The organism is Streptosporangium sp. NPDC023615 (assembly GCF_040640155.1).
In the GTDB taxonomy this organism is placed as follows: domain Bacteria; phylum Actinomycetota; class Actinomycetes; order Streptosporangiales; family Streptosporangiaceae; genus Streptosporangium.
In genome coordinates this window covers 55,515-98,092 of record NZ_JBFABE010000026.1, presented here as the reverse complement: position 1 = coordinate 98,092, position 42,578 = coordinate 55,515, and the positions used below count along the sequence as shown (strand labels likewise).

Genomic DNA, 42,578 nt, shown 5'->3' with positions numbered 1-42,578 from the left:
GCGCGATCTCCACGACCTGCTGCTGGCCCAGCCTCAGGTCCCCGACCGGCCGGTCAGCCCGACGCGGCGTCAGGCCGCGGTGAAGCAGCGCACGTCCTCCAGCATCTTCGCCGCCCGCACGGCGCTCAGCCGGGCCCGGGGGTCCTTGCGCAGCAGCCCGCGCAGCACCGGCTCCAGGGCCCCCGCCCGCTTGGGCGCGCGCGGGGGCTCCCGCAGCGCCGCCACCAGCGCCGCCATCGAGTTCACCGTACGGAACGGGGTCCTGCCCTCGACCGCCATGTACAGCGTCGCGCCGAACGACCACATGTCCGCCTCGCGGGTGCCGCCCCTGCCCTGGAGCGCCTCCGGGGCGATGAACGCCGGGGTGCCGCGCATCGAGCTCGTGGCGGCCCCCTCGGGCGCGGCGAAGCCGAAGTCGGCCAGCACCACCCGGTCGCCGGTCAGCATGATGTTGGCGGGCTTGATGTCACGGTGGATCACCCCGCCGTCGTGGGCGTGCCGCAGCGCCTCCAGCAGGCGGCACCCCATCGCCGCCACCAGGTCCACCGGGAGCGGCCCCGCCTGCACGAGCGTGTCGTGCAGCGTCAGCGCCTCCAGGAACTCCATGACGATCCAGAGGCGGTCGGCCTCCTCGGTGAGGTTGTGCACCGTCACGATGCCCCGGTGGCTCAGCCGGGCCGCCATCCGCGCCTCCCGGACCACGCGCCGCCGTTGCTCAGCCGCGGCGGCCCCGGGGGGCAGTGGTATCTCCTTGAGCGCCACCTCTCGCTCCAGCAGCAGGTCGTAGGCGCGCCAGACGACGCCGGTCGCCCCCTGGCCGACGCGGGAGACGAGCTTGTACCTGCGCGCGATGATGGTGCTCACCCCGCAATGATCGCAGTTTTCCACCCCGAAGGACTACTTGGAACGTTCCTTTGGCCCGCTTGAACCCCCGTCTCCTCCGGATCCGGCGGTGACGATGCTCACACCAGGCCGATGCCGAGCAGCAGCGCGCCCGCCGCCAGGGAGACCCCGCCCGCCGGGACCAGCCAGATCAACCGGTTCGGTTCGGTGTCGGAGGGGCGGGCCACCGACAGGAAGAAGCCGATCGGCATCAGGACCGGGGCCGCCACGATCAGGACCCGGGTGAGGTCCTTCATGCCGCCGGACAGGTCCGCCCGGTCGATGTAGAGGAGCGCGACGAGCGCGAAGAGCACCAGCACGCCCGCGTGGGCGTGCCCCGCCCGCCACAGGCCTCGACGGACGGGGTTGTCCATGTAGCCGGGGACGCCGCGCATGAGGTGCGCGAGCAGGGAGGAACCGCCGAAGGCGACGGCCGGGACGGTGATCAGGAGCACCCCGGCGGTGCTCAGCGAGGAGGGTGACATGGGGGGTCCTCTCATTGGATAGCAACGCTGGCCAATTATTGGATAGGGATACTATCCGGTCAAGGGGGAGCGGATTTGCCTTGGGGCCGGGTGAGGGGGTTCCCTGACGGGCAGGACCTCGGCACGGCTCGTGGGGGCACCCGCAAAGATCGCGGGATCATCCGCGCGCAATGTCGCCCGGTTCGGGGAAGATATGAATCAGATGCGTCCCCCAGGTGGAGGTGCCACAGATGGCGAGCAAGGACACCGGCGGCCAGAAGCAGACCGGCCGCACCGACAAGGAGGTCGAGGAGACCGCCGCGGCGGAAACCTCCGACGTCCAGGAACGTCACGAGAAGCTCACGGACGACGTCGACGCGATCCTCGACGAGATCGACGAGGTGCTCGAGGAGAACGCCGAGGAATTCGTCAGGTCCTACGTCCAGAAGGGTGGCCAGTAGGTCTTACGTCGGGTCTTATCTGATTTGTCCTACTGGAGCCTGATGAGGTCGGATCCCTCGGGATCCGAAGGGCTCGTCCCGGCCGGGGACGAGTCCGGCGGGCGCCGGGCTCGGCGGGTGGGCGGCTCACGGCCGTCCCCGCCGTGAGCGCCCTCCCCGCCCCGTCCCCGTTCGTTCCTCCCGGCCGGCCTTCCCGCTCCCCGCCCGTTCTTTCCGCCGTACCCTCCCGCCGCGTCCTCCCCTCCCCGCCCGTTCTCCTCGTCGCGCCCTCCCGCCCCTGCTGGGCGCCCCTGTCCGCCCTCGCCGCCGGGTCCGTCGCGCCCGCGCGGGACCGCGGCGGACCCGGTCGCCGAGGGCCGGTCACCCGTGAGGATTCAAAAGCCGGGCACCGGTAGGTGGTTCGCGCTGAGCTGATCCAGGGAAGTGCAAGCAGCACGGCAAGATGAGTAAGGTCGGGCCTTAAAGGACTGCACCTTTGGAGGGAGTCGCGTGGGATCGCACAGGGACCTGCCCGCCGGCATGGTGAATCATATCTTTACCGACACCGGGAGCTCCTCGTTCACCGAGTTCGTCAGGTCCCACTCGCCGGACTTGTTGCCTGGCCGTAACGAGGCCCTGGCGACCCCGGTGGGCGACCAGATTCCGCACGCCACCACGATCGTCGCGGCGAAGTGCGCCGGCGGCGTGGTGATCGCCGGAGACCGCCGGGCGACCTCCGGCAACATCATCTCCCAGCGGGACATCGAGAAAGTCTTCCGTACCGACGACTACTCGGCCATGGGCATCGCCGGAACGGCGAGCACCGGGATCGAGCTGGCCCGCCTCTACCGGGTGGAGCTGGAGCACTACGAGAAGCGCGAGGGCCGCACGCTCTCGGTGACGGGCAAGGCCAACCGGCTCGCCACGATGATCCGCGGCAACCTGCCGATGGCCATGCAGGGACTCGTCGTGGTGCCGATCTTCGCCGCCTACGACCCCGACATCGACGGTGGCCGGATCTTCGGCTACGACGTGGGCGGCGGGCCGTACGAGCAGCACAACCACCACACGATCGGATCCGGATCGATCTTCGCGCGGGGGGCGCTGAAGAAGCTCTACCGGGAGGGCGCCTCGCCCGAGGACACCGTCCTGACCCTGGTCCACGCCCTCTACGACGCGGCCGACGACGACTCGGCGACCGGTGGTCCCGACGTGATCCGCAAGATCTGGCCCGTCGTCGCGGTGATCACGGCCGACGGATTCCACCGGCTCTCCGACGACGAGGTCGCCGACCACGTCCGGATCGTGGTGGACTCCCGGACGAACTCCCCCGACGGCCCCACCGCCCCGCTGCGCTAACACGAGAGGATCACCCCAGGTGTCCATGCCTTTTGGATATGTCTCGCCCGAGCAGCAGATGCGGGACAAGGCGGACTACGCGCGTAAGGGGATCGCGCGGGGCCGCAGCGTCGTCGTCCTGCAGTACGAGGACGGCATCCTGTTCGTCGCGCCCAACCCCTCCCGTGCCCTGCACAAGATCAGTGAGATCTACGACAAGATCGGGTTCGCCGCGGTCGGGCGCTACAACGAGTTCGAGGCGCTGCGCCTCGGCGGCATCCGCTACGCCGACATCAACGGCTACACCTACGCCCGCGACGACGTCACCGCCCGCGGCCTGGCCAACCTCTACGCGCAGAACCTCGGCCAGATCTTCACCGAGTCGCCGAAGCCGTTCGAGGTGGAGATCGTGGTCGCCGAGGTCGGCGACTCCGCCGACGAGGACCACATCTACCGGCTGACCTTCGACGGCTCGGTCTTCGACGAGGCGGGCCTGGTCGCCATGGGAGGCCAGGCCGAGGCGGTGGCGGGCCGGCTCAAGGAGCAGTACCGCGACGGACTGACGCTGGGGGAGGCGCTGGAGGCCGCGCTGTTCGCGCTGACCGAGCCGGGGGGCGAGCGTTTCCCGGCCGCCCAGCTCGAGGTGGCGGTGCTCGACCGCAACCGGCCGCACCGCAAGTTCCTGCGGCTCAACGGCCCGAGGCTGGAGCGCCTGCTGGCCGCCGGCGCCCCCGCCGCCGAGTCGGCCGCCCAGGCGGTCCGGGACGAGCAGGCGCAGAACCCCCTCTCCGCCCCCGAGACGCCCGGCACCCCGCCGACCGCGCCCGACGGTGACATCGACACCGGATCGAGCGGCTGACCGGCACGGAGCAAGCCACGGAGCAAGCCGCGGAGCCGGGTGCGGAGTCCGGTGCGGGGCCGGGTGCGGACCTGGGCACGGGCACCGCACGGCACGGCACCGACACACGGCACGGTCACCGGCGGCCGGTCCCGGCACGGACCGGCCGCCGGCGGACCGGCGCCACGACGTGACACGACACGAGAGCGCCGCCCCGGCCGGGGCGGCGCTCTCGTGCGATTCGGGTCGTCCCGTTTACGGACGGCCGAATCCGGTCCCGACCGGCCCCCCGGAGGGTGAGAAAACCCGCCCCGCGAGTTCGTCCGGCACCCTCTCGAATCCCGCCCCCGAACCCTTTCCGATCCTCTCCCGATCCCCCCGGGCCGCTCGCGACCGCGACGATCCGCCCGAGAGCCGGGCACGAGCGGCGTTCGCGCTTAGCAGGTCACCGGCCTGGGCATAAGCCGTACGACCGAAAACCCCATGATCCCTCCCACGAGAGGGGTTCGGCGAATAGTGTGAGGCAATGGATCGTCGCATCTTCGGGCTTGAGAACGAGTACGGCGTCACCTGCACGTTCAGGGGGCAGCGGCGGCTGTCGCCCGACGAGGTAGCGCGTTATCTATTCCGCCGCGTCGTCTCCTGGGGCCGATCGAGCAACGTCTTCCTGCGCAACGGCGCCCGCCTCTACCTCGACGTGGGCAGCCACCCCGAGTACGCCACCCCCGAGTGCGACAACGTCGTGGAGCTCGTCACCCACGACAAGGCGGGCGAGCGCATCCTGGAGGGTCTGCTCGTCGACGCCGAGAAGCGCCTCCGCGAGGAGGGCATCGCCGGCGACATCTACCTGTTCAAGAACAACACCGACTCCGCGGGCAACTCCTACGGCTGCCACGAGAACTACCTCGTCGGCAGGCACGGCGAGTTCGGCCGCCTGGCCGACGTGCTGATCCCGTTCCTCGTCACCCGGCAGATCGTCTGCGGCGCCGGCAAGGTGCTGCAGACCCCCAGGGGAGCGGTCTACTGCGTCTCCCAGCGGGCCGAGCACATCTGGGAGGGCGTCTCCAGCGCCACCACCCGGTCGCGCCCGATCATCAACACCCGCGACGAGCCGCACGCCGACGCCGAGCGGTTCCGCCGCCTGCACGTCATCGTCGGCGACTCCAACATGAGCGAGACGACCACGCTGCTCAAGGTCGGCGCGACCGACCTGGTGCTGCGCATGATCGAGGCGGGCACCGTGATGCGCGACCTCTCCCTGGAGAACCCGATCCGGGCCATCCGCGAGGTCTCCCACGACATGACCGGGCGCCGGCGGGTGCGGCTGGCCAACGGCCGCGAGGCGTCCTCGCTGGAGATCCAGGAGGAGTACCTCTCCAAGGCCCGCGACTTCGTCGACCGCCGAGGCGGCGACGAGCTCAGCCACCGGGTGCTGGAGCTGTGGGAGCGCACGCTCAACGCGGTCGAGACCGGCGACCTGGACAAGGTCGCCCGCGAGATCGACTGGGTCACCAAGTACCAGCTCATCGAGCGCTACCGCAGGAAGTACGACCTGCCGCTCTCCAGCCCCAGGGTCGCCCAGCTCGACCTGGCCTACCACGACGTGCACCGCCGGCGCGGCCTGTTCTACCTGCTGCAGAAGCGCGGCGCGGTGGAGCGGGTGGCCTCCGACCTGAAGATCTTCGAGGCCAAGTCGGTGCCGCCGCAGACCACGCGCGCGCGGCTGCGCGGGGAGTTCATCCGCAAGGCCCAGGAGAAGCGCCGTGACTTCACCGTCGACTGGGTGCACCTGAAGCTCAACGACCAGGCGCAGCGGACCGTGCTCTGCAAGGACCCCTTCCGCAGCGTCGACGAGAGGGTGGACAAGCTCATCGCCGGCATGTGACGGACCGGCCCGCCGTCCGTGGACGGCGGGCCGTGATCGTCCGCGGGTGACGGGGCGCCTGGTTCGCCGGTCGTCCGTGGGTGGCGGGACGTCCGGGTCGTCGATCGTCCACGGGTGCCGGGCACCGTCCGCCGTGAATCTTTCACGGGTGGCGGAGGGGTTCACGTCGATCGTCGGCATGTCATGGTCACGCTTCGGCAAGCTCGTCCCGGTCTTACCTCCTCCGTACACCGGGGCGGGTAGTGTGGCGCAAACCTGACGTCTGCTTGAGGGATACCTATGCGCCGCCGCAGTATGGCCGTACTGGCCGCAGTGCCTCTGATGTTCGCCGCAGCATGTGGATCCGGAGGGGACGCCGCCACCAGCACCACCGGAGCCACCGGAGCCACCGGAGCCTCCGGCTCCGCGAGCAGTGGCGGGGTCTCCGAGCTGCAGGTCACCGGAGCGGCCGGGGCGAAGCCGACCGTGGCCTTCCCCTCCAAGGTCGTCGAGACCTCCTCCTTCAAGGTGCTCACCCCCGGCACGTCCGGTGAGACGCCCAAGACCGGCGCCAGCGTGGTGGCCAACTTCACCGTCTTCACCTGGGACGGCAAGGAGAACAAGCTCGCCGGCTCGACCTACGACGAGGGCGGGCCGCAGGTCATCACCCTCAACGAGCAGGTCCCGGAGATCCTCCGCAAGGGCTTCGCCGAGACCAAGGGCGGCGGCAGGTTCATGTCCGTCGTCGCCAAGGACGCCCTGCCCAAGGAGCAGCAGGCGCAGGCCCCCCCGGGACAGTCGCAGGTCTTCGTGGTCGACGTGGTGGGCGTTCCCGCCGAGAAGGTCGCCAAGGGCGACGCCACCGACCCCGGCCTCAAGGGCGTCAAGGTGGAGAACCCGGGCGGTGAGGCCGCGCCCAAGCTCACCACCAAGACCAAGGAGAAGGCTCCCAAGGAGCTCGTCGTCAAGACGGTGATCAAGGGCACCGGTCCCAAGGTCACCTCCGGCCAGTCGATCCTCGTCCAGTACGCGGGCAAGATCTGGGGTTCGGACGTCGAGTTCGACAGCAGCTGGTCGCGCGGCGCCCAGCCGATCATGTTCCAGATCGGCACCGGCAAGGTCATCAAGGGCTGGGACCAGGGCCTGGTCGGCGTTCCCGTCGGCAGCCGGGTGCTGCTGAGCATCCCGCCGGACCTCGGTTACGGCAAGGCGGGTTCCGGCGAGAAGATCAAGGGCACCGACACCCTGGTCTTCCTGGTCGACGTGGTGGCGGCCTACTAGGCCGTCCCCCGGCGTCCGGCGCACCCGCCGGATCCCTCCGCGGCACGTCCATCGTGACCGGGTCCCGTCAGGGCCCGGTCACGATGTCGTCGCCGCCCCCTGCCCTTCCGCCGCCCGCCTCCCTCCCGCGCCCGTGCCCGTGCCCGCATCCGCGCCGACGGCCCGTGGCGGTCATCATGGGTTCGAGACGTGCTGTCCCAGCGGGATCCGGCTGGCCAGGGCGAAGATCACCCCGAAGCAGGCCCAGGCCAGGACGTAGGCGAGGGAGGGGGCCCAGGAGGCGCCGATGATGTCCTCCAGTGTGACGCGGCCCTCGAAGTACACGACCAGACCCACGACCGCGCCGGGCAGCGCGCCCCACCAGCGGCGCCACCAGATCTCGTGAATCATCACCTCGAAGAAGACGAGGGCGACCGGCCCGAGCAACAGCAGCCTGACCGGGCCGGCCCCGTCCTGCGCCCCCAGCAGCCAGGCCAGCAGCATGATCGCGGTTGATGACGCGACCAGCAGTCCGACCGTCTCCAGAAGCGGAGCGTGGTCGTCGCGGGGGTCGGAGGACCCGGACTGTTCGATCATGACTTCATCGTGCCCGACAAGAGCGCCGGACGGCGCCGGAACCACATCGAAGGTCCCGGTTTCGGATGGAGCGATGGAGCGCATGCCGAGAAGGCGGCTCCGGAGAACGACCCGGGACGAGGCGACGCCGCAGGGCGACGCTCCCGCGCGGCGGCTCCTTCGCCGCGCCACGGGACGTCGCGGGGGCCACGGCCCCGGGGTGATCCTCGCCTACTGACAACTCTCCCAATAGCGCGTTAGGGTTGGCGCAGCCCTCGGCCAAGGGAGTCCGGATGCGCCCCACCGTCCGTGCCGTCGTCCGTGCCGCCGCGCGTCCCGTGCCCCGTGCCGGCGTGACGCTCGCCGCGCTGCTCACCGCGTTCTCGCTCGTGACCGTCGCCGCGTGCACCTCCGGCGAGGGGCCGGCGGGGCCGGACGTCGAGGTGGTCGGGAACTTCGGTGAGAGGCCGACCGTGCGCTTCCCCGAGGGCGTCCCCGCGCCGGGGCTGAGGTTCACCGAGCTGATGACCGGGACCGGCGCGCGCGTCGGGGCGGACGACCTGGTCGTGGCCCAGTACACCGCGCACGTCTGGGACGGCAAGGACAACCGCCTGCTGGCCTCCAGCTTCAACCAGGGCGCCCCGGCCTCCTTCCCGCTGAACGGGACGCTCACCGGTGTGGGCAAGGCCCTGCGCGGCCACGCGGTGGGCAGCAGGGTGATCGCCTCCATCCCCCCGGAGGAGGGGTACGGCCCCAACCCGCCCGGCGGGATGACCGCGCGGGACGAGCTGTTCTACGTCGTCGACGTGCTCGGGACCTTCCCGCCCGGTGCCGCCGCCGGGGGCGAGCCGGCCGCCGGCGCCAGGGGTCTGGGCGGGGTCAGGGTCACCGGCCCTCCCGGCGGGCGCCCGGCCCTGTCCGTGCCGAGGTCCGCTCCCCCCGCCACGCTGAGGAGCGGGATCCTGCTGCGGGGGACCGGCGCCGAGGTCCGCGCCGGGCAACTCGTCGTCACCCAGTACGAGGGCAGGGTCTGGCGCGGGGGCGCGGTGTTCGACTCCACCTGGGCGACCGGACGGCCCAGGGCGTTCCAGATCGGCAGGGGGCGCGTCATCGCCGGCTGGGACCGGGCCCTGGTCGGCGTCCCGGTGGGCAGCAGGGTCGCGCTCGTCGTCCCGCCGGCCCTGGGCTACGAGGACGGCCTGCCGCCGTCGATCAGGCCCGGTGACACCCTGGTCTTCGTCGTGGACGTCCTGGCGGCCTACTGAGCCTCCCGGCCTACAATCCGGGCTGTGAACGGCGACGACCTCGACACGATGGCGGTACTCCACGACCCGGTGCGCCGGGCCGTCTACGACTACGTGGTCTCCCTGGGCAGGGAGGTGGGACGGAACGAGGCGGCCGAGGCGGTGGGGGTGCAGCGCACCCTGGCCGCCTTCCACCTCGACAGGCTCGTCGAGGCGGGCCTGCTGGAGGCGGGGTTCCGGCGGCTGACCGAGCGGACCGGGCCGGGCAGCGGCCGGCCCGCGAAGGTCTACCGCAGGGCGCCGGGGGAGTGGCAGGTCAGCGTGCCCGCCCGGGACTACCGCACACTCGCCCTGGTGCTGGCCGAGGCGATCGAGGAGCTCGGCGGGGACGAGCGGGCCGGGCGGGCGGCCCGCCGCGCCGGGGCCGGGCTCGCGCGGGAGGGGGAGGACCTGCCCGGGGTGCTGCGCCGGCGCGGTTACCAGCCGTACGAGGAGGACGGGCGGGTCCGGCTGCGCAACTGCCCGTTCCACGTGCTCGCCGAGGAGCACCCGCCGCTGGTCTGCTCGGTCAACCTGGAACTCTGCCGCGGCCTGCTGGAGTCGCTCGGCCAGGACGCCTCGGAGGCCCGGATGGACCCGCGCCCGGGGGAGTGCTGCGTCGCCTTCTCTAAAAACAATGATGATTGACATAGAAGGAACGGGAATGGTGTGCTGTGCTCATGCACCTGGCACAGATGAACCTCGCCCACATGCGCGCGCCCAAGGACTCCCCGGAACTGGTCTCCTTCATGGCGGGCCTCGACCCCCTCAACAGGCTGGCCGAGGCCGCCCCCGGCTTCGTCTGGAGGCTCAAGGGCGGTGACGGCCCCGAGGACACGGTCGAGCACGTCTACGGCGACCACCTGCTGATCAACTTCTCGGTCTGGGAGTCGCGCGACGCGCTCTGGAACTACGTCTACCGCACCGTCCACCTGGAGTTCCTGCAGCGGCGCAGGGAGTGGTTCCTGCGCATCGCCGAGCCGTACTCGGTGATGTGGTGGATCCCGGCCGGGTACGAGCCGACCCTGGCCGAGGGCATGGAGCGCCTGACGCTCCTGAAGGCCGAGGGGCCCACGCCCTCGGCCTTCACGTTCAAGAACTTCTACGACCCCGAGGACAGCAGCGAGGCGGCCAGCCTGCCGGCCGCGGCCGAGGCCAGGAAGTAGGCCAGGTCCTCGTCCAGGCCCCGGCCCATCGTCGACAGCCGGACCGGGGAGCCCCGCAGCGCCTCGGTCAGCCCGTCCACCGGCACCTCCACCAGCTCGTGCCGGGCGCCGAGCGGGCGTGACTGCTCGGCCACCCGCCTGCCGAAGTCACCGGGCAGCACCGGGACGGCCACCCGGGCCGGGGCCAGCGCCACCCGGCCGTAGGCGGTCAGCGAGTGGTGCGAGACCCCGATGTGGCGCTCGCGCAGGTCGCCCTCGCTGACCCGCAACGCCGCCACCGGCCGGCCGCCCAGGACGGCGGCGGCGTTGACCGCCTCACCGGCCGAGACGCCCGAGAAACCCCACCGGGTGCCGCCGCCCAGGTTGCCCGGCCCCTGGGTGACGATCGCGACGTCGGCCCCCAGGACGTGCCGGGCCGCCAGCAGGCCGGTGTGCGGCGTCACCGCCTCCACGTCCCCGCCGAAGGACTGGCCCGCCGTCACCACCCCGCACAGCCAGCCCGCCTGCCGCAACCGCGCTGACGACATGGAGAACCAGGCCGGCAGCGCGCCGCCGTCCAGCATCACGTAGGCGACCCTGGGCGAGCCCGTGCCCGTGCCCTCGGCCCCTTCCCCGCCCGCGTTCCCCGCCGTGTTCCCGCCGTTCCCGCCGTTCCCGCCGGCGCTCCCGGTCGCGTTACCGGCCGAGCCTGGCGGGCGCGGGGGAGTGGTGCCGTACAGGCCGCACAGGATCGCGGGCAGGGCCGAGTGCAGGTCGGCGACGATCACCGGCATGCCGTCCACCGAGTCGGCCTCGCGCAACACGTCGTGGAAGGGCGAGTCCTGCTCGTCGGCGCCGAGCACGGTGGCCTGCAACGGGGTGTAGCGTGCCTTTACCAGGTGTCCGGGGCCAAGCGGATCTTGTGGCAAACGGTCGGGAATCGCCACCACCATGGCGTAGCCTCCCGTACCGAGCCCCATGGCGAGCGCGGTCGTGTTGAGCAGCACCGTGTCACCGGGCTCCGGGTGCCCCACCAGGGCCGGATAGGCGAGAGCGCGCGCCTGGCCGTCCTCGGTGGTCACGTCGAGCTCCACCGCCCCCGGCCACTCGCGCCGGACCCGCACGACCTCGCCCCTGCGCCATCTGATCACGGGGGAAGGGTAGCGTCACCCGAACAGGAAGGAGGCCGGATGTCGCGCCGGAAGACCGAGCGGCTGCTCAATCTCGTGATCTGCCTGCTGGCCACGCGACGGCCGCTCAGCGCCGAGCACATCCGCCAGGCGGTGCCGGGCTACGACGCCGACAACGACGAGGCCTTCCAGCGGATGTTCGAGCGGGACAAGAACGAGCTCCGCGAGATCGGCATCCCCATCGAGGTCCACAAGGACCCGTGGGAGGAGGATCCGGGCTACCGGATCGTCCGGCAGGCCTACGAGCTGCCCGAGATCACCCTGGAGCCGGACGAGGCGGCCGTGGTGGGCCTGGCCGCCCAGGTCTGGCAGCGCGCCAGCCTGGCCGAGGCCGCCGGCGGGGCGCTGCTGAAACTGCGCGCCGGGGGCGTGCAGACCGACGAGGCCCACGGGGTGCTCGGCGGGGCGCTGGAGCTGCGCGTCGACACCCAGGACGCCTCCTTCCCCGCCCTGTGGGAGGCCGTGCGCGACCGGCGCGTGGTCCGCTTCCCCTACCGGGCGGCCGCCAGCCAGAACGTGCTGACCCGCACGGTCGAGCCGTGGGGCGTGGTCAGCCGCCGGGGCCGCTGGTACATGGTCGGCCACGACCGCGACCGCGACGCGCCCCGGGTCTTCCGGCTCAGCCGGATCAGCGGCACGGTCACCCCCGTCGGCCGCCCCGGCGCCGTGACGGTGCCCGAGGGCGTCGACATCACGTCCATGGTCGGCTACCGCGACGCCGCCGTCCAGGAACGCGCCGCCCTCGTCCGGGTCAGGCACGACACCTGCCAGGGGCTGCGCCAGGTGGCGAAGACCGTACGGCCCGCCGACCCGCCCGCCGACGGCTGGGACGAGCTGGAGGTCGACTTCACCGACGCCGAACGGCTGGCCGGCTGGATCGTGGGCTTCGCCGACGACGCCGAGGTGCTCGGCCCGCCGGACGCCCGCGACGCGGTCATCTGCCGCCTGAAGGGAGCACTCGCGTGAGCACCGCCGACCGGCTGCCCAGGCTGCTCGCCCTCGTCCCCTACCTGATGTCGCACCCCGGCGCCCAGGTGCCCGAGGTGGCGAAGATCTTCGGGGTGAGCGAGAAGCAGCTCATCGACGACCTGCAACTGGTCTGGATGTGCGGGCTGCCCGGCCACACCCCCGGCGACCTCATCGACGTCTCCTGGGACGGCGGGGAGATCGTCATCGACAACGCCGAGACCATCGCCCGCCCGCTCCGCCTGGCCGTGGACGAGGCCAGCGCCCTGCTGGTGGCGCTGCGGCTGCTCGCCGAGATGCCGGAGTTCGGCCAGCGGGACGCGCTCACCCGGGTCATCGCCAAGTTCGAGCGGGCCGCGGGCGAGGGCGCGGCCGCGGTCAGCAGCCAGGTGGCGGTCGAGGTGGACGCCGCCCCCGACGCGCTGCCCGTCGTCAACGAGGCGCTGCGCCGGGGCAGGCGGCTCTCGCTGCGCTACTACGTGCCCGGACGCGACGAGATCACCCCGCGCGAGGTGGACCCGATGCGCCTGGTCGTGGTGGACGGGCGGACCTACCTGTCGGGCTGGTGCTACCGGGTCGAGGCGGTCCGGCTGTTCCGGGTGGACCGGATGCTGTCGGTCGACATGCTCGACGTGCCCGCCGACCCGCCCGAGGGAGCCGTGCCCGACGAGGTGACGCCGGGGGTGTTCCGGCCCTCGCCGACCGACGAGCTGGTGGAGCTGGAGCTGACCGCCGTGGGCCGCTGGGTCGCCGAGTACTACCCGTGCGAGAGCGTCGAGGAGCTCGGCGAGGGCCGCCTGCGGGTGGCCCTGCGCGCCAGGGACCACGGCTGGCTGGTACGCCTCGCGCTGCGCCTGGGCGACAGCGGGAGGGTGATCTCGCCCGCCTCGCTGGACGAGAGCGTGCGCGCCGCCGCGAGGGCCGCGCTGAATCGTTATGAGTCGGTCTCCTGACATGCCACGACAGGGGTCTCCCTCATGAGCTGGATCGTCGTCTCGCTCCTCGTGGGGCTCACCGGGCTGGTGGTGCTCGGCGTCCTCGCCCTGCGCGCGCTGCGTGCGGGCGCGGCGCTGCGCCGGGAGGTCGACCGCACCCAGGGCAGGCTGGAACCCGTCCGGATCCTGTTCGGTGACCGCACGGGGGAGATCCGCCCGCCCCGGAGATGAGCCGGCGGGGGTGAGAGAGCGCGCCGGGGAGCGTACGATCGGGGCAGAGACCGCACGTCGCTCGGCGTAAGGATGTGTAATGCCCAATCTCGGACCCACTGAGCTGATCATCATCGGCCTGATCCTGGTGCTGCTCTTCGGTGCCAAGAAGCTGCCGGAGGCCGCCCGCGGGCTCGGCCGGTCGCTGCGCATCTTCAAGTCGGAGACCGCCAAGCTCCGCGAGGAGGACGAGGCCGACACCACGACCACCACGGTCGTCCAGGCCCCACCCGCCGTCGCCCCGGCCCCCCAGCCGATCGCCCCGGCCACCCCGGTCCCCGCGCCCGAGCCGGTCTCCGTGCCGAGCGCCGAGGAGCAGGCCCGCCGGCTGGAGGAGCAGGCCGCCAGGCTGCGCGCCCAGTCCGCCGCGCCCAAGGCGCAGTGATCGGCGGTAGCCTGAGAACCTCCCCGATCAACCGACTCGTCACCCCGGGACTCGCGAATGGCGCTGCTGAAGTGGCCTAAATCAGGCCGGAACAGGTCAATTCCGCCCGTCGATGAGTCCGGCGACGGCCGGATGCCGCTCATGGCGCACCTGCGCGAGCTGCGCAACCGGCTGGTCATCGCGTTGCTCGCGCTGGTCGCGGGCATCGTGGTCGGTTTCATCTTCTTCGACCCGATCTGGACCTTCGTCACCGACCCCTACTGCGACCTGCCCGCCTCGCGGGTGCTGCGGGAGGAAGAGTGCACGTTCGCCATCCGCGGTGTCTTCGACGCGTTCCTGGTCAACCTGAAGGTCGCGGCGATGTTCGCGCTGGTGGTCTCCTCACCGGTGTGGCTGTACCAGATCTGGGCGTTCGTCACCCCGGGCCTGTACCGCAACGAGAAGCGCTACTCGATCTCGTTCCTCGCCCTGGCGATCCCGCTGTTCCTGGCGGGCGCGGCGCTGGCCTACTTCATCATGGACACCGGCCTGGCGATCCTGCTCGGCTTCGCGCCGGACAACGCGGTGCCCCTGCTGGAGATGGACGAGTACCTCAGCTACGCGCTGGTGATGATCATCATCTTCGGCGTCTCCTTCGAGCTGCCGCTGCTGATGGTCTTCCTCAACGTCATCGGCGTCCTGCCGCACGCCACCGTGGCCAAGCACCGCCGCATGGTCATCTTCATCATGTTCCTCTTCGCGGCCCTGGCCACCCCCAGCACCGACCCGTTCTCGATGATCGCCCTGGCGATCCCGATGGTGGTCCTGTTCGCGCTGGCGGAGGGGTTCATGTACCTGCGTGACAGGAGACGGCCCAAGGGCGACGACTTCTCCCACCTGTCCGACGACGAGGCCTCCTCCCTCGACGACGGCGCCTCGTCCCTGGGCGAGACGACCCCCGTCGGGGAACCGGCTCCTATCGATTCGAGAACGGCCGACACGGATCTCACCCGATAAGGGATAAGTTCCGTCTGTGCCCGCAGAGATCGCCGTCCTGGTCAACCCCGCCGCCCGCGGCGGCCGCTCACGCGGGCTGCTCTCCCCGGTGCTCGACCGGCTGCGGCGGGGCGGGCGCGAGGTATCGGTGATCCTGGGGGACTCCGCCCCCGACGCCCTGGAACGCGCCTGCACGGCCGTCGCCGAGCAGCCCGAGGCGCTGGTGGCCTTCGGCGGCGACGGCCTGGTCCACCTGGCCGTCCAGGCGGTAGCGGGCAGCGGCGTGCCGCTGGGCGTCATCCCGGTGGGCACGGGCAACGACATCGCCGGAGCGCTCGGCGTCCCGCTGAAGGCCCCGCTGGCCGCGGCCGACGTGGTGCTGCGCGGCCGGGTCCGCACGGTCGACGCCGCCAGGATCGGCGACGACGAGTGGTTCGCCGGGGTGATGGCCTGCGGCTTCGACTCCCGCGTCAACGAGCGGGCCAACACGATGACCTGGCCGCCGGGCATGGCCAGGTACCTGGTCGCGCTCGCCGAGGAGCTGCGCTCCTTCCGGCCGATCCCGTTCCGCGTCGACCTGGACGGCGAGATCGTCGAGCGGGAGGCCATGCTGGTCGCGGTCGGCAACACCCACTCCTACGGCGCCGGCATGCGGGTCTGCCCCGGCGCCCTGCCCGACGACGGCCTGCTGGACGTGACGGTCCTGGGCGCGATCCCCCGGGGGGAGTTCCTGCGCACCTTCCCCCGCGTCTACCGGGGTTCGCACGCGAGCCACCCGGCCGTCACCACGCACCGGGCCCGCCGGGTCACCGTGGAGGCCCCCGGGGTGATCGCCTACGCCGACGGGGAGCGGATCGGGCCGACCCCGCTCACCTGCGAGATCGTCCCGGGCGCGCTGGAGGTGCTGGTCTAGCGCGTCGCCGTCCCGGCCGTCGCGGACACGATCGCCCGCCGGGCCGGGGCCGGGGGAAACGGGGGACGGACCAGAATCCCGATATCGGTAGGCTGAGGGTATGACGACCCCAGCGGAACGCTACGCTGCCTTCCGTCAGAGCCAGGCCGAGAGCGGGCCCGCGCTGACCTCGTTCCGCGGACTGTACGACTTCGAGCTGGACGACTTCCAGCTCGACGCCTGCCGGGCGCTGGAGGCGGGCGACGGGGTCCTGGTGGCGGCGCCCACCGGCTCGGGCAAGACCGTCGTGGGCGAGTTCGCGGTGCACCTGGCCCTGGCCGAGGGCCGCAAGTGCTTCTACACCACCCCCATCAAGGCGCTCTCCAACCAGAAGTACAACGACCTGGTCAGGCGGTACGGCGCGGCCAAGGTCGGCCTGCTCACCGGTGACAACAGCGTCAACGGCGAGGCGCCGATCGTCATCATGACGACCGAGGTGCTGCGCAACATGCTCTACGCCGGGTCCGGCACGCTGGCCGGGCTCGGGTTCGTCGTGATGGACGAGGTGCACTACCTGGCCGACCGGTTCCGCGGCGCGGTCTGGGAGGAAGTGATCATCCATCTGCCCGAGTCGGTGCGGCTGGTCGCGCTCTCGGCCACGGTCAGCAACGCCGAGGAGTTCGGCGAGTGGATGGGCGAGGTCCGCGGCGACACCAGCGTCATCGTCGACGAGCACCGGCCGGTCCCGCTCTGGCAGCACATGCTCGTCGGCAACCGCATCTACGACCTGTTCGTCACCGTCGACGACGACCGCCGCCCCCAGATCAACCCCAACCTGCTGCGCATCGCCAGGGACGAGGAGCGCCAGGCGTTCGGCAGGGGCCGCCGCGGCTACTCGCGTCCCCGCAGGGGCGGCCCGCCCGACCGGGCGGCGGCCATCGAGCGCCTGGACGCCGACGCCCTGCTGCCCGCGATCACGTTCATCTTCTCCCGGGCCGGCTGCGACGCCGCCGTCATGCAGTGCCTGCACGACGGCATCCGGCTCACCACCGACGCCGAACGCCACGAGATCCGGCAGATCGTTGACGAGCGCACCGCCCACCTGCCCGACGAGGACCTGGGCGTGCTGGGCTACCTGGAGTGGCGCGACGCCCTGGAGCGGGGGCTGGCCGCCCACCACGCGGGCATGCTCCCCTCCTTCAAGGAGGTCGTCGAGGAGCTGTTCACCCGCGGCCTGGTCAAGGCCGTGTTCGCCACCGAGACCCTCGCGCTCGGCATCAACATGCCGGCCCGCTCCGTGGTGATCGAGAAGCTCGACAAGTGGAACGGCGAGACCCACGCCGACCTCACCCCCGGGGAGTACACCCAGCTCACCGGGCGGGCCGGGCGGCGCGGCATCGACGTGGAGGGCCACGCGGTGGTCCAGTGGCAGCCGGGCATCGACCCGGTCCAGGTCGCGGGCCTGGCCAGCACCCGGACCTACCCGCTGCGCTCCAGCTTCCGCCCCTCGTACAACATGGCGGTCAACCTGGTCGGGCAGGTGGGGAGGGAACGCGCCAGGACGCTGCTGGAGTCCTCCTTCGCCCAGTTCCAGGCCGACCGGGCCGTGGTGGGCCTGGCCAAGCAGGTGCGCCGCTCCGAGGAGGCGCTGGAGGGCTACCGCCAGGCGATGACCTGCCACCTGGGCGACTTCGAGGAGTACGCCGCCATGCGCAGGGCCCTGTCGGACCGCGAGGCCGAGCTGTCGCGCCGGCGCGGCGCGGCCCGGCGCCTGCAGGCGCTGCGCTCGCTGGAGGCCCTCAGGCCCGGCGACATCATCCGGGTCCCCGGCGGTCGCCGCGCCGGGCTGGCCGTCGTGCTCGACCCCGGCCTCAACTCCCGGGGCGAGGGGCCCTCCCCGCTGGTGCTGACCATCGGCAAGCAGGTCAAGAAGCTCTCGCCGGCCGACTTCCCCGTCCCGGTGGAGCCGGTCGAGCACCTGCGCATCCCCAAGAACTTCAACGCCCGTTCCCCCAAGGAGAGGGCCAACCTGGTCTCCTCGGTGCACGCCAAGATCGGCGACCTCGACCTCGGCAAGCCGGTGCGGGCGCGCGACCACGCCGCCGAGGACGACGAGATCATCCGGCTGCGCCAGGAGATCCGCCGCCACCCCTGCCACGGGTGCGACGAGCGCGAGGACCACGCCCGCTGGGCCGAGCGCTACCACAAGCTGCTCCGCGAGACCGAGGGCCTGCGGCGCAGGGTCGAGGGCCGCTCCCACGTCATCGCCCGCACCTTCGACAAGGTCTGCGGGGTGCTCGACCAGCTCGGCTACCTGGAGGGGGAGAGCGTCACCGCCGAGGGCCGCAGGCTGGCCCAGCTCTACACCGAGCTGGACCTGCTCACCGCCGAGTGCCTGCGCTCCGGGCTCTGGGACGACCTGGACCCGGCCGAGCTGGCCGCGTGCGTGTCGTCGCTGGTGTTCGAGTCGCGCCAGGCCGACGACGCCCGCCAGCCCAGGATCCCCGCGGGCGCCTGTCAGAAGACGCTGGCCGACATGGTCCGCCTCTGGGGCGAGCTGGAGGCCATCGAGAGCGACCACGGCCTGTCGTTCATCAGGGAGCCCGACTTCGGTTTCGCCTGGGCGGCCTTCCGCTGGGCCAAGGGCCACACCCTGGACGCGGTCCTGCGCGACGGCGTCGGCGGCACCGAGCTGGCCGCCGGCGACTTCGTGCGCTGGACCAAGCAACTGCTCGACCTGCTCGGCCAGATCTCCGACGCCGCCCCGGCCGGGAGCAGGGTCAAGCAGACCGCGGGCAAGGCGATGGACGCCCTGCGCCGCGGCGTGGTGGCCTACTCGTCCCTGACCTGAGATCGCGGGTCTGCGATCCCTGACCCGGGGGCGCGGGCGCGGGGGCGCGGGCCGGGAGCCTGGTTCGGGATCGCGGGCCGGCCGGGACTCCGGGCGGCCCGCGGTCGCGGCGTCAGGCCAGGGCGAAGCGGACCTCGCGGGTGGCCGGGTCGGCGCGGGTCAGCCGCACCCGGACGCTCTCGCCCAGGGGCAGGTCCTCGCCGTCGCAGCGCGCCACCACCGGCGGGTCGGTGACCTGCACCTGGCCCCACGGCCGGTCCTCGGCCACGTCGATCACCACGGCCTCGAACGTCTGCCCCACCCGGTCGCGCAGCACGAACGCCTCCACCAGGTCCACGCACGCCCGCTCGACGCTCCCGGCCCGGCGCCCGGTGGCGTGCATGATCTCCGGCAGCTCGCCCATGACCCGCTGGACCTCCTGCGGCACCGGCTCGCCGGCCGCGACGGCCAGGCAGATCTCGGTGGCGTAGCGGTCGACGAGACGCCGCAGCGGCGCCGTCACGTGCGCGTACGGCGCGGCCACCGCGGCGTGCCCGGCCTGCGCGGGCGGCTCCCCGTTGAAGACCACGTAGCCGGCGCCGCGCAGCAGCACGGTCGACTCCTGCAGGAACGCGGCCTGCTCGGGGACCTTCGGGTCCAGGGCGTGCACGACGTCGCCGTACCCGGCGCCCTCGGGCCAGGGCACGCCGAGCGCCGCCGCCATCCGCCGGACCTGGGCGACCCGCTCGGCCGGGGCGGGCGGCAGCACCCGCAGCAGGCCGATCTCGGCGTCCAGCATCATCGAGGCGGCGGCCATGCCCGTCAGGAGCGAGATCTGCGCGTTCCACGCCTCGGCGTCCAGCGGGGCGCGCAGCTCCACCCGGTAGCCGTCCCCGTCCGGGACGACCTCCTGGTCGGGGGTGGGCAGCGTGACGCCGCCCCTGGCCCGCTCCAGGGCGAGCCTGAGCCGGCCGATCTCGGCCAGCAGGCGCAGCGTGCCGTCGGCGGTGCCGGTGTCGATCGCGGCCTGCGCGTAGTCGTAGTCGAGCCGTTCGCGGCTGCGCACCAGCGCCCTGGTCACGTCCGCGCCCACGATGCTCCCCTCGGCGTCGAGGTCCACGCACCACAGCGCGGCGGGGCGGTCCACCCCGGGCAGCAGGCTGGCCGCGCCCTCCGACAGCACGGGCGGGTGCAGCGGCACCCGGCCGTCGGGCATGTAGACGGTCTCGCCGCGCAGGCGCGCCTCGGCGTCGATCGCGCCGCCGGGCCTGACGAACGCCCCGACGTCGGCGATGGCGTACCAGACGCGGTAGCCGCCGGGCCGCTCCTCCAGATGCAGGGCCTGGTCGAGGTCCATCGCCCCCGGGGGATCGATGGTGATCATCGGCAGGTCGGTACGGTCCAGCCGGGGCAGGGCGGGCGCCTCGGCGACCCACTCGGCCTCGTCGACCACCGCCCGGGGGAACTCCTCGGGCAGCTTCATCTCACGACGGATCCGTTCGAAACCGTCGTCGAGCCGCGGATGGGACTCTCCGGGCACCCGGATGCTCTTGTGAGGCACAGGGAGCAACCTACCGGCTTTCCGTGAGGCCCCTCCACGGCCGGGGCCCCCGGACGATCCAGGGGCCCGCGAAGGCGATCACAGGGCCGAGGTCAGCCTCTCCAGGGGGCTGCGCAGACCGTAGCGTTCGCCCAGCGCCGCCAGGGCCCGCGGGTCCCGGGGCTCGGACGGGAGCGCGAGGTCGATCCCGGGCACGGGGGCGTCGCGGGCGACCCGCACCACGCCGGGGGCGATCCGCAGGTACTCCCGCGCGGCCGACAGCTTCGCGCGCCGCCCCGCGGTCAGGACGGCCGCGCCCCCTTCCGGGGAGCCGGGAGGGGGGCCGTCCCCGTCGACGGCCCGCAGCAGCGCCTCCAGCGAGCCGTAGGCGGTGATCAGGGCCGCCGCGGTCTTGTCACCCACCCCGGGCACGCCCGGCAGGCCGTCGCTGGGGTCGCCGCGCAGGGTGGCGAAGTCGGCGTAGGCGCGGCCGGGGACGCCGTACTTCTCGGTCACCGTCGCCTCGTCGATCGCCTGGAGGTTCTTCACGCCCCTGGCGGTGTAGAGGACGCGGACCGGCCGGGTGTCGTCGACGAGCTGGAACAGGTCGCGGTCGCCGGTGACGACGTCGACCGGGCCGCTCGCCCGCGCGGTGAGCGTGCCCATCACGTCGTCGGCCTCGTAGCCGGGCACGCCGACGCGGGCGATGCCCACGGCGTCGAGCACCCGCTCCAGCACCGGCACCTGCGGTGCGAGCGTGTCGGGGGTCTCCTCGGCGCCGCCTTCGACGACCCGGTGGGCCTTGTACGTCGGGATCGCCGCCACCCGGAAGGCCGGGCGCCAGTCGGCGTCCATGCAGGCGGCCATCTCCCCGGGGGAGTACCTCCGGATCAGCATGGCGATCATGTCGATGACGCCGCGCACCGCGTTGACGGGCATGCCGTCGGGGGCGGTCATCGACTCGGGGATCCCGTAGAAGGCGCGGTAGTACAGCGAGGGGGTGTCGAGGAGCATCAGGCCGGGCATGGCGACCAACCTAACCAATCAGCCGGGGAGGCCGACCGCCAGCACGCAGGTGTCGTCCTCGGGATTGGGGCCGCCGACCGTCTCGACGAGCCGGTCGAGCCCGCCTTCCGGATCCGCTCCCAGCAGGGCCGCCGCCTCCAGCACCAGCGCCACGCCCTCGTCGATGTCACGGGTGCGCCGCTCCACCAGCCCGTCGGTGAACAGCAGCAGCAGGTCACCCGCGCGCAGCTCGAACGTGGCCAGGCCGTACGCCTCGTCGGCGGTGGCTCCCAGCAGCACCCCGGCGGGCGGGTCGAGCTGCGCGGCCTTCCCGTCGCGCACCAGGATCGGGGCCGGATGGCCGGCCTGCGCCCAGGTGAACGTCCCGCAGGCCGGGTCGAGACGGCCCACCGCGGCGGTCGCCGTGGTCTCCGGCATCCGCCGCAGCACGAGATCGTTGAGCCAGGTCAGGAGCCGGTCGGGGGAGTGGCCGGTCATCGCGAGGCCGACCAGGGCGTGCCGCAGCTGGGCCATCTGCGCGAGCGCCGGCATCCCGTGCCCGGCCACGTCGCCGATGGCGAGCTGGATGCCGCCGCCGGGCAGCCGGACGGCGTCGTACCAGTCGCCGCCGAGGCCGCTCTCGACGCCCGCCGCCACGTAGCGCACGGCGACGCGGGCGTGCGGCAGGCCGATCGTCTCGTCCAGGCCCGGCATGATCGCCTCGCGCAGCGCCACGCTCATGTGGTGCTCCTCGGCGGCCTGCTCGCGCACGCGCAGCAGCATGTCCCGCGAGTCCGACATGATGCGCTCGGCCCGGCGGCGGAGGGTGACGTCCTGGAGGACGCCGTGCACGGCGGCGTGCCCGCCGCTCACGACGGGGTCGAGCACGGCCCGCAGGTGACGGAGCTCGCCGTGGCGGCGGACGCGGAACTCCGCCTCCCCCGGCACGGCCCGGCGCACCACCGACCAGAGCAGGCGGTCCAGGCCGGGCCGGTCGACCGCCTCGGCGTGACCGATGAGGTCGTGCAGCGGGATCGGGCCGTCGGCGGGGTCGCGGCCGAACATGACGTACACCTGATCGGACCAGGTGGCCTCTCCGGTCCGGAGATCCCACTCGGCCCAGCCCATGTCGCCCAGCCGTTCCGCGTGCGCCAGGCGCGCGGCGAGGAGGTGTGGCTCCACGGCCATGTGCTCACCCGGCTCGTCGCACGGCCACCGCGTCTTTTCGGCGATGGTCGACGGAGCCGGGACGGTCACCTGGTCGTTTCGTGGGTGGAGGGGTGGCTGGTGGCCGCCCACTACGCCGACCATGTAGCTCGCTCTCGAGAAAACGTGGCTTTACGGATGTTTTGTCAACGAAATGTGATCGTACTTCAACGGATTGTAGTGGCCGGGTCGCTTCCGTGCCTTCCGTTCCGGGACTTTCGGTCCGGCCCCGCGGGTGCGGCGCCGCCCCGCCCGGATTAGATTGGTCGGCGTGACAACGGAGTCCTCTGATCTCTATCCCGTGACCCGCCTGGCCGCCGCCCGGGAGGCGACGGCCGCCGCCGGGCTCGACGCGCTGCTGCTCACCCCGGGTCCCGACCTGCGCTACGTGACCGGGTACGAGGCGCTGCCGCTGGAGCGGCTCACCTGCCTGGTGCTCCCGGCCGCCGGCGAGGCGTTCATGATGGTGCCCCGCCTGGAGCTGCCCGCGGCCGAGCACTCCCCGGCCTCGCGCCTGGGCCTGGAGTTCGTCCCCTGGGACGAGACCGACGACCCCTACGCGACCGTCGCCGCCCGGCTGGGCGCGCCCCGCAGGGTCGGCCTGGCCGACCGGATGTGGGCGATGCAGTCGCTGCGCCTGCGCGAGGCGATGCCCGGCGCCGAGCAGGTGCTCGCCGGGACGGTGCTGCGCGGGCTGCGCATGCGCAAGAGCGCCGCCGAGGTGGCCGCGCTGCGCGAGGCGGGCGCCGCGATCGACGCCGTCCACGCGCAGGTGCCCGGATTCCTCAAGGCGGGCAGGACCGAACGGGAGATCGGCAGGGACATCGCCGAGGCGATCGTCGCGGCCGGCCACTCGACCGTCGACTTCGTCATCGTCGGCTCCGGCCCCAACGGCGCCAGCCCCCACCACGAGCTCTCTGACCGGGTCGTGGCCGAGGGCGAGCCGATCGTCGTCGACATCGGCGGCCAGATGCCGAGCGGCTACTGCTCGGACTCCACCCGGGTCTACGCGATCGGCGAGCCTCCTGCGGGCTTCCTGGCGTACTACGAGGTGCTCCGGCGCGCCCAGCAGGCCGCCTGCGACGCGGTGCGCCCCGGCGTGCCGTGCGAGGCGGTCGACGCCGCCGCCCGCGAGGTGATCGCCGCCGAGGGCTACGGCGAGTACTTCATCCACCGCACCGGCCACGGCATCGGCCTGGAGACCCACGAGGAGCCCTACATCGTCGCGGGCAACACCGAGCCGCTGGCCCCGGGCTTCGCCTTCTCCGTCGAGCCCGGCATCTACCTGCCCGGCGCGCACGGCGCCCGTATCGAGGACATCCTCGTCTGCACCGGGGACGGCGGCGAGCGCGTCAACCACCGTCCCCGCGAGCTCGTGGTCGTCTGACGCGGCCCTCGGTGCCCCCGGTGCCCCCGGTGCCCCCGCCCGCCGGGGATGCCAGAATCGGGACGGCCGGCGACCCCGGCCGTCCCGCCGTCCGCGCCAGGAACTGGAGCACGCGGACACCACCCCCTTCCCCGACGGATCCGGGGCGGGGTCCTCACGCTGGAGGATTCAGATGACCGTTGAGCGCGTCCTGCCGACCGGCGACGCCCGTGACCTGCTGGACCTGGTCCGCGACCTGATCGCCAAGGAGATCGCGCCCCGGGCCTCGGCCGACGAGGCCGCGGGCACGTTCCCGCGCGAGGTGTTCGCCACGCTCGGCCGCGCGGGCCTGCTCGGCCTGCCCTACCCCGAGGAGCACGGCGGGGCGGCGCAGCCGTACGAGGTCTACCTGCAGGTGATCGAGGAGCTCGCGGCCGGCTGGCTGGCCGTGGGCCTCGGGGTCTCGGTGCACACCCTGTCGTGCTTCCCGGTGGCCGCCTACGGCACCGACGAGCAGCGCGCCGCGCTGCTCCCCGACATGCTGGGCGGGGAGTGGCTGGGCGCCTACTGCCTGTCGGAGCCGCAGTCGGGCTCCGACGCCGCCGCGCTGACCACCAGGGCGGTCCCCGGCACAGACGGCCACGACGGCCACGACGGCTACACCGTCGACGGCGTCAAGGCCTGGATCACCCACGGCGGCGTCGCCGACTTCTACACGCTGATGGCCCGTACCTCCGCCGACGGCGCCCGCGGCATCTCCTGCCTGCACGTGCCCGCCGGCGTCGAGGGGCTGTCGTTCGGCGCGCCCGAGCGGAAGATGGGCATGAGGTCCTCGCCGACCGCCCAGGTCCGCTTCGACGGGGTGCGCCTGCCGCCCGAGGCGCTGCTCGGCGCCGAGGGGGAGGGCTTCCGGATCGCCATGGCCGCCCTGGACGGCGGCAGGCTCGGCATCGCCGCCTGCGCCGTGGGCGTGGCCCAGGCCGCCTTCGACGTGGCGACCGCCTACGCCGCCGAGCGCCGCCAGTTCGGCTCGCGGATCATCGACTTCCAGGGCGTCGGCTTCATGCTCGCCGACATGGCCACCCAGATCGCCGCGGCCCGCGCCCTGTACCTGGACGCCGCCCGGCTGCGCGACGCCGGACGGCCGTACGGCACGCGGGCGGCGATGGCGAAGCTGTTCGCCACCGACATGTGCATGAGGGTCACCACCGACGCCGTCCAGGTCCTCGGCGGGTACGGCTACGTGGAGGACTTCCCGGCCGAGCGCCACATGCGGGAGGCCAAGGTCCTGCAGATCGTCGAGGGCACCAACCAGGTCCAGCGCCTGGTGATCGGCCGCGCCCTGGCCAAGCAGGCGGGGCGGGCGGACCAGACGGGCCAGGCGGGGTAGGCGGCGGCGGGGCGAGGCGCCCCCCGGGGCGGCGCCTCGCGTCGCGGCGGCGTCAGAGCCCGTAGCCCTCCAGCAGCCGCAGCCAGATCTCACTGACCGTGGGGAAGGACGGCACGGCGTGCCAGAGCCGCTCCAGCGGCACCTCGGCGGTGACCGCGATCGTCGCGGCGTGCAGCAGCTCGCCCACGGCCGGCCCGGCGAACGTCACCCCGAGCAGGACGCGGCGCCGCTCGTCCACGACGGCCTTGGCCCTGCCCCGGTAGTCCTCGGCCTGCAGGTAGGCGCCCGTCACCTTGCCCAGGTCGTACTCGACCACGCGCACCTCGAACCCGTCGGCGCGGGCCTCGGCCTCGGTCCGGCCCACCGCGCACACCTGCGGGTCGGTGAAGACCACCTGGGGGGCGCCGTACGCGCCGGCGGCGTCGCGCAGCGCCGGAAGGTCGTCCGCGCCGCCCGCGGCGCGCGCGGCGATCACGTCCCCGCACACCCGGGCCTGGTACTTGCCCATGTGGGTGAGCAGGGCCCGGCCGTTGACGTCGCCCACCGCGTACAGCCAGCCGTCGCCGACGCCGGTGGCGCGCATGCTGTCGTCGACCTCCACGTTCTTCCCGGCCTCCAGGCCGACCGTCTCCAGGCCGAGGTCGCCCGTGGCCGGACGCCTGCCGGTGGCCACCAGCAGCTCGTCGGCCTCCACCGGCGCCCCCTCGGACAGGTGGACCGTCACCGGGCCGCCGGGCCGGGGCCGCTCCACCCTCGTCACCTCGACACCGGTGCGGACCGTGATGCCCGCCTCGGCGAACGAGGCGGCCACCAGCTCCCCGGCGAACGGCTCCATCCTGCCCAGCAGCCCGCCGCGCGCCAGCACGGTCGTCTCGGCGGCGCCGAGGCCGTGCATGGCCTGGGCCATCTCGCAGGCCACCACGCCGCCGCCCAGCACGGCCAGCCGCCCCGGGACGCTCCTGGCCGCCGTGACCTCGTGGCTCGTCCAGGGGGAGGCCTCGGCGAGACCGGGGACCGGCGGGACGACCGCCGCGCTCCCGGTGGCCAGCACGACCGCGTGGCGGGCGGTCAGGGTGCGGACCGAGCCGTCCTTCGCGGTCACCGTGACCCGCTTGGGGCCGTCCAGCCGCCCGTGGCCGCGGACGAACTCCGCAGGCACCCCTCTGATCCACTCGACCTGGCCGCTGTCGTCCAGGTGGGCCACGGCCTCGTCACGCCGGGCGAGCACGGCGGCGGTGTCGATGGGGCCGATCGTCAGGCCCGGCATCCGGGAGACCTCGGCGACCAGGTCCACCGGGCGCAGCAGCGCCTTGCTGGGGATGCACGCCCAGTACGAGCACTCCCCGCCCGCCAGGTTGCCCTCGACGACCGCCGCGGTCAGTCCTCCCCTGACCGCGCGGTCGGCGACGTTCTCGCCCGCGGGGCCCGCGCCCACCACCACCACGTCGAACTCGTCCGACACGACGTACCTCCCATAGAGAACCCGGTCATCGCCCCCGCGGCGCGCCGGCGGCGCGGGGCCGTACCAGCTTCGCATCCCCGCCCCGGGCGGGGTCGCGGACAGGTGCCCGGCGCGCCGGGCGGCGGCGCGATCGACCGGTGACGACGGCGGTGGCGGACGGCGAGGGCGCGACCGGCGCGGGCGGTGGGGCGGTGAGGGGCGGGGGCGATCAGCGGCGGCGGCCGCGGGCCTTCAGCGGGGTCAGCGGCAGCTCGGGCGCGGGCAGCGGGGCCATGCCCGTGCCGGGCCCCGCCCCAGATCCCGTCTCAGATCCCGTCTCAGATCCCGCACCGGACCCCGTGCCGGGTCCCGCGGCGCGCGCCGCGCCGGATACCGTGCCGAACGCCTCGCCCTCGGCCCACTCGCGCCGGAAGCCGACGATCTCCTCGTGGCTGCGGCCGACGAAGTTCCACCACATGACGATGCGCTCCTCGAACGGCTCGCCGCCGAGCAGCAGCAGCCGCCCGCCCCCCTCGGACCGCAGTTCCAGCCCGGAGCGGCCGCTGCCCAGGTAGAGCAGCGGACCGGGGGAGAGGCGGGTGCCGAAGACCCGCACCGCGCCGGACAGCACCAGCACGGCGTACTCGAAACCGGGACGGAGCGGCAGGCGCGTCCCGGCGCCCGCCTCCAGCGTGATCTCGGCGCCGACCAGCGGGGTGTGGACCGTCGCCGGGGACGCGACGCCGTCCAGCTCGCCCATGATCACGGTCGTGACGACGCCCGGCGAGACCGGGCGGGGCAGGGTCGCGTGGTGCTCGAAGGCCGGGGCGATCCCGCGGACGTGCGAGGGCAGGGCCACCCAGAGCTGGACCCCGTGCAGCAGGGCGCCGGCGGCCGACTCCTCGGAGTGGGAGATGCCGCGCCCGGCGGTCATCAGGTTGAGCCCTCCGGGGGTGATCGTCTGCTCGCTGCCGAGGCTGTCGCGGTGCAGGATCTCCCCCTCCAGGAGCCAGCTCACGGTCTGCAGGCCCGTGTGCGGGTGCGGGGGGACGCGCATCGTCGCCCGCTCGGGGCCGTAGTGGTCGACGAAGCACCAGGCGCCGACCATCCGCACGTCCCGGTTCGGCAGGGTCCGGGTGACCCTCATCGCCCGCGGGCCGCCCAGCACCACGTCCCGGCCGGTCAGCAGCTCCTCGACCGGCTCGGCCGCCACGTCCGCCAGGCCGCCGCACGCCGACTCCCGCGGGTCCGTCTCCAGGTTGCTCATGCGGCGACCCTACGTCGCGTCACGCCGCGTCACGTCGCGTCCCGCGCCGGTCCGGTCCCGCGCCGGCCGGGGCGTGCGGTCCGGGCGGGGGGCCCGGGCGAGGCGCCGGGGCGTGGGGCGCCGTCCGAGGGGCGGACCGGCTACGGGTCCGCGGGCCGGTTCCGGTATCTTTCGTCCACCCCTCGGACGTCCGGGCGCCGACGGGACGGAGAACCCTGTGAAGTGAGAGGCCGATGACCACCGAGACAGCTGCTCCCTCCCGATCCCGGCAGAGCCGCTGGAGCGCGCAGACCTGGTTCAACGTCGTGCTGATCGCCATGGCCGTCCTGCTGGGGGTCTCCGCGGTCGTCGGCGCCGCGGTCCTGAAGAACGCGGCGTCGGCCTCCAACCGCCTGATCGACCACATCTCCGTGGGCCGGATCCAGGCCGAGCGCCTGCAGGCGACCCTGCTGGACCAGGAGACCGGCATGCGGGGCTTCGTCATCACCGGCAACGAGGAGTTCCTGCAGCCCTACCTCGACGGGCGCAGGGAACAGACCGCGGTGTCGGCGAGGATCAGGGAACTGGTCCCGGGGGCCGCGCCGTTGCGCGAGCTCGACACCGTGGAGCGGCTGGCCTCCGACTGGCGGGCCCGGTACGCCGAGCCGATGATCGACACCGCCAGGAAGACCGGCCCGAAGAGCGTGGGCGAGACGCTGATCGCGGAGAGCAAGAGCTCCTTCGACCTGGTCCGCAAGGCGCTCGACGTCCAGAACAACGCCTGGACCCAGGCGAGACTGGACGCCCGCGCCGAGCTGGGCACCGCCCGCACGATCAGGGACGCGACCTTCTTCGGCATCCTGGCCGCCTTCCTGATCACCATCGTCATCGTGGCGGTACTGCTGAGGATCGCCGTGTTCGCCCCCCTGACCCGGCTGCGGGAGGCCTCCCGCAGGGTCACCATGGGCGACTTCGACCACCACGTCGACACCGGGGGCCCGTCCGACCTCGCCGACCTGGCCGGGGACATGGAGGCGATGCGCAAACGCATCGTCACCGAGCTGGAGGAGGCCCGGGAGTCCCGGCTGCGGGTCGCGGCCCAGGCCGAGGAGCTCAAGCGCTCCAACGCGGAGCTGGAGCAGTTCGCCTACGTGGCCTCGCACGACCTGCAGGAACCCCTGAGGAAGATCGCCTCTTTCTGTCAGATGCTGCAGCAGCGGTACGCCTCCCAGCTCGACGAGCGGGCCAACACCTACATCGACTTCGCCGTCGACGGGGCCAAGCGCATGCAGGTGCTCATCAACGAGCTGCTGACCTTCTCCCGGGTGGGCCGCATCACCAGGGAACCCGTCGAGATGGACCTCAACGACGTGGTGGACAGGGCGCTGGCCAACCTCTCGGCCGTCGTGGAGGAGTCCGGCGCCGAGGTGGAGGTCGGCGACCTGCCGGTGTTCGTCGGCGACAAGCTGCAGTTCGTCATGCTCTGGCAGAACCTCATCGGCAACTCCCTGAAGTTCCGCGTCCCCGGCCGCGCGCCTCGGGTCAGGATCGAGGCCGAACGCCTGGAGCGGGAGCCCGGCGGGGAGGGGGAGTGGCGGATGACCGTGACCGACAACGGCATCGGCATCGCCGCCAACTTCGCCGACAAGATCTTCGTGATCTTCCAGCGGCTGCACCAGCGGGACGCCTACGAGGGCACCGGCATCGGCCTGGCGCTCTGCAGGAAGATCGTCGAACAGCACGGCGGCACGATCCGGCTCGACACCGAGTACACCGACGGGGCCCGCTTCGTCATCACGCTGCCGGCCCCGCCCCTGCCGCCCGCCCCGGAGGAGACCGGGACGGAGGAGACCGCCCCGGAGGAGACCGGGACGGAGGAGACCGGGACGGGCCGGGAGGACGCGGGGACGGACCGGCGGGCGGACGAGCCGGGGCAGGACACGTCGGGGACCGGCGCGGAGGGGCCCGGGAACGGCCGGGAGACCGCCGAGGGCCAGGAGGCCCACCGGGATGACCCGGCGACCTCCCGGGGCGGCCAGGAGGCTCTCCGGGGCGAGCGGGAGACCTCGGGGGCGCCGGGCGCGCCGGCCGTGGCCGGCACCGGGGCCACGAGGACCGCCGGTGTCGCCGGTGCCGCCGGTGCCGCCGGGGCCGTGACGGGTGCCGACGGAACCGGGACCGTGCCGGGACCGTGACGCCGGGAAGGCGCGCGCGGTCCCCGGTGCCGTTACCGTGTACCGGGTGGAGGAGATCGACCGCCGTATCATCACGCTGCTGGCCAGAGACGGCCGGATGAGCTTCACCGATCTCGCCAGGGAGACCGGGCTGTCGGTGTCGGCGGTGCACCAGCGGGTGCGCCGGCTGGAGAAGCGCGGCGTGCTCCGCGGCTACGCGGCGCTCGTCGACTACGACGCCATCGGCCTGTCGCTCACCGCGTTCGTCTCCATCAAGCCGACGGACCCCGCCGCCGCCGACGACGCCCCCGAGCGGCTGGCCCACCTGAGCGCCATCGAGGCGTGCCACAGCGTGGCCGGGGACGAGAGCTACATCCTCAAGGTCCGGGTGGCCTCGCCGATAGCGCTCGAGGAACTGCTGAACCAGATCCGCGCCGCGGCCAACGTGTCCACCCGCACGACGGTCGTGCTCAGCACGCCGTACGAGCACCGTGTCCCGGAACCGGCCGGGTCGGACGACGTCAGGCCCGACGAGCGCTCCTGATCCCCGCCGTCCCGCCCGGCCGGGGTCGCGCCGAAGGCATCCGGCACCGGAGAGGCCGATCGTCGCGTCGCCGGGCGGGTGGGGCGGTCAGCGGTAGAAGCCCTCGACCGGGACGCGTGCCTCCTCGAACAGCGCCGGCCCCTCCTGGGGCACCCGTGGCCAGCCGCCGCCCGGCTTGAGCGCGGCGAGCTGCTCGTCGGAGAGCGCGTACACCACGCGTCCGAGCCCGGACCGTTCGATGGCGCCCTCGCACATGGGGCAGGGCCGGCAGCTCGTGTAGAGGGTGGTGGCCGCGGCGGTGGCCGGGTCCAGCTCGCGGGCGGCCCACCGGGCCAGTTTCAGCTCGGGATGGGCGGAGATGTCGCGGTCGCTGGTGACCGTGTTGTGGTCCTCGGCCAGCACGGTGCCGTCCGGTCCCACCAGCAGGGATCCGAAGGGGGCGTCCCCGGTCGCGCGGGCGTGCGCGGCCAGGGCGATGGCCCGGCGCAGGAAGGTCTCGTCCTCAGGCGTCACGATCGCTCCGTTCATGGGTGACGTGGTGATGGGATGGCGCGGGTGGCAGGGATGACGTCGGTGACGGCGGTGACGTCGGTGACGTCGGTGACGTCGGTGACGTCGGTGACGTCGGTGACGTCGGTGGGGTGGCGGGGGGCCGGGGCCACAGGTCGGCCACGGTCGCGAGCGCGCGCCAGGCCGCCCGCGGGCGGAGCGTCTCGGCGGGGTCACCGTCGAACGGGTCGAGCACCACGGTCTCGGCGCCGAGCAGGCGCAGCTCCTCGAGGTCGTCGAGCACCTGCTCGACGGTGCCCTCGCCGGCGCGCCGCTCGGGGCAAGTGACCGGTGAGCCGGTCAGGCGCAGCACGACGCGGGGCGCCAGGGCGGGCACCGGCCGTCCCAGCTCGTCCGCGGCGGCCCTCAGCCGGCCCACCGCGCTCCGCAACCACGGCAGGGTGGTGCGCAGGGGGTGCCACGCCTCACCGAGGCGTACCGCCCGGCGCAGGCCGGCGTCGCCGTTCCCGCCGACCCAGATCGGTATCGTCCCGGCGCGGTAGTCGTCCTGGTCCGCCCAGGCGGCGCGCATCGCCAGCAGGTGGTCGTCGGTCAGCCGCCCGCGCCGTTCGAACGGCACCCCGAGGGCGGCGAACTCCCGGCGCGCCCAGCCGACGCCCACGCCGAGGACCAGGCGTCCGCCGCTGAGAGCGCTGAGGTTCGCCGCCATCCGGGCCGTCAGGAGGGGGTGGCGGTACGGCACGATGAGCACCGAGGTGCCGAGCACGATCCGTTCGGTGGCGCCGGCCAGCCAGGAGAGCGTGGTGAACGGCTCGTAGAACGGGGCCGGGTACTGCTCGGCGACGTCGGGCGTCACCACCACGTGGTCGGAGATCATCAGCAGGTCGTAGCCGAGAGCCTCCACGGTCCGCGCCCAGCGCCGCAGCACGTCCGGGTCGGTGCCCGGTCCGAAGTTGGGTACGTTCACCCCGAGTCGCATGCCAGGGACACTACCCAGGCGGTGCCCTCCTGCTGAAGAGGAGACATCTCCCGGTCCCGGCTCCGAGGCCCGTGGAGGAGTCCCCGCGCTTCCCGGCGGCCCCGCCCACCGGCCCCGGGAACCCGCTCAGGGGATGATCCGGCGCCGCCCGTCCGAGTCCGTCCCGAGCCCGTCCGCACGCGGTCGTCCGCACGCGGCGGTCCCGCCGATCGTGCCGACCGCTCCGCGATCGCGCCGGTGCTCAGGCCGGGACGTGGAAGCGGGCCCGCAGCCGGGCCCTGGCCCCCTCGCCGGCGCCCAGGGCGTCCAGGCCCAGCAGCGCGGCGCCCATGACGGGCGGGGCGTCGGCGACGATCAGCTCGGCGTGCGGGGCGTGCTCGGCGAAGCCCCGCTCCAGCAGCTCGGTCATGAGCGGGTCGCGGGCGGTGAGCACGCCGCCGCCCAGGACCACCTCCATCGGGACGCCGAGCAGGTCCAGGCGGCGCAGCGCGACCACCGCGAGCACCACGACCTCCTCGGCCATCCGTGACACCAGGGAGCGGGCCACCGCGTCGCCCGTGGCGGCGACCCCCATCAGCACCGGCGCCAGTTCGTTCAGCCTGGTGTACGCCAGCTCGCCGAAGTGGACGGCCAGCGACACCTCCTCGACCGTGCGGGTGCCGAAGTGCTCGCGGACGGCGGCGGCCAGCGCGGTGGCCGGGCCCCGGCCGTCCTCGGCGCGCACGGCGTGCCAGAGCGTCTCCTCGCCGAGCCCGATCCCGCCGCCCCAGTCGCCGGTGATCCGTCCCAGCGCCGGGTACCGAGCCACCCGCCCCGAGGGGGAGACCGCCACCGCGTTGACGCCCGCCCCGCACACCACGGCCACGCCCGCCGGCCCGGAGGCCCCGGCGCGCAGCAGCGCGAAGGTGTCGTTGCCGACCGTCACCTGCCGCCCGTACCCGCGCGAGAGGATCTCCGCGCGCAGCGCCTCCTCCTCGACCGGCAGGTCCGCGCCGGCCACGTAGGCGGCGACGTGGTCGGCGTAGGGCGGGACCGCCCCCGGGCCGAGCGCCGAGCGCACGGCCTCGCCGAGCACGTCGATCGCGCGCGCCACCCCGACGGTCTGCGGCCGGAACGCGGCGCCGCGCCCGGTGGCCAGCACCGAGCCGTCCTCGCCGACCAGAGCGACGTCGGTCTTGCTGTTGCCCCCGTCGACCGCCAGTGTCGTCCTCACGCGGTCGCCCAGGACAGGTGGGCGCGGTTGGCCTCGACCAGGCGCCGGGCCAGGTCGCCGGAGAGCGAGGCCTGCCCGACCAGCGGGTGCGCCAGCAGCGCGTCGGCGACGCGCCGCTCACCGCCGTGCAGCGCCGCCTCCAGCGCCAGCGTCTCGTACGCGGTGACGTGCGCGATCAGCCCGGCGAAGAGCGGCTCCACCGGCTCCACCGGCAGCGCCGTCGCGCCCGCCGCGGTGACCGTGGCCGGGACCTCGACGACCGCCTCGTCGGGCAGGAACGGCAGCGTGCCGTCGTTGCGCAGGTTGACGACCTGGGTGTCGCCGCGGTCGCCCACCAGTGAGGCGATCAGCGCCACCGCCGCCTCCGAGTAGAAGGCGCCGCCGCGCCTGCCCAGCAGCTCGGGCTTGGTGTCCACCGCGGGGTCGGCGTACAGCCGGAGCAGCTCGGTCTCCATCGCCGCGACCTCGGCGGCGCGCGAGGGCTTGACGCGCTGCTCGGCCACCACCCGGTCGTGCTCGTAGAAGTAGCGCAGGTAGTAGGAGGGGACCACACCCAGCCTGCGGAGCAGTTCGGCGGGCATGCCGACGTCCTCGGCGATCCTGTCGCCGTGGGTCTCCAGCAGCTCCGGCAGCACGTCCCGCCCGTCCAGGCGGACGGCCCGCTCCCAGGTGAGGTGGTTCAGGCCGACGTGGTCCAGGGAGATCCGCCCGGGGGCGACGCCCAGGTTCGCGGCGAAGCGGCGCTGGAAGCCGATGGCCACGTTGCACAGGCCGATGGCCCGGTGCCCGGCCTCCAGCAGCGCCCTGGTGACGATGCCGACCGGGTTGGTGAAGTCGACGATCCAGGCGCCGGGCGCGTGCCGTCTGACCTTCTCGGCGATGTCCAGCACCACCGGTACCGTGCGCAGCGCCTTGGCCAGCCCGCCCGCGCCGGTCGTCTCCTGCCCGACGCAGCCGCACTCCAGCGGCAGCGTCTCGTCCACGTCGCGCGCGGCCTGGCCGCCGACGCGAAGCTGCAGCAGGACGGCCCCGGCACCGGCGACGCCCTCCTCGACCGAGGTGGTCGCGACGACCGGGGCCGGATGCCCGGCCCGCGCCAGCATCCTGCGGGCCATCCCGGCCACGAGGTCCAGCCGGCGGACGTCCGGATCGACCAGCGCGATCTCGGTCAGCGGCAGCTCGTCGCGCAGCCGTGCGAACCCGTCGATCAGCTCCGGCGTGTACGTCGAGCCGCCCCCGACAACGGCGAGTTTCACCCTTTTACTCCTTAAGCGTGACGCCCCGGGGGAGACCCTCCGGGGCGAGGAGGAACACGACGGTCAACCGGGGCCATGACGGGCGGGATCGCCGCCATGGCGAGGCTCCACCGCACGTCGTGCGGTGCCGGGGGACGCCGGCCCGAGGGGGGCGTCCGATCGGCCTCGTCGGCAGGGGGACGGGGCGGGCCGTGGTCGTCGTCCCGGCGGCACAGGCGCCGGGACGGACCCGCCGCCCCGGCCCGGGGAGGAGGGGGCCGCGGGGTCAGGGCGGGAGGGTGGAGCCGAAGACCTCCTCGCGGGCGCCCGCCAGGGCGAGGTCGAGGGCGCCGGCGAGGACGGGGTTGCCCTCCACGGTCGAGAGCAGCAGGGGCGGCCGGGGAATGGTCAGGGCGTGCAGTTCGTGCTCGACGAGCTCGCGCAGGGTCTCGCCGCCGGCCAGCAGGGTCCCGCCGGTCAGCACGATGACCTCGGGGTCGACGACGGAGGTGATCGCCGCCAGCCCCAGGGCCAGCCGGGAGGCGATGTCGCGCAGTCCGGCGCGCGCGTCGTCGGAGCGGGCGCCGCGTCCGCCCGCGGACGCCCGCACGGCGTTCAGCACGGCCTGCGCCGGGTCGCCTCCGCGCACCCCGTACGACCTGAGGATCTTCAGGACGGCGGGGCCGCCGGTGAGGGCCTGGTAGCCGTGGTTGGCGTAGCGGCCGGTCTCCCTGGCGGTCGGCGCGCCGGGGGTGGGCATGTAGCCCACCTCGCCGGCGCCGCCGGTGGCGCCCCGGTGCAGCCGGCCGTCGAGCACCAGGGCCGAGCCGAGGCCCTCGTCGGCCCAGAGCAGCACGAAGTCCCGGTGGCCCCGGCCCGCGCCGTGCGCCTGCTCGGCCTGGGCGACGAGGTTGACGTTGTTCTCGACGGCGACGGGCATGCCGAGGCCGTCGCTCAGCGTGCGGACCAGGTCGGGGATCTGCCAGCCGGGCATGTCCTTGCTGGTGGCGTAGGCCAGCCTGCCGGTGCCGGGGTCGATCGCCCCCTCCACGCCGATGACCGCGCGCCTGATCGCGACCGCCCCCGCCGCCGTCCCCGCCCCCGCTCCCGCCCTCGCCGCTCCCGCCGGTGCGGTCGTCGTCGCCGCCACGGCTGTCGCCGTCCGGTCCGTCGTGGCGGCGCCCGCGCCCTCCAGCGCGGCGCGGACGCGCTCGACGGCGTCGCCGCCCCCGCGGCCGGGGGTGGGCAGGTGGTGCTCGCCGACGACGGCGCCGGTGATGTCGGCGATCCTCACGTCGATGCCCGCCCGCTTGACGTCCAGCGCGGCGACGTGGGCCGCGTCGGGGTTGAGCCGGTAGACCTCGGCGGTACGGCCCGGCAGTCCCTCGCGGATGCCGTCGAGCACGACCAGACCGGCCCCCTGCAGGCGGATCAGGAGCTGGGAGGCGGTGGGCTTGGACAGGCCGGTGAGGGCGCCGATCTCCGGACGGGTCAGCGGGCCGCGTTCCAGCAGCGCCTGCAGGGCGGCCCGGTCGTTGATGGCGCGCAGCAGGCTGGGGGTGCCGGGCGTCGGCAGGTTCACTGGTCCTCCGCGTTCCGGTGGCCGCGACGCGTCCGGTGCCCGCCGACCGGTCCGACCGGTCCAGCCGGTCCAGCCGGTCCAGCCGGTTCAGTCGGCCCGGCCGGCCCGGCCCGGTCCGGTCGGTCCGGTCGGTCCGGCCGTCGTCCGCACGGCCGTCCGTCGATCGCCGGGCCGTGCGGCGGTCGTGGTCGTCCGTCGATCGCCGGGCCGTCCGCGGGCGCGTCAGAGTTAGGAAACTTTCCTAACTTGGAGTGAATGTAAGGAGCCTCGCGGATCCCCGTCAAGCGGGAGGGCGGCGCCGCAATCAAGCTGTGACGGCGGAGGGGTGGGTAAACTTCTCGACGGACCTGCTAGGGTAGTTGTTTGTCATAACAACCAGCAGAATGGCCCGGAGTGTCCCATTACTAGCAACGATAACGGAGCGACGGCAACCCGTCAAATCGAGCTGGCCAGGGAGCAGGAATACGTTTCCGGGCTCTACCGGCGGCTCGACCTGCTGCGCGAGCGCACCCAGCGGCAGCTGGACGGCGTCCTGGCGCAGGGCGGCAGCGGCGGCACCCACCAGAACCGCTCCGAGCGCGACAGTTTCGCCGGGATGTACGCCGAACGCCTGGGCCGCCTGTGGGCGGTCGAGAACGGCCTGTGCTTCGGCAGACTCGACAACGCCGACGCCACCTCCCTCTACATCGGCCGGATCGGCCTGGCCGACGACGACCAGCGCCGCCTGCTGATCGACTGGCGGGCCCCGGTGGCGCAGCCCTTCTACGGCGCCACCCCCGCCGCCTCGATGGGCGTCACCCGCCGCCGTCACCTGCAGACCAGGGGGCGCACGGTGATCGGGATCGACGACGACCTGCTGGACATCGACGCCCTCACCGACGAGGCCGCGGCCACCCTCAACGGCGAGGCCGCGCTGCTGGCGTCGCTGGCCGCCCGGCGCACCGGCCGGATGCGCGACATCGTGGCCACCATCCAGTCCGAGCAGGACCGCATCATCCGCTCCGACCTGAGCGGCGTGCTGGTCGTGCAGGGCGGCCCCGGCACCGGCAAGACCGTGGTCGCGCTGCACCGGGCCGCCTACCTGCTCTACACCCACCGCGAGAAGCTGGCCCGCAGGGGCGTGCTCATCCTCGGGCCCAACCTGACCTTCCTGCGCTACATCGAGCAGGTGCTGCCCTCCCTGGGCGAGACCGACGTGCTGCTGTCGACCGTCTCCGAGCTGTACCCGGGCGTCGTCCCCGGCCGCAGGGAGCGTCCCGAGACCGCCGCGCTCAAGGGCGACATCCGGATGGCCCAGGTCGTCGCGCGGGCCGTGCGCGAGCGCCAGCGGGTGCCGCGCAAGCCGGTGGAGATCAAGCTGGACCGCTACACGCTCCGGCTGGAGGGCAGCGTCCTGGAGGCGGCCCGCAACCGGGCGTCCCGCTCCAAGAGGCCGCACAACGAGGCCCGCTCGGTCTTCGTCCGCCACCTGCTCAACGCGCTCGCCCGCCAGGCGGCCCGGCAGCTCGGCAAGGGCATGATCGACGACGACGAGCTGGCCGACATCCGCGAGGAGCTGCGCACCGAGCGGCCCGTCAAGGCCGCGCTGAACCGCCTGTGGCCCTACGCCACCCCGCAGCAGTTGCTGATCGGCCTGTTCACCTCCCGCGAGCGCCTGGAGTACGCCGCCGCCGACTTCGACCGGGCCGAACGGGAGCTGCTGCTGCGCGAACCGCCCCGCCAGGGGGAGAACTGGTGGGCCGAGTCCGACGTGCCGCTGCTGGACGAGGCGGCCGAGCTGCTCGGCGACATCGACCCGGCGGTGCTGCGGGCCGGTGCCTGGATGGCCGAGGAGGAGCAGGCCGCCCAGCGCGCCGCCGCGCTCGACGAGCGGCAGCACCAGCTCGCCTACGCCAAGGAGGTGCTGGAGATGACCGGGCTGTCCGACATCATGGACGCCGAGCGGTTCGCCTCCCGCCACCTCGGCGACGACGTCTTCCTGACCACGGCCGAGCGTGCCGCGGCCGACCGCACCTGGGCCTTCGGCCACGTCATCGTGGACGAGGCGCAGGAGCTGTCCGCGATGGACTGGCGGATGCTCATGCGGCGCTGCCCGACCCGGTCGATGACGATCGTCGGCGACCTGGCCCAGACCGGGGCGTCGGCCGGGGCGCGCTCCTGGGGAGCCGTCCTGGACCCGTACGTGGCCGGTCGCTGGCGCGAGGAGACCCTCACCGTCAACTACCGCACCCCCTCCGAGCTGATGGCCGTGGCCGCCGACGTGCTCACCCTGGTCGGCCCGGACCTGACCGCCCCGACCTCGGTCAGGGAGACCGGGACGCACCCCTGGGCCGCCTCCCCGACGGCCCGGCTCGGCGACCTGGTCAAGAACGAGATCGTCGAGGGAGGGCGGCTCGTCGTGATCGTCCCCGAGTCGCGGGCCGCCGAGCTCGGCGAGGTCGTCCTGGCCTCGGTCGAGGGCGCGGCCGCCGGGCCCGGGGCCGCCACCCTGGACGCGCAGGCGGCGGTGCTGACCGCCACCGAGGCCAAGGGGCTGGAGTTCGACGCGGTCATCGTGGTCGAACCGGAGCTCATCCTGGAGGAGTCGCCACGCGGGGCCAGCGATCTTTACGTGGCGCTGACCCGCGCCACCCGGCGCCTTGGCGTCGTGCACGACGGCCCGCTTCCCGCCGCCCTCGCTCGACTTGAGGGACATCGGATCACATGAGACCATTGACGGCTCTCGTCGATCATGTCCTAGCTGCGAAAACTTGGTGTTTCCGCTGTTAGTGACACGGTTGACATCTGCGCTGGGCTCGGTAGTTTGCTGCCCAGTCCAGCACGGGACTGGCCGGTCGGCCGCCTTTCGACATCGCCTTCTCCTGCGCCCGTGACGGGGTCACGCCCGTCCCTACAGCCAGGCGCAGGGCCGGCAGTCCGTCGAGGCGGGGCACTCCTTCCGGGCGGGGGGTTGGACCCAGGAGGAGTCCGGGCACCCAGTAGACAACGGCAATCCGCGCCCGCCGCCGACGGGACGGAACCGGTCCGAAGGGTGGCCCGGGCTCTCTTCCCGCTCCCGTGCGAGCGCCGCAAGCGTCGGGGCGGCCGGGGTGTCCGTCGACACCCCGGCCGCCCCGTTGCCGTTGCCGTTGCCGTGTCCGTTGCCGTGTCCGGGGCCGCCCCGTTGCCGTGTCGGGGCCGTGCCCGGGGCCGTGTCCGGTCCCGTGATCGGGCGCCGGACTTCAGGGGCACCTCCGCCGGGAGGTAACGTTCAGGCTGCAGGAGGCGGCACCGCCCGCCCGTGACATCGCAAGGAGCCCCGCCCGTGGTGCAGGACAGGACGGTCGGCCCGGCGCCGGGGAGGTCCGCGTGGCCCGATCCCCCGCACGGCCCCGCGGGCGGCCGGACCGGCGGGAACGACCGGACCGGCGGGAACGGCGGAGACCCGGGCGCGGGAAGCGGGGGAGGCCCCGGCGGGAGCGGAGGCCGGTCCGGTGCGGGCCCCGGAGCCTCGCCGGGCGGGGTGTCCGGCGGAGCGCCCGGGGGCGTGCGGTCCCGGGCCGCGCTGCCGGCCCGGGTCGCCGGCGCGGTGGCGGGCGGCCTGCTGGTGTTCTGCGCCTTCCCGCCGGCGGGCCTGTGGTTCCTGGCGCCGTTCGGCATGGCCGCGATCGTCCTGGCCGTGCACGGCGTCCGCCCGCGCCGTGGCGCCTGGCTGGGCCTGCTCGCGGGCCTCGCCCTGCTGCTGCCCGCCCTTCACTGGGTGAGCCCGATCGGTGTGGACGCCTGGCTGGGTCTGGTGGCCATCGAGAGCGCCTTCTACGCCTTCTGGGGAGCGGGGGCAGCCCTGGTGTCCCGGTTGCGTCTGTGGCCGTTGTGGGGCGCCGCGCTCTGGGTGGCGGCCGAATGGGCGCGGGGACGTGTCCCCTTCGGCGGCTTCCCGTGGGCACGGGTGGCCTTCGGCCAGGGTGAGTCGCCCTTCACCCCGTACGCGGCGCTCGGCGGGGCACCGCTGGTGAGCTTCGCGGTGGCGCTGTGCGGCGGCCTGCTCGCCCTCGGGGCGCGGCGGGCGCTCGCGGCCCGGCGCCCGGCCCCTGGACCGGCCCCTGGACCGGCCCCTGGACCGGCCCCTGGACCGGCCCCTGGACCGGACCCGGGACCGGCCCCCGCCCCGCCGCCGTCGTCCCCGCCTGCCTCCTCGGCGCCGGCCCCTGCGCCCGCCTCCCCGGCCCCGCCGTCCAGGGGGCGACCGGCGCTGTCGCTGGTGCTGCCGCTGGTGGGGGCGCTGGCCGTGCCGGCGGCGGCCCTGGCCGTGCCCCGGTACGGCGACGAGGGCCGCAGCGTGACCGTCGGCGTCATCCAGGGCAACGTCCCCGGGCGGGGCATGCACCCGCTGGGCGACGAGCCGGCCGTGGTGCTGCGCAACCACACCCGGCTGCTGCACCGGATGGCCGAAGACGTGCGGCGGGGCCGCGTCCCCCGCCCCGACCTGGTGGTGCTCCCGGAGAACTCCACCGACATCGACCCGCTGCGCAGCGCGTTCGCCCGCAGCGAGATCGACGCAGCGGTCCGGGACGTCGGGGTGCCCGTCCTGGTCGGCGCCGTGGTCGGCGTGGGGGAGAACCAGCGCGCCACCCGCAGCCTGGTCTGGGACCCGGTGACCGGGCCCGGCGCCCACTACGACAAGCAGCGCCTGGTGCCCTTCGGGGAGTTCACCCCGATGAAGGAGCTGGTGCTGGCCCTGTTCGAGCGGGCCTCCCTGGTCGGCAAGCAGTCGGTGGCGGGCACCCGGGACGGGGACCTGCGGATGGGCCCGGTGACGATCGGCGCGATCAACTGCTACGAGGTGGCCTACGACGAGGTCGTGAACGCCACCGCCCGGACGGGCGCCACACCGCTCGTGGTGCAGACCAACAACGCCACCTACGCGCTCACCAACCTGCCGCCGCAGCAACTCGCCATGTCCCAGTTGCGGGCCGTGGAGCACAATCGGGCGGTGATCACTTCCGCAATTACGGGTATATCGGCATATGTGACTCCCAATGGCTCGATAGCCTGGCGCACCGAGGAACTGGTGCCCGCGTCGAACGTCCTGACGGTCCCTGTCAGGACCGCGCAGACGATCGCCACCCGCGTGGGCGCGTTGCCCGAGTGGGCCCTGATACTTGTGGGGGCCTGCGCGGTGGCCGCCGCGGCGACCGCCGGGCGGCGCCGGACGGGGGCGGCGGGGCGGACAGCGGTACGGGCAGCGGACCGGCAGGACGATCGTCAGGTGGGAGACGCGTGATGGAGCGGATGCTTGGCCGGGTGCTCGTCGTCGTCCCGACGTACAACGAGCGGGAGAACCTGCCGCTGATCGTCCGGCGCCTGCGGGAGGCCGTGCCCGAGGCGCACCTGCTGATCGCCGACGACGACAGCCCCGACGGCACCGGGGCGATCGCCGACAAGCTCGCCTCCGACGACGAGCTGATCCACGTGCTGCACCGGCCCGGCGGCAAGCAGGGGCTGGGCTCGGCCTACATCGCGGGTTTCCGCTGGGGCCTGGCGGAGGGGTTCGACGTCCTGGTGGAGATGGACGCCGACGGCTCCCACCCGCCCGAGGCGCTGCCCGCCCTGCTGAAGGCGCTGGCGCGCGGGGCCGACCTGGCGATCGGGTCCCGGTGGGTGCCCGGCGGCAAGGTGGTCAACTGGCCCGCCTCGCGGCAGCTGCTCTCGCGCGGCGCCAACATGTACAGCCGCCTCGCCCTCGGCCTGCCGGTCCGCGACGCCACCGCGGGCTTCCGCGCCTACCGCGCCTCCACCCTGGAGAAGATCGGGCTGGACGACGTGGAGTCGCAGGGCTACTGCTTCCAGGTGGACCTGACCCTGCGCACCGCCCACAAGGGACTGCGGATCAAGGAGGTCCCCATCACGTTCGTGGAGCGCGCGGTCGGGGCCAGCAAGATGAGCCGCGCCATCATCCTGGAGGCGCTCTGGCGGGTCACCGTCTGGGGGGTCGCGGGCCTGCCCGCCCGCCTGCGCCGCCGCCGCGAGCGCCGCCGCCTCGGCCGCTGAGCGCCGTACCGGGCACGGCGGGGAGTCCACGCTGAGCGAACACGGAACGCGCCGGGGCCCCCGGGCGTTGTCATGTCGTACGGGTGTCACGTGAGGTGAGGCGAAGATGCGCTTTCTGCTGTTCCTGATCTTCCTCGTGGTGCCGGTCCTCGAGATCTGGGTCCTCATCCAGGTGGGGCAGGTCATCGGCGGCTGGCCGACGGTGGCCGTCCTGCTCGCCGACAGCCTGCTCGGCGCCTGGATCGTGCGCCGTGAGGGCCGCCGCGCCTGGCGCAACCTCCAGGTCGCGCTGCAGAGCGGGCGGATGCCCGACCGCGAGCTCGCCGACGGCGCGCTGATCCTGGTGGGCGGCACGCTGCTGCTCACCCCCGGCTTCCTCAGCGACGTCGTCGGGTTCCTGTGCCTGCTGCCGTTCACCCGTCCCATGGTCCGCGGGGTCGCGACCTGGTTCTTCGCCCGCCGGGTCCACACGATGGTCTCCCGGAGCATGGCCGGGGCCGGTCTGGGCGGGCCGCTGGGCGGTCCGTTCGGCGGGCCGGGCTCGCCCTTCGACGGCCTGCGGCCCGACGGGCGGGCCCCGGGAG

General features: G+C 73.6%; 37 protein-coding genes (1 of these 37 only partly in view). 23 read left to right on the top strand and 14 right to left on the bottom strand.

Annotated elements, in window-relative coordinates; translation table 11 throughout:
• Positions 1 to 69: 69 nt before the first annotated feature.
• Positions 70 to 864 (bottom strand): serine/threonine-protein kinase, encoded by a 795-nt coding sequence (locus tag AB0G16_RS20025; protein ID WP_362806665.1) that lies wholly within the window; start codon positions 862 to 864, stop codon positions 70 to 72.
• 98 nt (positions 865 to 962) lie between these two features.
• Entirely contained in the window at positions 963 to 1,367 is a 405-nt protein-coding gene (locus AB0G16_RS20020) for a hypothetical protein (RefSeq protein WP_362806663.1), read from the bottom strand.
• 230 nt (positions 1,368 to 1,597) lie between these two features.
• On the opposite strand from AB0G16_RS20020, the gene AB0G16_RS20015 reads away from it, so the two are divergent.
• The 5 genes from AB0G16_RS20015 to AB0G16_RS19995 all read left to right on the top strand — a co-directional run bounded on the left by AB0G16_RS20015 (position 1,598) and on the right by AB0G16_RS19995 (position 7,107).
• Entirely contained in the window at positions 1,598 to 1,807 is a 210-nt protein-coding gene (locus AB0G16_RS20015) for a ubiquitin-like protein Pup (RefSeq protein WP_362806661.1), read from the top strand.
• A gap of 519 nt (positions 1,808 to 2,326) precedes the next feature.
• Positions 2,327 to 3,145 carry a proteasome subunit beta gene (gene prcB / locus AB0G16_RS20010; RefSeq protein ID WP_362806669.1) on the top strand — a complete coding sequence of 273 codons (819 nt, stop codon included), beginning with the start codon at positions 2,327 to 2,329 and terminating at the stop codon, positions 3,143 to 3,145.
• Between the two features lie 25 nt (positions 3,146 to 3,170).
• The gene (gene prcA / locus AB0G16_RS20005; protein WP_362806659.1) at positions 3,171 to 3,983 is read left to right on the top strand and encodes a proteasome subunit alpha; all 813 of its coding nucleotides are present in this window, start codon (positions 3,171 to 3,173) and stop codon (positions 3,981 to 3,983) included.
• A 505-nt stretch (positions 3,984 to 4,488) separates the two neighbouring features.
• Positions 4,489 to 5,847: a Pup--protein ligase gene (pafA, locus tag AB0G16_RS20000; RefSeq protein WP_362806657.1), complete on the top strand. Its 1,359-nt coding sequence runs from the start codon at positions 4,489 to 4,491 to the stop codon at positions 5,845 to 5,847.
• Between the two features lie 279 nt (positions 5,848 to 6,126).
• The gene (locus tag AB0G16_RS19995) at positions 6,127 to 7,107 is read left to right on the top strand and encodes an FKBP-type peptidyl-prolyl cis-trans isomerase (protein WP_362806655.1); all 981 of its coding nucleotides are present in this window, start codon (positions 6,127 to 6,129) and stop codon (positions 7,105 to 7,107) included.
• Positions 7,108 to 7,281: 174 nt separating this feature from the next.
• Here the strand turns inward: AB0G16_RS19995 and AB0G16_RS19990 are convergent, their stop codons facing one another.
• Positions 7,282 to 7,683 (bottom strand): hypothetical protein, encoded by a 402-nt coding sequence (locus AB0G16_RS19990; protein ID WP_362806653.1) that lies wholly within the window; start codon positions 7,681 to 7,683, stop codon positions 7,282 to 7,284.
• Positions 7,684 to 7,955: 272 nt separating this feature from the next.
• Between AB0G16_RS19990 and AB0G16_RS19985 the strand changes: the two genes are divergently transcribed.
• From AB0G16_RS19985 to AB0G16_RS19975, 3 genes are read left to right on the top strand one after another with little or no spacing between them, the layout of a single operon-like run.
• On the top strand, positions 7,956 to 8,927 hold the full coding sequence (locus AB0G16_RS19985) for an FKBP-type peptidyl-prolyl cis-trans isomerase (RefSeq protein ID WP_362806651.1): 972 nt from the start codon (positions 7,956 to 7,958) through the stop codon (positions 8,925 to 8,927).
• 24 nt (positions 8,928 to 8,951) lie between these two features.
• Positions 8,952 to 9,593 carry a transcriptional regulator gene (locus AB0G16_RS19980; RefSeq protein WP_362806649.1) on the top strand — a complete coding sequence of 214 codons (642 nt, stop codon included), beginning with the start codon at positions 8,952 to 8,954 and terminating at the stop codon, positions 9,591 to 9,593.
• A gap of 32 nt (positions 9,594 to 9,625) precedes the next feature.
• Positions 9,626 to 10,111, top strand: coding sequence for a DUF3291 domain-containing protein (locus AB0G16_RS19975; RefSeq protein ID WP_362806647.1), 486 nt, complete (start codon positions 9,626 to 9,628; stop codon positions 10,109 to 10,111).
• Here AB0G16_RS19975 and AB0G16_RS19970 read toward each other — a convergent pair.
• The gene (locus tag AB0G16_RS19970) at positions 10,048 to 11,241 is read right to left on the bottom strand and encodes a DUF3866 family protein (RefSeq protein ID WP_362806644.1); all 1,194 of its coding nucleotides are present in this window, start codon (positions 11,239 to 11,241) and stop codon (positions 10,048 to 10,050) included. The genes AB0G16_RS19975 and AB0G16_RS19970 overlap by 64 nt on opposite strands.
• A 39-nt stretch (positions 11,242 to 11,280) precedes the next feature.
• Here AB0G16_RS19970 and AB0G16_RS19965 point away from each other — a divergent pair, with 39 nt between their 5' ends.
• From AB0G16_RS19965 to AB0G16_RS19935, 7 genes are all read left to right on the top strand, one after another.
• The gene (locus tag AB0G16_RS19965) at positions 11,281 to 12,246 is read left to right on the top strand and encodes a WYL domain-containing protein (protein ID WP_362806642.1); all 966 of its coding nucleotides are present in this window, start codon (positions 11,281 to 11,283) and stop codon (positions 12,244 to 12,246) included.
• The gene (locus tag AB0G16_RS19960; protein WP_362806639.1) at positions 12,243 to 13,199 is read left to right on the top strand and encodes a WYL domain-containing protein; all 957 of its coding nucleotides are present in this window, start codon (positions 12,243 to 12,245) and stop codon (positions 13,197 to 13,199) included. Before AB0G16_RS19965 ends, AB0G16_RS19960 begins: the two co-directional genes overlap by 4 nt.
• Before the next feature lie 24 nt (positions 13,200 to 13,223).
• A complete protein-coding gene (locus AB0G16_RS19955) occupies positions 13,224 to 13,412 on the top strand; it encodes a hypothetical protein (RefSeq protein ID WP_362806635.1) in 189 nt (62 codons plus the stop codon).
• 79 nt (positions 13,413 to 13,491) lie between these two features.
• A complete protein-coding gene (gene tatA, locus AB0G16_RS19950; protein ID WP_362806632.1) occupies positions 13,492 to 13,836 on the top strand; it encodes a Sec-independent protein translocase subunit TatA in 345 nt (114 codons plus the stop codon).
• A gap of 141 nt (positions 13,837 to 13,977) precedes the next feature.
• Positions 13,978 to 14,832: a twin-arginine translocase subunit TatC gene (gene tatC / locus AB0G16_RS19945; RefSeq protein WP_362806629.1), complete on the top strand. Its 855-nt coding sequence runs from the start codon at positions 13,978 to 13,980 to the stop codon at positions 14,830 to 14,832.
• A 16-nt stretch (positions 14,833 to 14,848) separates the two neighbouring features.
• Positions 14,849 to 15,724 (top strand): YegS/Rv2252/BmrU family lipid kinase, encoded by an 876-nt coding sequence (locus AB0G16_RS19940; protein ID WP_362806626.1) that lies wholly within the window; start codon positions 14,849 to 14,851, stop codon positions 15,722 to 15,724.
• A gap of 100 nt (positions 15,725 to 15,824) precedes the next feature.
• Positions 15,825 to 18,554: a DEAD/DEAH box helicase gene (locus tag AB0G16_RS19935; protein ID WP_362806623.1), complete on the top strand. Its 2,730-nt coding sequence runs from the start codon at positions 15,825 to 15,827 to the stop codon at positions 18,552 to 18,554.
• Positions 18,555 to 18,666: 112 nt separating this feature from the next.
• Here AB0G16_RS19935 and AB0G16_RS19930 read toward each other — a convergent pair whose 3' ends face one another.
• From AB0G16_RS19930 to AB0G16_RS19920, 3 genes are all read right to left on the bottom strand, one after another.
• Complete coding sequence (locus AB0G16_RS19930) at positions 18,667 to 20,094, bottom strand: RNB domain-containing ribonuclease (protein WP_362806620.1); 1,428 nt, start codon at positions 20,092 to 20,094, stop codon at positions 18,667 to 18,669.
• Between the two features lie 78 nt (positions 20,095 to 20,172).
• Positions 20,173 to 21,099: a 5'-3' exonuclease H3TH domain-containing protein gene (locus tag AB0G16_RS19925; protein ID WP_362806617.1), complete on the bottom strand. Its 927-nt coding sequence runs from the start codon at positions 21,097 to 21,099 to the stop codon at positions 20,173 to 20,175.
• 18 nt (positions 21,100 to 21,117) lie between these two features.
• Positions 21,118 to 22,266, bottom strand: a complete 1,149-nt coding sequence (locus AB0G16_RS19920; RefSeq protein WP_362806614.1) for a SpoIIE family protein phosphatase — start codon at positions 22,264 to 22,266, stop codon at positions 21,118 to 21,120.
• 289 nt (positions 22,267 to 22,555) lie between these two features.
• Between AB0G16_RS19920 and AB0G16_RS19915 the strand changes: the two genes are divergently transcribed.
• Positions 22,556 to 23,671: a Xaa-Pro peptidase family protein gene (locus AB0G16_RS19915; RefSeq protein ID WP_362806611.1), complete on the top strand. Its 1,116-nt coding sequence runs from the start codon at positions 22,556 to 22,558 to the stop codon at positions 23,669 to 23,671.
• Positions 23,672 to 23,843: 172 nt separating this feature from the next.
• On the top strand, positions 23,844 to 25,040 hold the full coding sequence (locus tag AB0G16_RS19910; protein WP_362806608.1) for an acyl-CoA dehydrogenase family protein: 1,197 nt from the start codon (positions 23,844 to 23,846) through the stop codon (positions 25,038 to 25,040).
• A 52-nt stretch (positions 25,041 to 25,092) separates the two neighbouring features.
• Here the strand turns inward: AB0G16_RS19910 and AB0G16_RS19905 are convergent, their stop codons facing one another.
• Entirely contained in the window at positions 25,093 to 26,502 is a 1,410-nt protein-coding gene (locus AB0G16_RS19905; RefSeq protein ID WP_362806605.1) for an NAD(P)/FAD-dependent oxidoreductase, read from the bottom strand.
• Between the two features lie 208 nt (positions 26,503 to 26,710).
• Positions 26,711 to 27,748, bottom strand: coding sequence for a pirin family protein (locus AB0G16_RS19900; protein WP_362806602.1), 1,038 nt, complete (start codon positions 27,746 to 27,748; stop codon positions 26,711 to 26,713).
• A gap of 233 nt (positions 27,749 to 27,981) precedes the next feature.
• Here AB0G16_RS19900 and AB0G16_RS19895 point away from each other — a divergent pair, with 233 nt between their 5' ends.
• Positions 27,982 to 29,922, top strand: a complete 1,941-nt coding sequence (locus AB0G16_RS19895; protein WP_362806599.1) for an ATP-binding protein — start codon at positions 27,982 to 27,984, stop codon at positions 29,920 to 29,922.
• Between the two features lie 46 nt (positions 29,923 to 29,968).
• Complete coding sequence (locus AB0G16_RS19890; RefSeq protein WP_362806595.1) at positions 29,969 to 30,445, top strand: Lrp/AsnC family transcriptional regulator; 477 nt, start codon at positions 29,969 to 29,971, stop codon at positions 30,443 to 30,445.
• Positions 30,446 to 30,532: 87 nt separating this feature from the next.
• Here the strand turns inward: AB0G16_RS19890 and AB0G16_RS19885 are convergent, their stop codons facing one another.
• The 5 genes from AB0G16_RS19885 to AB0G16_RS19865 form a co-directional block, all read right to left on the bottom strand.
• Positions 30,533 to 30,958: a nucleoside deaminase gene (locus AB0G16_RS19885; protein ID WP_362806592.1), complete on the bottom strand. Its 426-nt coding sequence runs from the start codon at positions 30,956 to 30,958 to the stop codon at positions 30,533 to 30,535.
• Positions 30,948 to 31,934: an LLM class flavin-dependent oxidoreductase gene (locus AB0G16_RS19880; RefSeq protein WP_362806589.1), complete on the bottom strand. Its 987-nt coding sequence runs from the start codon at positions 31,932 to 31,934 to the stop codon at positions 30,948 to 30,950. Before AB0G16_RS19880 ends, AB0G16_RS19885 begins: the two co-directional genes overlap by 11 nt.
• Before the next feature lie 241 nt (positions 31,935 to 32,175).
• Positions 32,176 to 33,147 carry a BadF/BadG/BcrA/BcrD ATPase family protein gene (locus AB0G16_RS19875; protein WP_362806586.1) on the bottom strand — a complete coding sequence of 324 codons (972 nt, stop codon included), beginning with the start codon at positions 33,145 to 33,147 and terminating at the stop codon, positions 32,176 to 32,178.
• Entirely contained in the window at positions 33,144 to 34,403 is a 1,260-nt protein-coding gene (locus tag AB0G16_RS19870; RefSeq protein WP_362806583.1) for a 6-phospho-beta-glucosidase, read from the bottom strand. The genes AB0G16_RS19875 and AB0G16_RS19870 overlap by 4 nt, the downstream gene beginning before the upstream one ends.
• Positions 34,404 to 34,668: 265 nt before the next feature.
• On the bottom strand, positions 34,669 to 35,964 hold the full coding sequence (locus AB0G16_RS19865; RefSeq protein WP_362806580.1) for an ROK family transcriptional regulator: 1,296 nt from the start codon (positions 35,962 to 35,964) through the stop codon (positions 34,669 to 34,671).
• A 325-nt stretch (positions 35,965 to 36,289) separates the two neighbouring features.
• On the opposite strand from AB0G16_RS19865, the gene AB0G16_RS19860 reads away from it, so the two are divergent.
• From AB0G16_RS19860 to AB0G16_RS19845, 4 genes are all read left to right on the top strand, one after another.
• Positions 36,290 to 38,671, top strand: coding sequence for an ATP-binding domain-containing protein (locus AB0G16_RS19860; RefSeq protein ID WP_362806577.1), 2,382 nt, complete (start codon positions 36,290 to 36,292; stop codon positions 38,669 to 38,671).
• Between the two features lie 819 nt (positions 38,672 to 39,490).
• Positions 39,491 to 41,227, top strand: a complete 1,737-nt coding sequence (gene lnt, locus AB0G16_RS19855) for an apolipoprotein N-acyltransferase (protein WP_362806574.1) — start codon at positions 39,491 to 39,493, stop codon at positions 41,225 to 41,227.
• Positions 41,227 to 41,994, top strand: a complete 768-nt coding sequence (locus AB0G16_RS19850) for a polyprenol monophosphomannose synthase (RefSeq protein WP_362806571.1) — start codon at positions 41,227 to 41,229, stop codon at positions 41,992 to 41,994. The genes lnt and AB0G16_RS19850 overlap by 1 nt, the downstream gene beginning before the upstream one ends.
• A gap of 106 nt (positions 41,995 to 42,100) precedes the next feature.
• Positions 42,101 to 42,578: the 5' portion of an FxsA family protein gene (locus AB0G16_RS19845; protein ID WP_362806569.1), read on the top strand. The gene runs 125 nt beyond the window's last position; 478 of the gene's 603 nt are visible here — the first part of the coding sequence; the start codon lies at positions 42,101 to 42,103; its stop codon lies off the right edge, out of view.

What these genes read in the sequence shown, in the direction of transcription:
- AB0G16_RS19985 (WP_362806651.1), top strand. Translation starts at nt 7,956, where the DNA reads ATGCGCCCCACCGTCCGTGCCGTCGTCCGTGCCGCCGCGCGTCCCGTG.
- AB0G16_RS20020 (WP_362806663.1), bottom strand. Translation starts at nt 1,367, where the DNA reads ATGTCACCCTCCTCGCTGAGCACCGCCGGGGTGCTCCTGATCACCGTC.
- AB0G16_RS19995 (WP_362806655.1), top strand. Translation starts at nt 6,127, where the DNA reads ATGCGCCGCCGCAGTATGGCCGTACTGGCCGCAGTGCCTCTGATGTTC.
- AB0G16_RS19900 (WP_362806602.1), bottom strand. Translation starts at nt 27,748, where the DNA reads ATGAGCAACCTGGAGACGGACCCGCGGGAGTCGGCGTGCGGCGGCCTG.
- prcA (WP_362806659.1), top strand. Translation starts at nt 3,171, where the DNA reads ATGCCTTTTGGATATGTCTCGCCCGAGCAGCAGATGCGGGACAAGGCG.
- AB0G16_RS19975 (WP_362806647.1), top strand. Translation starts at nt 9,626, where the DNA reads ATGCACCTGGCACAGATGAACCTCGCCCACATGCGCGCGCCCAAGGAC.
- AB0G16_RS19965 (WP_362806642.1), top strand. Translation starts at nt 11,281, where the DNA reads ATGTCGCGCCGGAAGACCGAGCGGCTGCTCAATCTCGTGATCTGCCTG.
- AB0G16_RS20015 (WP_362806661.1), top strand. Translation starts at nt 1,598, where the DNA reads ATGGCGAGCAAGGACACCGGCGGCCAGAAGCAGACCGGCCGCACCGAC.
- AB0G16_RS19850 (WP_362806571.1), top strand. Translation starts at nt 41,227, where the DNA reads ATGGAGCGGATGCTTGGCCGGGTGCTCGTCGTCGTCCCGACGTACAAC.
- AB0G16_RS19990 (WP_362806653.1), bottom strand. Translation starts at nt 7,683, where the DNA reads ATGATCGAACAGTCCGGGTCCTCCGACCCCCGCGACGACCACGCTCCG.
- AB0G16_RS19880 (WP_362806589.1), bottom strand. Translation starts at nt 31,934, where the DNA reads ATGCGACTCGGGGTGAACGTACCCAACTTCGGACCGGGCACCGACCCG.
- prcB (WP_362806669.1), top strand. Translation starts at nt 2,327, where the DNA reads ATGGTGAATCATATCTTTACCGACACCGGGAGCTCCTCGTTCACCGAG.
- tatC (WP_362806629.1), top strand. Translation starts at nt 13,978, where the DNA reads ATGGCGCACCTGCGCGAGCTGCGCAACCGGCTGGTCATCGCGTTGCTC.
- pafA (WP_362806657.1), top strand. Translation starts at nt 4,489, where the DNA reads ATGGATCGTCGCATCTTCGGGCTTGAGAACGAGTACGGCGTCACCTGC.
- AB0G16_RS19925 (WP_362806617.1), bottom strand. Translation starts at nt 21,099, where the DNA reads ATGCCCGGCCTGATGCTCCTCGACACCCCCTCGCTGTACTACCGCGCC.
- AB0G16_RS19910 (WP_362806608.1), top strand. Translation starts at nt 23,844, where the DNA reads ATGACCGTTGAGCGCGTCCTGCCGACCGGCGACGCCCGTGACCTGCTG.
- AB0G16_RS19955 (WP_362806635.1), top strand. Translation starts at nt 13,224, where the DNA reads ATGAGCTGGATCGTCGTCTCGCTCCTCGTGGGGCTCACCGGGCTGGTG.
- AB0G16_RS19935 (WP_362806623.1), top strand. Translation starts at nt 15,825, where the DNA reads ATGACGACCCCAGCGGAACGCTACGCTGCCTTCCGTCAGAGCCAGGCC.
- AB0G16_RS19895 (WP_362806599.1), top strand. Translation starts at nt 27,982, where the DNA reads ATGACCACCGAGACAGCTGCTCCCTCCCGATCCCGGCAGAGCCGCTGG.
- AB0G16_RS19920 (WP_362806614.1), bottom strand. Translation starts at nt 22,266, where the DNA reads ATGGCCGTGGAGCCACACCTCCTCGCCGCGCGCCTGGCGCACGCGGAA.
- tatA (WP_362806632.1), top strand. Translation starts at nt 13,492, where the DNA reads ATGCCCAATCTCGGACCCACTGAGCTGATCATCATCGGCCTGATCCTG.